This window comes from Micromonospora sp. C95, from assembly GCF_018070465.1.
In the GTDB taxonomy this organism is placed as follows: domain Bacteria; phylum Actinomycetota; class Actinomycetes; order Mycobacteriales; family Micromonosporaceae; genus Micromonospora.
The window spans coordinates 57,322-103,150 of the sequence record NZ_JAGPXT010000021.1 but is presented as its reverse complement, the minus strand read 5'-3'; the positions used below and the strand labels follow the sequence as shown (position 1 = coordinate 103,150).

General features: G+C 72.4%; 42 protein-coding genes (1 of these 42 cut by a window edge). 12 read left to right on the top strand and 30 right to left on the bottom strand.

Annotated elements, in window-relative coordinates; all coding sequences use genetic code 11:
- Window positions 1-30 precede the first annotated feature (30 nt).
- Window positions 31-993, bottom strand: a complete 963-nt coding sequence (locus KBX00_RS21870; protein WP_210829821.1) for a complex I subunit 1 family protein — start codon at window positions 991-993, stop codon at window positions 31-33.
- Window positions 993-1,790, bottom strand: coding sequence for an NADH-quinone oxidoreductase subunit C (locus KBX00_RS21865; protein ID WP_210829819.1), 798 nt, complete (start codon window positions 1,788-1,790; stop codon window positions 993-995). Before KBX00_RS21865 ends, KBX00_RS21870 begins: the two co-directional genes overlap by 1 nt.
- Before the next feature lie 180 nt (window positions 1,791-1,970).
- On the opposite strand from KBX00_RS21865, the gene KBX00_RS21860 reads away from it, so the two are divergent.
- Window positions 1,971-3,017, top strand: coding sequence for a glucose 1-dehydrogenase (locus KBX00_RS21860; protein WP_210829817.1), 1,047 nt, complete (start codon window positions 1,971-1,973; stop codon window positions 3,015-3,017).
- Window positions 3,018-3,036: 19 nt separating this feature from the next.
- Here the strand turns inward: KBX00_RS21860 and KBX00_RS21855 are convergent, their stop codons facing one another.
- From KBX00_RS21855 to KBX00_RS21835, 5 genes are all read right to left on the bottom strand, one after another.
- Window positions 3,037-4,353 carry a DUF2252 domain-containing protein gene (locus KBX00_RS21855; protein WP_210829815.1) on the bottom strand — a complete coding sequence of 439 codons (1,317 nt, stop codon included), beginning with the start codon at window positions 4,351-4,353 and terminating at the stop codon, window positions 3,037-3,039.
- A gap of 105 nt (window positions 4,354-4,458) precedes the next feature.
- On the bottom strand, window positions 4,459-5,037 hold the full coding sequence (locus KBX00_RS21850) for an NADH-quinone oxidoreductase subunit B (protein ID WP_210829813.1): 579 nt from the start codon (window positions 5,035-5,037) through the stop codon (window positions 4,459-4,461).
- A gap of 101 nt (window positions 5,038-5,138) precedes the next feature.
- The gene (locus KBX00_RS21845) at window positions 5,139-6,602 is read right to left on the bottom strand and encodes an aminotransferase class V-fold PLP-dependent enzyme (RefSeq protein WP_210829811.1); all 1,464 of its coding nucleotides are present in this window, start codon (window positions 6,600-6,602) and stop codon (window positions 5,139-5,141) included.
- Window positions 6,599-8,074 carry an MFS transporter gene (locus tag KBX00_RS21840; RefSeq protein ID WP_210829809.1) on the bottom strand — a complete coding sequence of 492 codons (1,476 nt, stop codon included), beginning with the start codon at window positions 8,072-8,074 and terminating at the stop codon, window positions 6,599-6,601. The genes KBX00_RS21845 and KBX00_RS21840 overlap by 4 nt, the downstream gene beginning before the upstream one ends.
- Before the next feature lie 32 nt (window positions 8,075-8,106).
- Window positions 8,107-8,421 (bottom strand): MGMT family protein, encoded by a 315-nt coding sequence (locus KBX00_RS21835; RefSeq protein WP_164448425.1) that lies wholly within the window; start codon window positions 8,419-8,421, stop codon window positions 8,107-8,109.
- A 61-nt stretch (window positions 8,422-8,482) separates the two neighbouring features.
- Here KBX00_RS21835 and proB point away from each other — a divergent pair, with 61 nt between their 5' ends.
- On the top strand, window positions 8,483-9,592 hold the full coding sequence (proB, locus tag KBX00_RS21830; RefSeq protein ID WP_210829807.1) for a glutamate 5-kinase: 1,110 nt from the start codon (window positions 8,483-8,485) through the stop codon (window positions 9,590-9,592).
- A 36-nt stretch (window positions 9,593-9,628) separates the two neighbouring features.
- Window positions 9,629-10,873, top strand: a complete 1,245-nt coding sequence (locus KBX00_RS21825) for a glutamate-5-semialdehyde dehydrogenase (RefSeq protein WP_210829805.1) — start codon at window positions 9,629-9,631, stop codon at window positions 10,871-10,873.
- A gap of 111 nt (window positions 10,874-10,984) precedes the next feature.
- On the opposite strand, the gene KBX00_RS21820 is transcribed toward KBX00_RS21825, so the two are convergent.
- The 6 genes from KBX00_RS21820 to KBX00_RS21795 all read right to left on the bottom strand — a co-directional run bounded on the left by KBX00_RS21820 (window position 10,985) and on the right by KBX00_RS21795 (window position 18,968).
- The gene (locus KBX00_RS21820) at window positions 10,985-11,905 is read right to left on the bottom strand and encodes a squalene--hopene cyclase (RefSeq protein ID WP_301548353.1); all 921 of its coding nucleotides are present in this window, start codon (window positions 11,903-11,905) and stop codon (window positions 10,985-10,987) included.
- A gap of 32 nt (window positions 11,906-11,937) precedes the next feature.
- Window positions 11,938-13,119: an adenylyltransferase/sulfurtransferase MoeZ gene (moeZ, locus tag KBX00_RS21815; protein WP_210829800.1), complete on the bottom strand. Its 1,182-nt coding sequence runs from the start codon at window positions 13,117-13,119 to the stop codon at window positions 11,938-11,940.
- 90 nt (window positions 13,120-13,209) lie between these two features.
- Window positions 13,210-13,953: a DUF3152 domain-containing protein gene (locus KBX00_RS21810; RefSeq protein ID WP_307869034.1), complete on the bottom strand. Its 744-nt coding sequence runs from the start codon at window positions 13,951-13,953 to the stop codon at window positions 13,210-13,212.
- 137 nt (window positions 13,954-14,090) lie between these two features.
- Window positions 14,091-14,954, bottom strand: a complete 864-nt coding sequence (locus KBX00_RS21805) for a DUF3152 domain-containing protein (protein ID WP_307869033.1) — start codon at window positions 14,952-14,954, stop codon at window positions 14,091-14,093.
- Window positions 14,955-15,045: 91 nt separating this feature from the next.
- On the bottom strand, window positions 15,046-16,020 hold the full coding sequence (locus tag KBX00_RS21800) for an alpha/beta fold hydrolase (protein ID WP_210829796.1): 975 nt from the start codon (window positions 16,018-16,020) through the stop codon (window positions 15,046-15,048).
- Window positions 16,021-16,043: 23 nt separating this feature from the next.
- Window positions 16,044-18,968 (bottom strand): hypothetical protein, encoded by a 2,925-nt coding sequence (locus KBX00_RS21795; RefSeq protein ID WP_210829794.1) that lies wholly within the window; start codon window positions 18,966-18,968, stop codon window positions 16,044-16,046.
- A 146-nt stretch (window positions 18,969-19,114) separates the two neighbouring features.
- On the opposite strand from KBX00_RS21795, the gene KBX00_RS21790 reads away from it, so the two are divergent.
- Together KBX00_RS21790 and KBX00_RS21785 are read left to right on the top strand one after the other, a co-directional pair.
- Window positions 19,115-19,753, top strand: a complete 639-nt coding sequence (locus tag KBX00_RS21790; protein WP_131302398.1) for a TetR/AcrR family transcriptional regulator — start codon at window positions 19,115-19,117, stop codon at window positions 19,751-19,753.
- 63 nt (window positions 19,754-19,816) lie between these two features.
- Complete coding sequence (locus tag KBX00_RS21785) at window positions 19,817-20,044, top strand: DUF3107 domain-containing protein (RefSeq protein WP_099849490.1); 228 nt, start codon at window positions 19,817-19,819, stop codon at window positions 20,042-20,044.
- Between the two features lie 67 nt (window positions 20,045-20,111).
- Here KBX00_RS21785 and KBX00_RS21780 read toward each other — a convergent pair whose 3' ends face one another.
- The gene (locus KBX00_RS21780) at window positions 20,112-20,810 is read right to left on the bottom strand and encodes a ferritin-like fold-containing protein (RefSeq protein WP_307869031.1); all 699 of its coding nucleotides are present in this window, start codon (window positions 20,808-20,810) and stop codon (window positions 20,112-20,114) included.
- 334 nt (window positions 20,811-21,144) lie between these two features.
- Here KBX00_RS21780 and KBX00_RS21775 point away from each other — a divergent pair, with 334 nt between their 5' ends.
- From KBX00_RS21775 to KBX00_RS21765, 3 genes are all read left to right on the top strand, one after another.
- Window positions 21,145-22,848 carry a DEAD/DEAH box helicase gene (locus KBX00_RS21775; protein WP_210829792.1) on the top strand — a complete coding sequence of 568 codons (1,704 nt, stop codon included), beginning with the start codon at window positions 21,145-21,147 and terminating at the stop codon, window positions 22,846-22,848.
- 229 nt (window positions 22,849-23,077) lie between these two features.
- Window positions 23,078-24,247: an SAM-dependent methyltransferase gene (locus KBX00_RS21770; RefSeq protein ID WP_210829790.1), complete on the top strand. Its 1,170-nt coding sequence runs from the start codon at window positions 23,078-23,080 to the stop codon at window positions 24,245-24,247.
- A gap of 118 nt (window positions 24,248-24,365) precedes the next feature.
- Window positions 24,366-24,818, top strand: a complete 453-nt coding sequence (locus KBX00_RS21765; protein ID WP_210829788.1) for a multiprotein-bridging factor 1 family protein — start codon at window positions 24,366-24,368, stop codon at window positions 24,816-24,818.
- 3 nt (window positions 24,819-24,821) lie between these two features.
- Here the strand turns inward: KBX00_RS21765 and KBX00_RS21760 are convergent, their stop codons facing one another.
- Both KBX00_RS21760 and KBX00_RS21755 read right to left on the bottom strand, forming a co-directional pair.
- On the bottom strand, window positions 24,822-25,847 hold the full coding sequence (locus tag KBX00_RS21760; RefSeq protein ID WP_301548351.1) for a hypothetical protein: 1,026 nt from the start codon (window positions 25,845-25,847) through the stop codon (window positions 24,822-24,824).
- 69 nt (window positions 25,848-25,916) lie between these two features.
- Window positions 25,917-28,091 (bottom strand): RecQ family ATP-dependent DNA helicase, encoded by a 2,175-nt coding sequence (locus KBX00_RS21755; RefSeq protein WP_210829786.1) that lies wholly within the window; start codon window positions 28,089-28,091, stop codon window positions 25,917-25,919.
- Between the two features lie 93 nt (window positions 28,092-28,184).
- On the opposite strand from KBX00_RS21755, the gene KBX00_RS21750 reads away from it, so the two are divergent.
- A complete protein-coding gene (locus KBX00_RS21750) occupies window positions 28,185-28,973 on the top strand; it encodes a hypothetical protein (protein WP_210829784.1) in 789 nt (262 codons plus the stop codon).
- Window positions 28,974-28,977: 4 nt separating this feature from the next.
- Here the strand turns inward: KBX00_RS21750 and KBX00_RS21745 are convergent, their stop codons facing one another.
- The 8 genes from KBX00_RS21745 to KBX00_RS21710 all read right to left on the bottom strand — a co-directional run bounded on the left by KBX00_RS21745 (window position 28,978) and on the right by KBX00_RS21710 (window position 35,381).
- Entirely contained in the window at window positions 28,978-29,724 is a 747-nt protein-coding gene (locus tag KBX00_RS21745) for an SDR family NAD(P)-dependent oxidoreductase (RefSeq protein WP_210829782.1), read from the bottom strand.
- A gap of 179 nt (window positions 29,725-29,903) precedes the next feature.
- Window positions 29,904-31,034 (bottom strand): branched-chain amino acid ABC transporter permease, encoded by a 1,131-nt coding sequence (locus tag KBX00_RS21740; RefSeq protein WP_210829780.1) that lies wholly within the window; start codon window positions 31,032-31,034, stop codon window positions 29,904-29,906.
- Window positions 31,031-31,921 (bottom strand): branched-chain amino acid ABC transporter permease, encoded by an 891-nt coding sequence (locus KBX00_RS21735; protein ID WP_099849468.1) that lies wholly within the window; start codon window positions 31,919-31,921, stop codon window positions 31,031-31,033. Before KBX00_RS21735 ends, KBX00_RS21740 begins: the two co-directional genes overlap by 4 nt.
- Window positions 31,921-32,745 (bottom strand): ABC transporter ATP-binding protein, encoded by an 825-nt coding sequence (locus KBX00_RS21730; protein ID WP_307869028.1) that lies wholly within the window; start codon window positions 32,743-32,745, stop codon window positions 31,921-31,923. The genes KBX00_RS21735 and KBX00_RS21730 overlap by 1 nt, the downstream gene beginning before the upstream one ends.
- Window positions 32,742-33,485 (bottom strand): ABC transporter ATP-binding protein, encoded by a 744-nt coding sequence (locus tag KBX00_RS21725; RefSeq protein ID WP_099849466.1) that lies wholly within the window; start codon window positions 33,483-33,485, stop codon window positions 32,742-32,744. The genes KBX00_RS21730 and KBX00_RS21725 overlap by 4 nt, the downstream gene beginning before the upstream one ends.
- 6 nt (window positions 33,486-33,491) lie before the next feature.
- On the bottom strand, window positions 33,492-34,697 hold the full coding sequence (locus KBX00_RS21720; protein WP_210829778.1) for a substrate-binding domain-containing protein: 1,206 nt from the start codon (window positions 34,695-34,697) through the stop codon (window positions 33,492-33,494).
- 241 nt (window positions 34,698-34,938) lie between these two features.
- Window positions 34,939-35,184: a hypothetical protein gene (locus KBX00_RS21715; RefSeq protein WP_210829775.1), complete on the bottom strand. Its 246-nt coding sequence runs from the start codon at window positions 35,182-35,184 to the stop codon at window positions 34,939-34,941.
- The gene (locus tag KBX00_RS21710; RefSeq protein WP_374225343.1) at window positions 35,181-35,381 is read right to left on the bottom strand and encodes a DivIVA domain-containing protein; all 201 of its coding nucleotides are present in this window, start codon (window positions 35,379-35,381) and stop codon (window positions 35,181-35,183) included. The genes KBX00_RS21715 and KBX00_RS21710 overlap by 4 nt, the downstream gene beginning before the upstream one ends.
- Before the next feature lie 578 nt (window positions 35,382-35,959).
- On the opposite strand from KBX00_RS21710, the gene KBX00_RS21705 reads away from it, so the two are divergent.
- Window positions 35,960-36,190: a winged helix-turn-helix domain-containing protein gene (locus KBX00_RS21705; RefSeq protein ID WP_210829771.1), complete on the top strand. Its 231-nt coding sequence runs from the start codon at window positions 35,960-35,962 to the stop codon at window positions 36,188-36,190.
- Between the two features lie 538 nt (window positions 36,191-36,728).
- Here KBX00_RS21705 and KBX00_RS21700 read toward each other — a convergent pair.
- Entirely contained in the window at window positions 36,729-37,850 is a 1,122-nt protein-coding gene (locus tag KBX00_RS21700; RefSeq protein ID WP_210829769.1) for a glycerophosphodiester phosphodiesterase, read from the bottom strand.
- A 194-nt stretch (window positions 37,851-38,044) separates the two neighbouring features.
- Between KBX00_RS21700 and KBX00_RS21695 the strand changes: the two genes are divergently transcribed.
- Entirely contained in the window at window positions 38,045-39,379 is a 1,335-nt protein-coding gene (locus tag KBX00_RS21695) for a TrkH family potassium uptake protein (protein WP_210829767.1), read from the top strand.
- Window positions 39,369-40,040 carry a TrkA family potassium uptake protein gene (locus KBX00_RS21690; RefSeq protein ID WP_210829765.1) on the top strand — a complete coding sequence of 224 codons (672 nt, stop codon included), beginning with the start codon at window positions 39,369-39,371 and terminating at the stop codon, window positions 40,038-40,040. The genes KBX00_RS21695 and KBX00_RS21690 overlap by 11 nt, the downstream gene beginning before the upstream one ends.
- A gap of 9 nt (window positions 40,041-40,049) precedes the next feature.
- Here KBX00_RS21690 and KBX00_RS21685 read toward each other — a convergent pair whose 3' ends face one another.
- The 5 genes from KBX00_RS21685 to KBX00_RS21665 all read right to left on the bottom strand — a co-directional run.
- Window positions 40,050-41,711, bottom strand: a complete 1,662-nt coding sequence (locus tag KBX00_RS21685; protein WP_210829763.1) for a serine/threonine-protein kinase — start codon at window positions 41,709-41,711, stop codon at window positions 40,050-40,052.
- Between the two features lie 71 nt (window positions 41,712-41,782).
- Entirely contained in the window at window positions 41,783-43,336 is a 1,554-nt protein-coding gene (locus KBX00_RS21680; protein ID WP_210829761.1) for a fused MFS/spermidine synthase, read from the bottom strand.
- A 36-nt stretch (window positions 43,337-43,372) separates the two neighbouring features.
- Window positions 43,373-44,377 carry a hypothetical protein gene (locus KBX00_RS21675; protein ID WP_210829835.1) on the bottom strand — a complete coding sequence of 335 codons (1,005 nt, stop codon included), beginning with the start codon at window positions 44,375-44,377 and terminating at the stop codon, window positions 43,373-43,375.
- A gap of 293 nt (window positions 44,378-44,670) precedes the next feature.
- A complete protein-coding gene (locus KBX00_RS21670) occupies window positions 44,671-45,480 on the bottom strand; it encodes an inositol monophosphatase family protein (RefSeq protein WP_210829759.1) in 810 nt (269 codons plus the stop codon).
- A protein-coding gene (locus KBX00_RS21665) for a response regulator (RefSeq protein WP_210829757.1) crosses the window boundary here: on the bottom strand, window positions 45,473-45,829 show its 3' portion. 96 nt of this gene lie beyond the right edge of the window; the window shows 357 of its 453 coding nt (coding positions 97-453); its start codon lies beyond the right edge, outside the window; its stop codon occupies window positions 45,473-45,475. The genes KBX00_RS21670 and KBX00_RS21665 overlap by 8 nt, the downstream gene beginning before the upstream one ends.

Here is a 45,829-nt window from a genome sequence, read left to right as displayed (position 1 = left end):
GGGGCGGAGGGCGCGGGTGGGGTGGGGCTGTTAGAGGGTTAGGCGGATGGTGGCGGTTAGGACCAGTTGGGCCAGGGCGGCGGGGACCAGGACCAGCCAGCAGAGGCGTTGGAGTTGGTCTTCGCGAAGGCGGGGGTAGGAGACCCGGAGCCAGATGATCACGAAGCTGACGGCGGCGACCTTGAGCAGGGTCCAGAGCCAGCCGAGCTGGGCGTCGGCGAACGGGCCCTGCCAGCCGCCGAGGAACAGCACGGTGGTGAGTGCGGCGATCACCACGATGCCGACGTACTCGGCCAGCAGCAGGAACGCGAAGCGCAGGCCGGTGTACTCGGTCAGGTAGCCGAAGACCAGCTCCGAGTCGGCGACCGGCATGTCGAAGGGCGGCCGGCGGATCTCGGCCAGGCCGGCCACAAAGAAGATCACCATCGCCGGTGCCTGCCATAGCAGCCACCACGGCTGCCACGCCTCGACGATGCCGGAGAGGCTCAGCGTCCCGGCGGCCATCGCCACCGACGCGGCGGCCAGCACCAGCGGCAGCTCGTACCCGAGCAGTTGGGCCGCACCGCGCAACCCACCGAGCAGGCTGTACTTGTTGGCCGACGCCCACGCGGACATGAGCACGGCCAGCACGCCCACCCCGACCACCGCCAGTACGAAGAACAGCCCGACGTCGAGCGGCTGCCCGACCAGGTCGTTCGGGCCGAGCGGGATCACCAGCAGGGCCAGCAGGTACGGCACCAGCGCCACCGCCGGAGCCAGCCGGAACACCGGTCGGTCGGCCGCGCGCGGGGTGACGTCCTCCTTCTGGACGAACTTCACCCCATCGGCGATCAACTGCGCCCAGCCGTGGAACCCGCCCGCGTACATCGGGCCGAGCCGGCCCTGCATGTGCGCCATCACCTTGTGTTCCGCCTGGCCCACCAGCAGCGGCAGGACGAGGAAGGCGGCCAGCACGCCACCGATCCGCACCACCAGTTCCAGCCAGAGCGGCATCAGGCCCTACCTCCGTCATCCGGTGCCGGACCGCCCTCGGACGCCGGCCGGTCCTCAGCCGTCGGGCCGCCGGGGGCCGCCGACTCCCCGGTGGAGCCGGCCTCCCCAGGGGTACGCGGCCCGCGGGCACCCGGTGCCGGGCGGGCCGGGCGCTCCCGGGCCGGGCGGGCCGGGGTGCCGCCGCGCGGGCCCTCTCCCACGCCACCGGCACCGGCGGGGGTCGGCACGACTCCCCACTCGCCCGGCGCGGGTACGCCCGGGGGTCGGATCGGGCGGCGTCCACCGCCGGCCTCCGACTCACCCGGTTCCTTCGCGCCCGGCCAGGGCTTCGCCACCCGGGATGCCAGCACGAACTCCTTGCGCAGCGGATGCCCCTCGAACTCCGGTGGCAGCAGCAGCGGGAGCAGGTCGGCGTGCCCGGCGAAGTCGATGCCGAACATCTCGTGGGTCTCCCGTTCGTGCCAGGCGGCACCCGGGTAGACCGCCACCACGGAGTCCACAGTTGGTGTGTCGCGGGACACCCGGGCCCGCAGCAGCACTCCGTGCCGGTGCGCGGTCGACCAGAGGTGGGCCACCACGTCGAACCCGTCGGTCAACTCGTCGACGGCCGACAGCCAGTCGAAGTAGTCGCAGGCCAGCTCGGTGTCGTCCCGGGCGGCCAGCAGCGCGGCCCGCCAGGCGTGCGGGGGTACGTCGACGGTGGCCCGGGCATGGACCTGACCGCCGGAGACCGTCGCGGTGGCCTCGACGGGCGCGATCAGCGCGACGAGCCGTTGGCCGACCTCTTCCGGTGTCATGCCGCTGATCCTAGGCCCTGTGGCCGGAGTCCTCGGCCGAGCGGAGGCGGCACCGGACGGCGACCGGCCCGGTACCCCCACCGACCGGCCCGGTACCCGCCGGGCGGCCCGGTGCACGCGGGCGGGTGACTCCGGTGCGCTTCGCCGGTGCCGCCCGTCGGTGACCACCAGGATGGTCCTGTGCGCGCTGTGACCGTCATCCCCGGAGTACCCGGCTCGCTGCGGCTGCTCGACGACTACCCGGAACCGGCCCCCGAGGAGGGACCGATCCTGGTGGAGGCCCTCTCGGTGGGCGTCTGCGGAACCGACATCGAGATCATCGAGGGGCAGTACGGCGAGGCGCCGCCCGGCACCGATCACCTGGTGCTCGGTCACGAGTCGCTCGGTCGGGTGCTGGAGGATCCGACCGGCACCCGGCAGCCGGGCGACCTGGTGGCCGGGATCGTCCGGCATCCCGACCCGATGCCCTGCCCGAACTGCGCGGTCGGCGAGTGGGACATGTGCCGCAACGGCCTGTTCACCGAGCACGGCATCAAGGCGCTGCCGGGCTTCGCCCGCGAGCGGTGGCGGTTGCAGCCCCGCTTCGCGGTGGGACTCGATCCCTCGCTTATCGAGGTGGGCATGCTGCTCGAACCGACGAGCGTGATGGTCAAGGCGTGGGACCACGTCGACCGGATCGGCCTGCGGGCGGAGTGGCAGCCACGTACCGCGCTGATCACCGGTGCCGGACCGATCGGCCTGCTCGCCGCGCTGCTGGCCAGCCAGCGGGGCCTCTCCGTGCACGTGCTCGACCTGGCCACCGAGGGGCCCAAGCCGGCGCTCGCCACCGCGCTCGGTGCCACGTACCACTCCGGACCGCTCGACCAGCTCGACCTGGAACCGGACGTCATCGTCGAGTGCACCGGCGCGCCGGTGGTGGTGCTGGAGGCGATGTGCAAGGTCGGTCCCAACGGGATCGTCTGCCTGGCCGGGGTCTCCAGCGGCGGCCGGACGATCGACTTCGACGCGGGCGCGCTGAACCGGACCCTCGTGCTGGAGAACAACGTCGTCTTCGGCTCGGTGAACGCCAACCGGCGGCACTGGGAGGGTGCCGCCGAGGCCCTGTCGAAAGCCGACCCGGCCTGGCTCGCCTCGCTGATCACGCGGCGGGTGCCGCTGGCCCAGTACGCCACCGCCTACTCGCCGGGGCCGCAGGACATCAAGGTGGTCCTCGACTTCGCCGGCTGACCGTCCCGGAGGGCCGGGGTCAGATGCCGGGCAGCCGACCGTTGCGGAACAGGTCGACGAAGAGCTGGTGATCGTGGCGGGCGCGTACCCCGTACGCATGGGCGAAGTCGACCAGGTGCCCGACGAAGCCGGCGGTGTCGGCGTCCACGACGGCGACGACGGCCTCCTCGGTCGAGTAGTCGACCAGGTCGTGGCTGGACTCGTCATCGGCCACCGAGTGCATCCGGGCGACCGCCCGCCCCAGGTCGGCCAGTACCCCGGCCAGTTCCTCCGGCTCGTTGACGTCCGACCAGTCGAGGTCGGCCGCGTACGGGGAGACCTCGGCGACGAGTTGACCCACGCCGTCGAGTTCGGTGAAGCCCAGCCACGGATCCGCGTGCGCCTGGAGGGCGCGCTGCGACTCGGCGGTACGGTGCCCCTGGTGCCGGAAGTAGCCACGGACCCGCTCGTCGTCGACGTAACGGGCCACCGCCGGCACCTGAGCCTGCTTCATGTAGATCACGACGTCGTTCTCCAACGCCTGGGTGTGCCCCTCCAGCAGGAGGTTGTACGACGGCAGGCCGGCCGAGCCGATGCCCACCCCCTTGCGCAGCACCACGTCCTTGATCTGGGCGGCGAGCGGCCGGGCCTGTGCCGTGGTGGCCGGCAACGTGTCCAGGTACGCCTCGAACGCCGCGCACACCCGCGCCCGCACGTCCCCGTCGACCTCGTACACCCCGTCACCGACGGAGAAGCGCCGCTCGTAGTTGTCGATCGTGGTCTGTCCGCGCAGCAGGTCCACCCGGGTGTTCAGCCGCGCCTGCTGGAGCACCCGGCGCAGCACACCGTCGGCGTTGTCCAGGGTGATCGACCCGATGGCGTCGTCCCCACCGGCGGCGATGGCCCGCAGTTCCACCAGGTACGCGTTCGCGAAGCAGGTGACCAGGTCGCTGATGATCCGGTCGGAGAGCGCCTTGGTGTAGCCGATCAACGCGACGCTGGCGACGAACCGCCGCAGGTCCCAGGTGAACGGCCCGACGTACGCCTCGTCGAAATCGTTGACGTTGAAGACGAGCTGGCCGGAGCCGTTCATGTAGGTGCCGAAGTTCTCCGCGTGCAGGTCGCCGTGGATCCACACCCGGCTGGTCCGCGCGTCCAGGAAACGGTCGTCGGCGAAGTCGCCACGCTGGTCGGCGTAGAAGAGGCTGGCACTGCCCCGGTAGAAGGCGAACGGCGACGCGGCCATCTTGCGGAACTTGCGCCGGAAGGCGGCCGGGTCGAGCGCCATCAGGGTGCCGAACTCCTCGGTCAGCACCTCGACGATGAAGGCGGAACGCTGCTCGGCGACATCGGTCATGATCCGTACGCTAGCGAAGCCACACCACCCGGACGGCCAGCCGAGCGACCGGTCTCGCCGGACCGACCGGACCGCGGTCCACACCCGGCCGGGCACCTCCGCCGGTCAGGAATTCGGTGGACGCACCGGCGGTGCGGTCAGGGAGGCGACCGAGCGGGCCGGGGCGCCGTCACTGGGTGGGGCGTCGACCGGCGGGGCGAGCGGATCGGGGCGGGGCACCCCGCCGATGCCGGACTGCTCGGCGGCGATCTTCTCCTGTAGCCGGAGGATGCCGTGCAGCAGCGCCTCCGGCCGGGGCGGGCAGCCGGGCACGTAGACGTCGACCGGGATGAGCTGGTCGACTCCCTTGGTCACCGAGTACGAGTCCCAGTACGGGCCGCCGCAGTTGGAGCAGGCACCGAACGAGATCACGTACTTCGGCTCGGGCATCTGGTCGTAGAGCCGCTTGATCGCCGGAGCCATCTTGTCGGTGACGGTGCCGGAGACCACCATCAGGTCGGCCTGCCGGGGGCCGTGCGCGAACGGGATCACGCCCAGCCGCATGAAGTCGTGCCGCGACATGCTCGTCGCGATGAACTCGATGGCGCAGCAGGCCAGGCCGAAGTTGAAGACCCAGAGCGAGTAGCGCCGGCCCCAGTTGAGCACGAACCGGATCGGCTCACCGAGCACCGCAGGCAGCTGCACGACCGCTCCCCCTCCCGTCCCCGACAGTCAACCACAGCGACCCGAGGTGGGTGGTCGCCGCTACCAGGCGGTCGCTGGCAGGCGCCGCCCGGCGGTGGGCGCTACCACGCCGGACGTTGCAGCAGGCTGACGAACTCGACGAGCAGCCGTTCACGCAGCGCCGGTGGGGCGGCGTCGAGCAGCGTGTTGACCGGGGCCATCCGCTCCGGCAGCCCACCACCCGGGCCCAGCCCGAGGCCGGCGGCGAGCCCGGCGACCAGCTCGCCGGTGAGGGCCTCCGGCGCCAGCGTGCCGGCCAGGGCCCGCAGCTCCGGCGGCAACCCGACCGGGCCCGCCGCGCGGGCGGCGGCGACCGCGGCGGCCAGGTCGGGGCCGAACTCCGCCGCCCGGGGCGCCACCGCGGCGGTCACCGTCAGGTGCACGCTTGGCGGCAGGCCGGCGTACGACAGCTGGGGCTGGGTGTGCCAGCCCCGCGCGGCCAACTCGTCGACCAGCACGAACAGGTCCGGCCCGGTGTCGTCGGCGGTGAAACAGACCACCGTCGACTCCGGCTCGGCGACCAGCCGCAGCCCGTCGGTGCCGCGTACCGCGTCGGCCAGGGCGCCCACCGCCGCCCAGGTGCGGCGGGTCAGCTCCAGGTAGCCGTCGTCACCGAGGTGCCGCAGGGTGGCGTACGCGGCGGCGATCGGCCCACCGGAGCGGGTGGAGGAGATCACCGGGTTGATCATGGTGTACCCGGGCCAGTCGGCGTACGCGAAGTACTGCGGGGCACGCAGCTGCGGATCGCGGTGCAGCAGCACCGAGACGCCCTTCGGCGCGTACGCGTACTTGTGCAGGTCCACCGAGATCGAGGTGACGCCGGGCACGCCCAGGTCGAACGGGGGCACCGGCAGGCCGAGGCGCCGCAGGTACGGCAGCGTCCAGCCGCCGAAGCAGGCGTCCACGTGACAGCGGACCCCGGCGGTGGCGGCCACCTCGGCGATCTGTTCGACCGGGTCCACGACGCCGTGCGCGTACGAGGGGGCGGAGCAGGCCACCAGCACCGTCTCCGGCCGGAGCGCGGCGGCCACGTCGGCGACCACCGGCCGCAGGGTGGTCGGGTCGACCGGCACGGTGTCGAGTTCCACCCGCAGGTAGTGGGCCGCCTTGGCGAAGGCGGCGTGGGCGCTGGCCGGTACCACGATCCGGGGTGCCGCGATGTCCGGCCGGGCGTCCCGGGCGGTCTTCACGGCCAGGATGAGCGATTCGGTGCCGCCGCTGGTCACACTGCCCACGACGTCCGCAGCGGTGGTGCCCGGTCCGCCGCCGAGCAGCCGCGCCGCCGCCGCGACAAGCGTGTTCTCCATGGCCAGCAGGGACGGGAAGGCGGTCGGGTCGAGCCCGTTGACGTGGGCGCTCTCGGCGTACGCGGCGGCGGCGAGCGCGTCCAGCCCGGGCACCGCCGGGTCGTAGACGTACGCGAACAGCCGCCCGCCGTGCGTCGGCCGGTCCATCGCCCGCAGCTCGCGGATCTCCGCCAATACCTGCTCCGCCGGGATCCCGCCCGGCCGGTTCTCGTCGATCATGAAGTTGTGGTGCCCTTTCCGTGGTTCTCAGCGGCTCTTGTTTCTGCCACAACTGCATGATCGGCGCTGGCTGGGGGCAGGGTGGCGGGCGACAGGCGGGCGGGGGTGAGGTCGTAGGGGCGGAGCAGGAGGGTGGCCAGGCCGATGAGGAGGGCGGGGAGGACCGTGAAGCCGAGCAGGACGCCGAGGCGGGCGGTGTCGGACTGGGTGGCGGAGGTGCCGGTGGTGGAGGAGACGTAACCGGTGACGGCGAGCACCAGCCCGTAGATGCCGGGGCCGAGGGCCAGACCGAACGTCTCACCGGCCGTCCACACTCCGGTGAAGACCCCGGCCTGCCGACGCCCGGTTCGCGCGGTGTCGTACGCGATGCAGTCCGGGAGCATGGCCAGCGCGAACACCTGCTGTCCGGCGTACCCGACCCCGAGCAACGCGACGAGCAGGTAGACCACGGCGGCCGGCAGCACCGGCGCGGCGACCAGCGCCAGTCCACCGGCCGCCAGGATCAGCGACGCCGCCACCAGGGCGGCGAGCTTGCCCACCCGGGCACCCACCCGGGACCAGAGCGGCATGACCACCAGCGCCGGGCCGACGAAGCAGACGAACAGCACGGTCGGGCCGGTCGTCGGATCTTCCAGCACGTGGTCGGCGAAGTACTGGACCCCGGCGAGGATGGTGGCCACCCCGGCGGACTGCACCACGAAGCAGAGCAGCAGCGCCCGGAAGGGCCGGTTACGGGCGGCGACGGTGAGTTGGGCGCGCAGACTCGGCTCGCTCTCGCCGACCGCGCCCTGCGGGGCGGAACGGGTGCCGAGGAAGGCGCCGACGGCACCGAGCGCGATGAGGGCGGCCACGAAGACACCCATCCACCGGTGCCCGGGAACACCACCGCCGGCCGCGTCGCGCACCAACGGCGCCACCGCACCGGCGACCAGGATGGCCAGTGCCAGCACCGCGATCCGCCAGGTCATCATCCGGGTACGTTCGGCGTAGTCGCTGGTCAGCTCGGCCGGCATCGCCACGTACGGCACCTGGAAGAAGGCGAACGCGGTCGCCGTGGCCAGGAACGCGACGGCGACGTACGCCCCCGATGCGGGACCGGCTCCGAACGGCGCGGCGAAGATGGCCCCGAAGAGGATGGCAAGGGCCAGCCCACCGAAGAGCAGGTACGGACGACGGGCGCCCCAACGCGACCGGGTGCGGTCGGAAATTCGCCCGGCGACCGGGTTGACCAGCACGTCCCACGCCTTTGGCAGCAGCACCAGCAGGGCGGCCACACCAGCGGTCACCCCGAGCGTGTCGGTGAGGTAGGGCAGCAGCAGCAGACCCGGCACGGTGCCGAAGGCCCCGGTCGCCAGAGAGCCGAGCGCGTAGCCGGCGTGCACCTGCCGGGGCAGCGCAGCCGGTGGGGCTGGGCTCTGCGCGAGCCGGCCGGAGGTGGGCGTTGGGCCGGAGCCACCCGGCGGCGCGATCATGAGGCCGAATATTACTCACGTTATGGCGGCGGTCACATCCCCTGCCCGGGCCACCACCCGGCCGACCGCATGTCCACCCCCGTACCGCGCAGCGGCGTCCCCTCGGCGAGCCACCGCGCCCGCGCCTCGCGGGCCAGCCGGGGCGGCAGTCCGCCAGAGGCGTTCACCACCCGGTGCCACGGGGCACCACCACCGTGGCGGGCCATGATCGCCCCGACCAGCCGGGCCGACGCCCGCCCGGAGCGCTCGGCCAACGCGTCGGCCACCGCCCCGTACGACATCACCCGGCCGGGCGGGATCCGGTCGACAAGTTCCAGCACCGCCTCGACGTACTCGTCAGGTGTCACAAGCGGCCAGACTATGGGAACGGCGGCGGGGCACGCCGCGACGACAGCGCAGAATGGGCGGGTGCGCGACGCAGTCACGGCGGCCCGGCGGGTCGTTGTCAAGATCGGGTCCTCCTCGTTGACCACCGCCACCGGCGGCTTGGACGACGGGCGGGTGGACGCGCTTGTCGACGCCCTCGGGCTACGGGCCGCCGACGGCCGCGAGGTGGTGCTGGTCTCCTCCGGCGCGATCGCCGCCGGCCTCGCTCCACTCGGGCTGCCCCGGCGACCGCGCGACCTGGCCACCCAGCAGGCCGCCGCCAGCGTGGGCCAGGGCCTGCTGATCGGGCGGTACGCGGCCGCCTTCGCCCGGCACGGCCGCACCGTCGGCCAGGTGCTGCTCACCGTCGACGACGTGACCCGACGGGCCCACTACCGCAACGCGTACCGCACCCTGCGCAAGCTGCTCGACCTGCGGGCGGTGCCGATCGTCAACGAGAACGACACGGTCGCCACCGAGGAGATCCGGTTCGGCGACAACGACCGGCTGGCCGCGCTGGTGGCCGCGCTCGTCGACGCCGACCTGCTGGTGCTCCTCTCCGACGTCGACGCGCTGTGGACCGGTGAGCCCACCCGACCCGGCTCCCGCCGCATCGCGGAGGTACGCGACGAGGCGGACCTGACCGGGGTCGAGATCGGCGGCAGCGGGCGGGCGGGGGTCGGCACCGGTGGCATGGTGACAAAGGTCGAGGCGGCCCGGATCGCCACCGGTTTCGGCATCCCGGTGGTGCTCACCTCCGCCACCCAGGCGGTCCCCGCGCTGGCCGGTGAGCCGGTCGGCACGTTCTTCCACCCCAGCCTCCGGCGACCCGCCGCCCGGCTGTTCTGGCTCGCCCACGCCACGGCGCCCCGGGGGCGGCTGCACCTCGACCCGGGCGCGGTGGCCGCCGTGGTGGGCCGGCGCAAGTCGCTGCTGCCGGCCGGGATCACCGCCGTGGACGGCGCCTTCACCGCCGGCGACCCGGTCGACCTCGTCGACACCTCGGGCGCACCGGTGGCCCGAGGGCTGGTCAACTACGACGCGATCGAGCTGCCTGGCCTGCTCGGGCGGTCCACCGCCGACCTCGCCGCGGCGCTCGGCCCCGCGTACGAACGAGAGGTCGTGCACCGGGACGACCTGGTGCTGCTGTGAATCGCCCGACCAGGGCCGACATCTGAGGAGTAGGACATGAGCGTGAGCGAGCAGGCCCGCCGGGCGCGCACGGCGGCGGAGACGCTTGCCGTGGCGACGCGAACCGCCAAGGACGCCGCGCTGCACGCGATGGCCGACGCGCTGGTGGCGGGTACGCCGGAGATCCTGGCCGCGAACGCCGCGGACCTGGCGGCCGGGCGCGACGCCGGGCTGAGTGCGGCCGTGCTGGACCGGCTCGCCCTCGACGAGGGGCGGGTGGCCGGCATCGCCGACGCGCTGCGCCAGATGGCCGCGCTGCCCGACCCGGTGGGCGAGGTGGTCCGCGGTTCGACCCTGCCCAACGGGCTGGAGCTGCGGCAGATCCGGGTGCCGTTCGGGGTGGTCGGCATCATCTACGAGGGGCGGCCCAACGTGACGGTGGACGCCGCCGGCATCTGCCTGAAAGCCGGCAACGCCGCGCTGCTGCGCGGTTCCTCCTCGGCCGCGCACTCCAACAAGGCGCTGGTGGCGGTGCTGCGCGACGCGATCGGCGGTGCCGGCCTGCCGGCGGACACGGTGCAGCTGGTCGACGCCAGCTCGCGCGACTCGGTCAAGGAGCTGATGCGGGCCCGGGGCCTGGTCGACGTGCTGATCCCGCGCGGCGGCGCATCGCTGATCCGGACGGTGGTCGAGGAGTCGACCGTGCCGGTGATCGAGACCGGGGTGGGTAACTGCCACGTCTACGTCGACGCCGCCGCCGACCTGTCGATGGCGGTGTCGATCGTGCTCAACGCCAAGACGCAGCGGCTGTCCACCTGTAACACCGCCGAGTCGCTGCTGGTGCACGCCGACATCGCCGACGCTTTCCTGCCGGCGGCGCTTGCCGCGTTCGCCGAGGCCGGGGTGACCGTGCACGGCGACGCCCGGGTCGCGGGGTACTCCGACGCCGTGGTCCCGGCCACCGACGAGGACTTCGGCACCGAATACCTCAGCGCGGACATCTCCGCCGCCGTCGTCGACTCACTGGACGCGGCGGTCGCGCACATCCGGCGCTACGGCAGCGGCCACACCGAGGCGATCGTCACCGACTCGCAGTCGACCGCCCGGGAGTTCGTGGCCCGGGTCGACGCGGCGGCCGTGATGGTGAACGCCTCGACCCGGTTCACCGACGGCGGCGAGTTCGGCTTCGGCGCCGAGATCGGCATCTCCACCCAGAAGCTGCACGCCCGCGGCCCCATGGGCCTCCCCGAGCTGACAAGCACCAAGTACGTGGTAACCGGCACCGGCCACCTCCGCCCCTGACCCACCCACCGCTGCTTTCCGCGATCTTGCACTTTTGGTCGGCGACACGCGCAGATTGCCCCACTTTGTCGAGGCAAAAACTGCAAGATCGCGGGTGGGTGTGTGTGGGGGTCAGCGGAAGGCGCGGATGACGGCGAGGGTGGCGTGTACGTCGAACTGGTGGCCGTCGTCGCTGGTCCAGCCGCCGTCGCTGCGCTGGGTCTCGGTGAGGCGGCGTCGGGCGGCGACAAGCGTCCACTCCTGATGGTCGACGCCCACCCGGCGCAGCGTCACGGCGAGCCAGGCGGCGTCCGCCGGCGACGCCTGCGGCAACCGCTCCGCCAGCACCGCCTTGATCTGCGCCGACTCGTAGAACATCTGCTGCCGGTGCAGGACGGCCGCGCTGAGCCAACCGGCGGCCAGGAAGGACGGCCAACTGCCGTCCGGGCGCAGTTGGGCGGCGAGCGCCTGGCTGGCCGCGTACACCACACCGGCGTACGCCCCGCCGACCCGGTGGTCCAACGGACCGGCGGCCCGCGCGTCCAGGCCCGCCACCGTCAGCCAGAACGCGGCGTTGGCAGTCAGGTACAGCCGCGCCTCCGGATCACCCGGACGGGCCCACTCGGGCGCGGAGTCCGCGAGAGCCTGGTCCTCCTCCCAGCAGCCGTCGGGTTGCTGGCCGGCGGCGAGCCAGTCCAGCGCCCGACGCGCGCTCGGCCGGCCGAGCGCCCCGAGGTCGTCCAACTCCGCGAGACGGAAGCAGGTCGCGTCGACCGAGGCGACCTCGTCGCCCCACGACGCCGGCCAGCCGCCGCCAAGTGTCTGCCCGACCTCGGCGCTGTCGAGCACCTCCGGCGGTGGCTGCGTGCCGCTACGCAACCAGGACAGGCGGGCACGCTCCACCGCGTCCCCGTGAGCCACCACGAACCCGATCGCGGCGTCGATGTCGACCACGGCGGCCACGCTACCCACGCGAACGTGATCCCGCCTCAGGAGGACGGGTAGGTGAGATCCGACCGACGGCAGGGTGGCGGCGAGGAGCCCCTGCCCCATCGGACATGGCGGAGGGGCCCCTCGGCTGCGGATCAGTAGGCGGGCAGCGACGGATCGATCTGCTTGATCCAGGAGAGCACCCCGCCCTGCACGTGCACCGCGTCGCGGAAACCGGCCGCCTTCAGCGCGGCCAACGCCTCGGCGGAGCGGACACCGGACTTGCAGTGCAGCACGATCTGCCGGTCCTGCGGAAGCTTGGCCAGCGCCTCACCGGAGAGGATCTCGCCCTTGGGGATCAGGGTGGCGCCGGGGATGCGGACGATCTCGTACTCGGCCGGCTCCCGGACGTCGACGAGGAAGATGTCCTTGCCGGCGTCCTGCCACTCCTTCAGCTCGGACGCGGTGATGGTCGCGTCGACCACCGCCTCCTGAGCCTCCACCGACACCGCGCCGCAGAAGTCCTCGTAGTCCTCCATCAGATCGGTGAGCGTCGGGTTCTCACCGCAGAGCACGCAGTTCGGATCCTTCCGGACCTTGATCTTGCGGTAGCTCATCTCCAGGGCGTCGTAGACCATCAACCGGCCGACCAGCGGCTCGCCGATACCGGCGAGCAGCTTGATCGCCTCGTTGACCTGGATCGAGCCGATCGAGGCGCAGAGCACACCGAGCACGCCGCCCTCGGCGCAGGAGGGCACCATGCCCGGCGGCGGCGGCTCCGGGTAGAGGCAGCGGTAGCAGGGACCGTGCTCGGCCCAGAACACCGAGGCCTGGCCGTCGAACCGGTAGATCGACCCCCAGACGTACGGCTTGCCGAGCAGCACCGCCGCGTCGTTGACCATGTACCGGGTGGCGAAGTTGTCCGTGCCGTCGACGATCAGGTCGTACTGGGCGAAGATCTCGCGGACGTTGTCCCGGTCCAGCGCGGTGTTGTGGATCTCGACGTTCACCAGCGGGTTGATCTCGCGGATGCTCGCCGCGGCCGACTCGGCCTTGGCGCGGCCGACGTCGGAGACGCCGTGGATGATCTGGCGCTGGAGGTTGGACTCGTCCACGGTGTCGAAGTCGATGATGCCCAGCGTGCCGACACCGGCGGCGGCCAGGTACATCAGGGCGGGCGAACCGAGGCCACCCGCGCCGACACAGAGCACCCGGGCGTTCTTCAGCCGCTTCTGCCCGGTGACCCCGACGTCGGGGATGATCAGGTGGCGCGAGTAGCGGCGGATCTCGTCAACGGTCAGCTCGGCGGCGGGTTCGACGAGCGGGGGCAACGACACGGTGGACTCCCCGGGATCGATGTGGCGGACAACCGGGCCATTGTCGCTCGCCGACGCGCCCATCGACCATGAGCAGGGACACGTCGCCCGCTATGCGGGAGCGGGAATACCGGCGTGCCGGCGACCGTGCAGGATCGGCCAGGCGTTCGGCAGGCAGCCATCCAGGCCGTACGTCTGTTGCTGCATGACCGGCGCCGGGCCTCCCGGTGCCGGGCACGCCTCGTGCCCCTCCCCGAACTCGTGCCCGACCTCATGGTTGATCACGTAGGCCCGGTAGACCTCGAGCGGAGCGCCGTAGTCCGGCACCGCCTCCAGCCAGCGGGCCAGATTGATGATGACCTGCCCGGGCAGCCGGCAGGAGGTGTAGCCCTCGGTACTCAGTCCCCCCTCGGCGCACATCGCCTCCGAGGTACGCGGGGTGGCCAGGTAGATGGTGAAGTCGGCCGACTCCGCCTCGGCGATCCGCTGTACCCGCAGCTCCCCGGTGCCGATCCAGCTACGCCGGTCGGCCAGCACCCCGTCGACCGCGGCGGCGAAGGCGCCCGGATCCTGGCCGGTGCCCTGCTCGACGGCGACCCGGTAACGGACCACCGGACCGCCCTCGCCGTGCACCGGCGAGTGGTCGCGGGCCACCGTGAAGCTGCCGTCACCCACCCACGGATACCGGCTCGGCCCGGTCCGCTCGTCGCCGCCAGCCCCGGAGGCGGCGACCCGGTCACCGAAGCCCTGCTCCGGCGCGGCCACCCGCTGACCGGTTCGGACCAACAGCACCGCCGCGGTGGCGGCCAGCACCAGCACCATGCCGAGGGTCACGGCCACCCGGCGCGGTAGCACCGGCTTACGGTGCCGATCCCCCGGCTCCGGGGGTCGAGCCAAGCGGCCGTGATTGCGCCAAAGGGGTGAAGAGGGCATGGAGCCATCTTCGCATCCAATTCCGGCACATCACCGCATTTTGCCGGTCCGGATGCTGCTCAGAGTGGCGGCCCCTGGTACCGCCGGCCGTCCAGGTACGGCCACGGGTTCGCGACGCACCCCTTGAGGAAGAGCGTCTGCTGCATCATCACCGGCGCCGGCTCGCCACGCCCCGGACAGCGCTCGTGCCGGTTGCCCAACTCGTGCCCGACCTCGTGATTGACCACGTACGTCCGGTAGAGCGACAGCGGCACGTCGGCCTCGACGAAGTGCGGCACCGACAGCCGCCACCGGTCCAGGTTGATGATCACTTTTCCCGGCGCGCGGCAGGAGGTGTACGGCCGGCCACCGACCCGGATGTCGACACCCCCGGCGGCGCACATCCGGCCTGCGGTCCCGGCCGTGGCCAGGTAGACCGTGAAGTCGTACCGAGCGGTGCGCTCGACCTGCCGCAGCCGCAGCCGACCACTGTCCACCCAGCTGCCCGGGCCGGCCAGCGACGTCCGCACCGCCGAGGCGAACTCACCCGCGTCCACGCCGGAGCCGGACTCCACCGCCACCCGGTAGCGCCGCAGCTCACCCGCCGCACCCAGCACCGGACCGGTCCGGTCGTCGTAGCCGAACCGCCCCGGACCGGTCGACGGAATCGAACCGGGCTCCTGTAGGACGGGTGCCGTCGGCGACGGGGACCTCTCCGCAGGCGACGGGGACACCGGCGACGGCGTCGCCACCGGTGCCAGGGCCACGGCCGGCCCGGAGACCACCGGGTCGACCTCGTCGGCCGCCCCCGAGCCCACACCGGTACCGCCGGCAACCATCGCCACCGCGGCACCGACGGCGGCCACCAGCACCGCCACCCGGATCAGCGCACCCGCTCCGAGCCTCCGCCGTCCGCCAAGGGCGGCGGAAGCGGTCGGGGCCACCGCTCGACCACGGTGGAAAGACCCTCGCCGGACACCGTGACGACCAGCGGAACGAGCCGACCGACGACGGCTACCAGGGCTGTGCACCCGGTCATCCTGCCAGGTCCGCCCGGCGGGCGGGTTCCCCCGTCTCGGCGAGCAGGCCCAGCACCGCCCGGGCCACCAGGCGCGGCACCTCCAGCTGGGCCACGTGCCCGACACCGTTGATCATCAGGAGTCGGCTGTCCGGGATCACCCGCGCGGCCTGCGGCGCCACCCGAACGTCGACCAGCCGGTCCTGCCGTCCCCCGATGACCAGCGAGGGCGCCCGAACCGTACCGGCCATCCGCCACAGCGAGCCCGACCCCGGCAGGTACGACCGCACGAAGCTGGACACCAGACCCCGAAAGGTACGCACGTACGCCGCCGCGTAGTGCTCCGCCTCGTAGCGGACCCGGATCTCCTCCAGCGCCTCGCGTCGACGCTGGTCGCAGATCCGGCTGAGATCGGCCACGCACGCCTCCATCACCTGCTGCGCCATCACCTCCGGCGCGAGTTGGGCCAGCCGCCAGGCGGCCACCCGTTCGCCCCGGGGGATCGCCAGCAGCGGCAGCATCCGTCCCTGCAACGACCGGCGGAAGTCGAGAAACGGCAGGGCCGGTGACACCAGGGTCAGCGTCCGGACCAGATCCGGCCGGAGGGCCGCCACCCGTACCGAGATCGCGCCGCCGAGCGAGTTGCCGAACAGGTGCACCGGTCCGCGGCCGGCATACTCGATCCAGCGGATCACCCGGTCCGCGAAGACCGGCACGGTGTAGCGCCGGCCCGGCTCGCTGCGACCGAAGCCGGGCAGGTCGATCGCCTGACCGTCCAGCCGATCGGCGAGCAGGCCGGCCAGGTCGGTCCAGTTCTGCGACGAGCCGCCCAGACCGTGCACGTACAACGCCGGTTCGGCGTCCGGGCCGGTCGCCGGGGTCTCCCGGACGTAGGTGACGGCCCCGTCCAGGCGCACCTCCCGCCCCGGCCAGGGCGGCGGAACCGAGTGAGCGGGCAACAGCCGTTCGGGCCAGAGGGTGGCAGGCTTCACCGTTCCAGTCTGCCTGGAACGGCTCACGCCAGCAGCGCCTCCAGTCGACGATTGACCGCGGCCAGGGTCGCTCGTACCACCGCCTGCCGGGGATCGCCGGCGACCAGGGCGGACCCGGCCAACTGCTCGACCCACCCGTCGCAGACCAGCAGCACCACCACGGTGGCCACCTCGCAGTTGCCGAACGGCACCACCGCGGCGTGCTCCACGAAGCACCGTCCACGTTCCGCCGTGGGACCGGCGGCGTAGAGCAGCTCGTCGATCGCCGCCGCCGCCGCGACCCCGCACAACCGCAGCACGAAGCCGTCCACGGCCGGCCCGGTGGCATGCCCCGAGGCGTTCTGGTCGCCCGCGACCAGCCGGACCTCGACGTTGGCGTCGAGGCCGAACGTGCTCACCTGGACGTGGTCGAGCACCACCCGGGGGCCCGGCACCCCACCGGTGTCCAGCGGTCTCGACGGCGCGGACTCGGTCGTGGTGAGTTGCCCGCCGGAGTAGGACGCACCGAGGGTCACCGGACTGCCCGGCGCACCCGGCTCGTCGACGACCGCCCGACCCCGGTTCGGGGCCGGTGACTGCCGGCGCCGCCGGGTGGTCTCCGGCACGGTCTCCGGCCGGCTCGGCGGGGTCTCCGTCCGGGTACCGCCGGGTCTGGCGGACGGGCGCCGTGGCTCCGCGGACGGGCGCGTCTCACCGGCCTCGTTCCGGCTCTCGTTGGCGCGCCGACGCACCGGCACGGCGGGGACTGCGGGTAGGCCGCGCGGTGCCGCAGCCAGCCCCATCCGCTCCTGCAACAACCGGGCGACATGTCGGCTCACCTCGGCCGGGTCGGCCCCGTCGGCGAGGTCGAGGCGCAGGCTGTGAGCTCCGGCGGGGGTACGCCGCAGGGCGGCATCGCGTACGCCCTCGACACCGCGAACGGCAGCGAGGATCGCGTTGACGTCGAAGCCTTCCGGCCGGTCCCGCAGCGGGGCCGGCTCGTCGTCACGGCGCAGATGAGTGGCGATCCGGGCGAGTTCCGGGGTTTCGGCGGGTGGCTCCACAGCTGGCGGCTCCGGCACGACGGGCACGTCCGGTTCGGCGGGGACGCGCTGCGGCAACACCGCCGTGGTGCGGTCTCCCGAACGGTCGCCGGCCGGCTCGGTCGGCGGGACCGGATCGGGCGCGGACCGGCGGGCCGCATAGGGGGCTGCACTCGTCGGGACGGGCGCAGAGGGGGTGCGTTCGCGGCGATCGGACACGGCCGGGACCTGGCCGGGCGCGGCGGTCCCGGTGGTCGGATCCGGCGGCGCGGGAACCGGGGCGGACGCGGATGTCGGCTCGTCCGGAACCGGCCGCAGCCGGAACGGTCGATACCCGGGAGGATCGCTGACCGACCGGGCCTCGGCGACCGACGGCGCCGAGCCGGGCCCGGATGTCTCCCGCCGGCTCGAATCGGCAGGCTGCGTTGCGCTGGAGGTGGGGGCCGGCGGCCGGGTCCCGGCCGGTGGGGCGCTTGTCGGATCGACGGCGCCGGACGGCGTACCGGCCGGCGGGGAACTGGCCGGATGCAGCGCCCAGGGCAACCGCTCGTCGGCCGGCTGCCCGCCGGCCCGGCTGCCCCACGGTGGCGCCTCCTCGTTCCGGTCAGCCCAGGGCAGGCCATCGTTCGCCGGTGCACCGCTTACCGGCGGCAACGCCCACGACGGACGCTCCGTGGCCGGCGGCAGGTCGGCCGAGCGCGCCCATGACGGGCGTTGCGGGACCGGCGGTGCGCTTGTCGGATCGTCGCTGGCCGAGGGCAGCGCCCAGGACGCGCGCTCCGTGGCCGGCGGCAGATCGGCCGACCGCGCCCACGCGGGACGCGGCGGGGCCGGGGGCGCGCTGGTCGGATCGACGGCGGCCGGCTGGTCAGCCGGGTCGGGCGCAAGAGGTGGCTGCCCTTCCGGCGCGGCTTCGGCATCCCGGCGGGGTTCGTACGGCCGGGGCTGCTCTGCCCGAACCGGCTCGTACGGACGGGTCGGCTCGGCGCGGAGCGGCTCGTACGGACGGCTGGGCTCGCTGGCCCAGTTCCGAGCCGACGCCTCACGGGACCGACGGTCGGTGGGCGCATCCTCGTCGCGCGCCCACGGCGGCGCCCAGTTGCGGGCCGGGTCGGGCTGGGCCCAGCTGGGCCGGTCCGGGCCACCGGCGGGTCGTTCGGCAAGCGACCAGCCGGCTGGCTGATCGGTGCCGCCCGACGCGGCCGGCCAGCCGGCGGGCTGACTGGTGCCGTCGACCGCAGGGCTGTCAGCCGGCCCGACGGCCGGATCGGCGGCGGGTGGGCCCGGCCAGGGCGCACCGGCCGGCTCCGGCGGACGACCGTCGTCCCAGCCGGGCTGCCAGCCGCCGGCCGGGCCCTCGGCGGACCGTTCGGCGGTGGGCGCGTGCAGGCCGGGTGGCATCTCGAAGCCGGAGGGGGCGGTGCCGACCGGCGGCACCTGCACGGCCGGAGGTGACGAGGTCGGCCGACCGGAGCCGGCGGTGCCCGGCTGCTCCCCGGAGGGCACCGGACGGGGCGCCGGTACGACGAGGCGGTCCTGGCCCGGGTCCTGAGCCGGCCCGCGTAGGCCGGGCGGCGCGCTGACCGGGACGTGCCGGCTGGCGGTGGACTGGTCGGCGACGGGCGTGCCGTTCGGCTGGTGGCCGTTGACGTGGTTGCCGTTGATCCGGACGGGCCGTTCGGGCTCCGCCTGCTCACCGACGGGAGCCGGCAGGTCGGCGTGGCGTGACGAGGCGGTGGCCCAACCGGACGGAGACTCCGGCCGCGGACCGGTCACCTCGGGTCCAGGCACGACCTCGGGGCCCCACGACCAGTCGACCGGGGGCGCCGACCACCCGTTGCCGGAACGGGCCAGGTCATCGCGCTGACCCGTCCCGTCGCCGTGCTCTCCCGGGGTGGCGGCACCGGGTTGCCCTGTTTCACTCACCGCGCGCTCCTTGGTCGCCCCCGCTGAGGCTACCGTGTGGCGACAGTGGCGATAAGTTACAGCGGCGGGCCAATTCCGCGAGGAGCCGAGCGGCTCCGACCGGTTCGGGTGATATGCCGGCCCGTACGACAACCTCGGAGGTTCCCATGACCGCTGTGGGGAACGGCGCCCAGACCGCCGGCCGACCCACGCGCCTGCCCCGTTCGGCGCGCCGCAAGCAGCTACTCGCCGCTGCTCAGGAGGTGTTCGTCGCGCAGGGCTACCACGCTGCGGCCATGGACGACATCGCCGAGCGGGCCGGGGTCTCCAAGCCGGTGCTGTACCAGCACTTCCCGGGCAAGATGGAGCTCTACCTCGCACTGCTCGACACGCACTGTGACGCGATCGTCGCCAAGGTGCACGACGCCATGGCGAGCACCACCGACAACAAGGAGCGGGTCAGCGCGTCGGTGCGGGCGTACTTCGACTTCGTCGATCACGAGAGCGAGGCCTTCCGCCTGGTCTTCGAGTCGGATCTGCGCAACGAGCCGGCCGTGCGGCAACGCGTGGAGCGGGTCGAGCAGGGCTGCATCGCGGCAATCACCGACACGATCATCTCGGACACCGGGGTCAGCCGGGCGCACGCCGAACTGCTCGCCTCGGGCCTGGTGGGTGCGGCCGAGACCGCCGCACAGTTCTGGCTGGCCGGCGGCCGCCAGGTGCCGAAGGCCGAGGCCGAGGCGTTGGTGGCGGCACTGTCCTGGCGGGGCATCGCCAGCTTTCCGCTGCAAGGTGAGTCAGCCTGACCTTCGACCTTGTGATCGGATAGCCTTCGCAGGGCGGCCATTTCGCCCGATGGAGGAGGCACAGTGGAGGTCAAGATCGGCGTGCAGTACGCGCCGCGCGAGCTGGTCCTGGAGAGCGCGCAGTCGCCGGCCGAGATCGAGCGGATCGTGACCGACGCCGTCGCCAGGGGCGAGGGCACTCTCTCCCTGACCGACGAGAAGGGGCGGCGCATCATCGTGCCGGTCGGCAAGGTCGCCTACGTCGAGATCGCCGAGGCGTCCCCTCGGGCGGTCGGTTTCACCGTTCGCTGACGTTCCGGCAGACCGGCGACAGGAGAAACGGATCGGGGTTCCTCGCCGCACCGTCCTGTTGCCGGTCTCAGTTGTTGAGCCCGGCGGCGACCATCCGCGCCGTGTGCGCGGCGGTCAGCCGCCGGAACAATCCCGCCACCTCGACCTGTCCGCTCGCAGCGATCAGCGCGGTCAGGGCCCCGTGGTCTGCGGCGGCGACCCGTCCCGCCTGGGACAGCGCCTCGCCGACCAGGCGTCGGGCCCACATCGACAGCCGGCCCGCCACGGTCGGATCGGCCACGATGGCGAGCCGGATCTCGGCGGCCGCGAATTCCGCGTACCGTGACTCGTGCAGCACGTCGAGGACCAGTTGGCGCTCGGGTTCCGCAAGCGCGACGGCGATCTCCCGGAGGAAGTCGTCGGTGATGGCGTCACCGACGTACGCCTTGGTGACCGCCTCGGCCCAGTCACGGGGCTCGGTCGAGTCGTGGTACGCCTGCAACGGCGTGACGTACGCCGCCATCGCGTCGTCGGGCCGCACGCCGAGCGCGGTGAGTCGGTCGGCCACCCGCCGGTAGTTGGCGATCTCGGCAGCGGCCATCTCGCTCAGGGCGGCCCGGCGGCGCAGGTCGGGGGCGAGCCGGGCGTCGGCGGCCATCCGGTCGAAAGCGAGCAGTTCACCGAGGGCCACCAGACCGAGCAGGTCGGTGACGGCGTCACCGGGCGGGACAGGGGCGTCACCGGGCGCGGCAGGGACGGCGTGGCCCGGCGGAATGGGGGCGGACACGTGCGCAGGCTACCGTCCGGCCGGGGCGTCGCAGACCCGCGCGGATCCGCCAACCACCCCAGCATTTGTGATACAGGTCACCTACAAACCTTTGCGCCGGCGCCCTCCCCTACGGAATCGGGACGCTGTTTGGCCCGTTCAGGTAGCATGGAGGAGTTGCCGTAGGTGCCGATCCCGGCCGGAGTCAACTCCGATCCGGTCGAAGTCCGACCCACGGCGCGCGTGCGGCCCGGTCCGCTCGGCTTTCTGCCGCCGACCGTGTGGCCCGCGTCATACCGAACGCGCCCTGAGGACATGACGGGGCGCACCCACGAGAGGGCACCCCCAAATCCACATGAGTGAGCCGATTCAAGACATCATCGACGGCCAGGAACTGGCCCCGACCGCCCCGGTCCGACCGGAGGCACCGACCTTCGCCGAGCTCGGCGCGCGCGCCGAGACCGTCGACGCGCTGGCCGCGGCCGGCATCACCCGCGCCTTCGCCATCCAGGAGTACGCGCTGCCGATCGCGCTGCGCGGCGCCGACCTGATCGGGCAGGCACCGACCGGCACCGGCAAGACCCTGGGCTTCGGCGTGCCGTTGCTGGAGCGGGTCTTCGCCCCCGACGAGGGCGGCGACGGGCTGCCGCAGGCCCTGGTCGTCGTACCGACCCGCGAACTGGGCATCCAGGTCGCCAAGGACATCGCCGCCGCCAGCCGTACCCGGGGCGTGCGCGTGCTGCCGATCTACGGCGGTGTCGCGTACGAGCCGCAGATCGAGGCGTTGCGCAAGGGTGTGGAGATCCTCGTCGGCACGCCGGGCCGCCTGCTCGACCTGGCCAAGCAGAAGCATCTGCGCCTGCACGGGGTGCGCGCGCTGGTGCTGGACGAGGCCGACCGGATGCTCGACCTCGGCTTCCTGGACGACGTCGAGCGGATCCTGGCGATGCTGCCGGAGGACCGGCAGACCATGCTCTTCTCCGCGACCATGCCGGACCCGATCGTGACGCTGTCCCGACGCTTCCTGCGCCACCCGATCACGATCCACGCCGGGCACACCGCCGAGACCGGCCCCTCGCCGCAGACGGAGCAACTCGTCTACCGCACCCACTCGATGAACAAGATCGAGATCGTGGCCCGGATCCTCCAGGCGGAGAGCCGTGGGCTGACCATCATCTTCACCCGGACCAAGCGGGCCGCCGACCGGGTCGCCGAGGACCTGGACTTCCGGGGCTTCGCGGTCGCGGCGGTGCACGGCGACCTCGGGCAGGGTGCTCGCGAGCGGGCCCTGCGGGCATTCCGGGCCGGAAAGATCGACACTCTGGTCGCCACCGATGTGGCGGCCCGGGGCATCGACGTCACCGGCGTCACCCACGTGATCAACTACGACTGCCCGGAGGACCAGGACACCTACACCCACCGGATCGGCCGAACCGGCCGGGCCGGCGCGAGCGGGGTCGCGGTGACCTTCGTCGACTGGGACGACATGCCCCGTTGGCGCATCATCGACAAGACGCTCGGGCTGGACATGCCCGAACCGCCGGAGACGTACCACACCTCGCCGCACCTCTACACCGACCTGCACATCTCCACGGAGATGACCGGCACCCTGCCCACTGCGGAACGCACCCGCGCCGGGTTGGCCGCCGAGGTCGAGGAGGATCTGGGCGGTGGCCGCTCCCGGCGGGGCGAGCCGCGCGGCACCCGCCGCCGCGGTCGCGGCGAGGGCGGCCGTGGCGAGGGCGGCCGTGGTGAGGGCGGCCGTGGACGCGGCGGCAGCGGTCGCCGGCAGGACGGTGCCGACACCACGCCGACCGACGCCACCGCGAGTGACGCCGAGGAAGGCACCCGCACCCCCCGGCGTCGCCGGCGCCGCCGGGCCGGCGATGCGGTGGCGGGCACCGAGACCGCCTCGACGGCCGTCGACGGCACCCCCGCCGAGGCAGCCACCGACCGCAGCGAGGACGGAGCCGACGCCGCCCCGCGCCCGCGCCGCCGCCGACGCCGCCGTGGTGCCGCAGCCGACAGCGGTACGCCGGCCGAGGCGACCACCGACTGACGACGTACCGCCCGAGGCGACGGAGCACGGCCAGTGCTGCTGGCCGACCCGTCGCCGCCCGGGCGGTACTTCCTGTCCGCTTCCTTTGCTCTGCTTCACTCCACGCACCGGCTACCCGCCGGAACCCGTGCGTCCGTTGAAGCAGAGCTGGCGGATGGGCAGTGCCGGGGGGTCGTGGGCCGCCTGCCAGCTGACGATGCCGCCGAATCGTCCCCCGAAAGATGGAGCGATGCCCGAACCACTTGACTCCGCCCTGACCGAGATCCGCTCGATGCTGCTCGGGCCGGCCCTCACCAGGGCCGTGGCGGCCGGACGGCGGCGCGGCCAGCGTCCCTCGATGGTCCGGGCCGAACTGCGCCCGGTCGCGCTCAAGGCCGGTCAGCGGCTACAGATCTCCACCTCGGACGGAGCCCGGCCGCACACCCGGAACCTGAGCCTCGGGCCGGAGGCGGAGGCGGCGGTCGAGGCGCTGCTGGCCGAGCCGTTCGGCAACTGGCACGTGGAGACCACCGACGCCACCCTGCAACTGCGGGTCACCAAGTCGGGCGAGGCCCAGGTGCACCGCAGCACGGCGAGCCGGTCGGCCTTCCCGGCCGCCGGGCACGACCGGGACAAGGAGTACCTGCTCGACCCGGGCGATCCGCTCTTCGCCGCGATCGGCGGCTCGGCGGCCAAACGGCGGCAGGTGGACGCGTTCCTCCGGGCACTGACCGCCACTCTCCCCGAGAGGCTGGCCGGACAGTTGGACCGCCCGCTGCGGGTGGTGGACCTGGGCTGCGGCAATGCGTACCTGACCTTTGCCGCGTACCGCTACCTGTCCCGGGCGGGCCTCGACGTCGAACTGGTGGGAGTGGACGTGCGCGACGATCAGCGCCACCGCAACACCGAGCTGGCAGAGCGGCTGGGCTGGGCCGGCCGGGTGCGGTTCGTCGCCGGCACGATCGCCGACGCGACCGTCGAACCGCCCCCCGACCTGGTGCTCGCGCTACACGCCTGCGACACCGCCACCGACGAGGCGCTGGCCCGGGCGGTGGGCTGGCGCGCCCGCTGGGTGCTCGCCGCGCCGTGCTGCCACCACGACGTCGCGGCGCAGTTGCGCAACCGGCCGGCCCCGACCCCGTACGATCTGCTGACCCGGCAGGGCATCCTGCGGGAGCGCTTCGCGGACGTCCTCACCGACGCGCTGCGTGCCGGGCTGCTGCGCCTGCACGGCTACCGGGCCGAGGTGGTCGAGTTCGTCGACTCCGCGCACACCCCGCGGAACCTGCTCATCCGGGCCCGCCGGACCGGTGCCGAACCGACCGCCGACCAGCACGCGGAGTACCGGGACCTGGTCGCCCGGTGGCAGCTCAACCCTCGGCTGGAGACGCTGCTCACGCAGCTGCCGTCAACGGTGTGACGGATTCGCCGGCCGCCACCGAAATCGTCTGGTCGATCAGTCAATCGTCCGGCAACGTTCCCGTACTACTCTCGAAGAGCGCACCGACGGGTGCCGGTCGGGAGGGAAGACCCACCGGATGGGTTCGGCAGAGGTTTCGCCGCAGATGGCCTTCGCGCGTTTCGTGCGCCGTGCCATCGACGACGCCCGCGAGGAGCGCGGCTGGACCGTCACCGACCTGGCCGCCCACACCGGCGTCGGGCGCTCGACCGTCTTCCGCTGGCTCGCCGGCGACTGGCAGGACTATCCCGAACTGGCCAAGGTTCGCAGCTTCTGCGCGGCGCTCGATCTGCCGGTCGCGGCGGCCTTCCGCGCCCTCGGTCTGCCCGACGCGGGCTCCGGGCCGTGGCGACGTGGCGACGACGGCCCGGTGGAGGCCGACGTGCGGGTGATCCTGCAACGGTTGGCGGATCCGGCGGTGCCGGCGGAGGAGAAGCACCACATCCGCGACCTGCTGCGCTACCTCGCCCGACGGCCGATCCGTCGGCCCTCGGATCCCACCACCACCCCGATGCGTCGGACGGCTGGCTGACCGTCAGGGCACCGAAACGGTGAACTCCGCCGTACGCACCTCTCCTCCGGTCGCGAAGTCCAGGTAGAGCCGGTACCGCCCGGGCGCGGGTGTGGTGAGCCAGAACCGGATCGCGCCGTCGACAAGTCCCGCCTCGGGGTGCACGTGCAGGTAGCCGAGGTCCCCCTCGCGCAAGGCGACGAGGTGGCCGTACGCACCGAGGTAGCGCTCCAGCGTCGGGCCCACGCCGTCCACCCCGGTGATCCGGAAGTCGACCGGCACGGTGAGCCCGGGTTGGGGGGCACCCTGGTATTCGACGGTGAACTCGTCGACCCTGGTCGTGGTCGCCGGGCCGGGCAGGTCCCGGGGCGCGTAGTCGCCCGGCGCGACCAGATCCACCCCGAGCGTCGTCGCCGTCTGCCGGCCGTCGTCGGCGACGGCGGTGAAGTCGGCGTACGCACGCCAGACGCCGGGCGACGGCAGCGTCAGCGGCACCGACCAGGTGCCGTCCACCGCCATGCTCGGGTGCAGGTGCTGGTAACCGGACAGGTCCCGACGCACCACGATCACGTGCATCGGCTTGTCATGCACGACAGCGAACCGGGTGACCGTCCGGCGCTGCCCGTCCCGGATCTGAAACCGCAGCTCACCGGCCTGCCCGGCGGTGAACTCGGCGGCCAGTGGGTGCAGCGTGTACCCGTCGCGGCTGACCGCCAGACCGCCGGCCTCGGCCGCCGCGTCCTGCTCGGCACCGTGCGCGTGCGCGCCGGCACCCGGAGCGTGGGTGTGTTCGGCCAAGGCGCTACCGGTGCCGGCCGCCGCCGTGGGACCACTGCCACCGTTGCTCCGCCCGAGCCCGAATCCGAGCAGCACCGCCAGCACTACCCCGCCGACCACCAGGGCCAACCGCAGCGTGGCCCGATCCGGTACGGCCGAGGCCGCAGCAGGCGCCGGGCCGGCCGGAGTCGGGCCGGTGTCCTGGCCGGCGACGTGTCGCTCGGCGGTGCGCACCGACCCGAGCGCGGGCGCGTCGGGTGCCTGGTCAGCCATGCGCCCACCGTACCGCCGAGCCGATCGGGCGCCCGGCGAGCCGAAGCGATCGTGGTTCCGGTCGCACCCTCAGGCGGCGACGGCGAGCGCCAGCGGCAGCACGCCGGTGGCGCCGGCACGGCGGAGTTCCCGGGCCGCCATCGTGATCGTCCAACCGGAGTCGACCAGGTCGTCCACCAGCAGCACCGGGCCGTCCAGGTCGGCGACGGCGGCGGCAAGATCGGCGGGGACGGTGAGGGTGCCGTGCAGGGCGCGTACCCGCTGCGCGCTGTTGCCACGGGGACCGTCGGCGGCCACCGACCCGGCGGGGATCACCTGGCCCAGCAGCGGCAGCCGGCCGACGGCGGCGATCCGCTCGGCCAGCGAACCGACAAGCGCCGGGCGGGTCCGGGAGCCGACCGAGACCACCCCGGCCGGGCGGTCCGGCCAGGGGTCGTCGCCGTGCGCCCACGCCTTGAGTACCTCGACAACGGCGGCGGCCACGTCGTCGGGCACCGGGCCGTCAAGCGCGTCCGGCCCGACCAGCCCGCGCAGCCGACCACCCCAGCCCAGGTCCGACAGCCGCCCGACAGCCCGGCCCGGCAGCGCCTGCTCCGCCGGGGCGATGCGCCCCTTCAGCGGTACGCCGACCGACTCCAACCCGGTCGGCCAGAGCTTCTTCGGCGCGAGCTGCACCCCGGGACGGCCGAGGAAGGTCTGCGCGGCGGTCAGCGCGGCCGTCGACACCTCGGGCGGGAACAGCGCCGGGGCGCACCGGTCGCACCGGCCGCAATCCACCGCCTCCGCATCGTCAAGGCATTCCCGCAGGTAGCGCATCCGACAGCCGGTCGTCGCCGCGTACTCGACCATGGCTTGTTGTTCGGCGGTGCGGGCGGCGGCGACGCGACGCAACCGGACCTCGTCGTAGGTCCAGGGCTCTCCGGTGGCGAGCCAGCCGCCGCGGACCCGGCGGACCGCGCCGTCCACGTCGAGCACCTTGAGCATCAACTCCAACCGGGCCCGGCGCAGATCCACCAGAGGCTCCAGGGCCTGCGTGGACAGCGGCCGGTCGGTGTGCAGCGCGGCCAGCACCGCGCGGACCTGCTCCTCGGGCGGGAAGGCCAGTGAGGCGAAGTACCGCCAGATCGCCGCGTCCTCGGCACCGGGCAGCAACAGCACCTCGGCGTGTTCGACGGCCCGCCCGGCCCGGCCGACCTGCTGGTAGTACGCGATGGGTGACGGCGGTGCGCCGAGGTGCACGACGAAGCCGAGATCCGGTTTGTCGAAGCCCATGCCGAGCGCGCTGGTGGCCACCAGGGCTTTGATCTTGTTGTCCAGCAGGTCCTGCTCGGCGGCGCGGCGGTCGGCGTCCTCGGCCTGCCCGGTGTACGCGGCCACCGCCCAGCCGCGTGAGCGGAGGAACTCGGCGGTCTCGGTCGCCGAGGCCACCGTCAACGTGTAGACGATGCCGGAGCCGGGAAGCTGATCGAGGTGGTCGGCGAGCCAACCGAGCCGGTGCGCCGGGCTCGGCAGGTCGAGCACGCCCAACCGCAGCGACTCCCGGTCCAGGCTGCCGCGCAGCACCAGGACGTCCGGTCGCGGCCCGGCCGCCGTGGTCGGTTCGGTGCCCAGTTGCTCGGCCACGTCCCGGGTCACCCGGGCGTTGGCGGTGGCGGTCGTCGCGAGCACCGGGGTGCGCTCGGGCAGGTTGCCGAGGAAGGTGCGCAGCCGGCGGTAGTCCGGCCGGAAGTCGTGCCCCCAGTCCGACACGCAGTGCGCCTCGTCGACGACCAGCAGACCGGTGGTGGCGGCCAGTTTCGGCAGCACGGTGTCCCGGAAGTCCGGGTTGTTGAGCCGTTCCGGGCTGATCAGCAGCACGTCGACCGTGCCGGCGTGGATCTCGGCGGTGATGGCGTCCCACTCGTCCAGGTTCGCCGAGTTGATGGTGCGGGCCCGGATGCCGGCGCGGGCCGCGGCGTCGACCTGGTTACGCATCAGGGCCAGCAACGGCGAGACGATTACCGTCGGGCCGGTGGGTTCGGTGCCAGCGCCCTGACCGTCGCGGTCGCGCAGCAACGCCGTCGCCACGAAGTACACGGCCGACTTGCCCCACCCGGTGCGCTGCACGCAGAGCACCCGGCGCCGGTCCACCACCAGCGCCTCGATCGCCCGCCACTGGTCCTCGCGGAGCCGGGCCTGCGCGCCGGCCAGCCGCCGCAGCACCGCCTCGGCCCGCTGCCGTACCGCCGTCCGTTCCTGGCCCATCCGACGTTTCTACCAGCGGTGCGGCGGCGGAGCCGCACCGCGGCCGGGAGTGTGTTCTACCATTCCCGTTCGATCCCCCGAGAAAGAGACGAGATGACTCAGCGAACCGGCACCACCGCCACGACCCGCCGTCTCGCGGCCGTGGCCGCCGCCCTGATGGCCGCGACCCTGGTTGCCGGCTGCGACGACGAGGCCAACCCGGAGGCGGCTCCCCCACCCCCGGACCCGAAGCAGGAGTTGCTGGCGGCCGTACCCGGTGAGCAGGACCCGGCCTTCCGCTTCACCACAAGCGACTCCTCGGGCGACGTTTCCGGCGTGGTCGATCCGGCGAACCGGGGCATGGACATCGACACCGTCACCAAGGACAAGGACTTCACGCTGGAGATGTCCTTCCGAATGGTCGAGTCGCGCACCTGGATGAAGGTCAACTTCAAGGGCGCCAAGGACATCCAGAAGCTGATGAAGCTGCCCACCAAGTGGATGGAGCTGGACCCGGCGAAGATCGAGGGGCCGGACTCGCTGCCCACCTACGAGGGCACCGACCCGGGCAACGCCGACGCGATCATCCGCGCGGCCACCGACGTCCAGGCCGGTGAGCCCGGGACGTACACCGGCGTGGTGGATCTGTCCGCCGTGCCGGAGCTGGCGGACGCCCTGGCCGCGCTCGGCGACGCCGACGGGCAGCTTCCGCTCAGCGCGGTGGTCGGCGCGGACGGCAACCTGTCCTCGCTGACGCTGGAGATTCCGGCCGCCGGCAAGAAGAAGGCGTCCGAGTACGTGGTCGAGTACTTCGACTTCGGTACGGCGCCGGCGGTCGTCGCGTTCACCGAGGAGCAGGCCCAGTCAGCCCCTTCCGCCGCGTACGACATGCTCAACGACTGACCGGTCAGCGGCCGAGCACCGACCCGCCGTTGACCCCGAGCACCTGGCCGGTGACGTAGCCGGCGGCGGGACTGGCCAGGTAGCGCACCGACTCGGCGACGTCGTCCGGCACCCCGGCCCGGCCGACCAGGGTCGCGGCCACCCGCTGCGCGTGGCCCTCCGGGGTCATCCGGCCGGCGAAGAACTCGGTCTCCGCCACGTAGCCCGGGCTGACCACGTTCACCGTGATCTGGTCCGGCCCGAGCTGCGCCGCGAGGCTGTACGCCCAGCCGTGCAGCGCCGCCTTCGCCGCCGAGTACGCGTCGCCGCCACCGCGCTGCGCGGCGATGGAGCTGACCAGGATCACCCGCCCGCCGGGCCGGCGCAGCGCCGGTCGCAGCGCCTCGGTGAGCAGTACCGCGGTGAGCACGTTGGTGTCCAGGGTGGCCCGCCAGTTCGCGGCGATCCCGGCCAACGTGTCACTGTCCGCGCTGTGGTAGCCGCCGGCGTTGTTGACAAGCACGTCGACCGGCCGCCCACCGACCGCCTCGACCACCTTGACCACCTGGTCGGGATCGGTGAGGTCCGCCGTCACGGCACGGATCGCCTCGGGACGGCCGGATTCGGCGCCGATCCGCTCGACCGTCGCCCTGAGCACCGCCGCGCGCCGGCCCAGAACCAGCACCGAACACCCGTCCAGGACGAGCGCCCGTGCCACCGCCGCCCCGATCCCCGTACCGCCGCCGCTGACCACGGCCAACCGCTCGCTCATGACATCCTTCCCGTCGCTGCTTGTCCCGCACGTGCCCGGCCGGACCCGCCACCGCTGTGCCGTAGCGGTGACCAGCCGGATGCGCGGCTGGCCGGACCAAGAGCGCCGGTCCGGCCACCGATCATGAGGCTAGCGCGGGGGGACGGCACGCCGTCCGTGCCGTCCCGCCGACCTGGTGATCAACCTTGCTGCCGGGAGCCGGGGCGCAGGGAGTCGCGGAGCAGGGCCAGCCGGGGCGCGAGGCTGGCCAGGCCGCCGGGGAAGAAGTAGACGGCCAGGATGAAGACCGTGCCGAGCACGAACAGCGGCTGGGACAGCGGCCGGCTGAGGAACGCCGGCAGCGCGTTCACCGCGTCGGAGGTGCCGAAGGACACCAGTCGGTGGTCGAGGTACATGTAGAGGATGCCGCCCAGCACCGGGCCCCACCGGGTGCCCGGCCCGCCGAGGACCACCATCACCAGCAGGGACAGGGTCAGCTCGCTGCTGGTGATGTGCGGCGAGGCACCGCCGACGATCAGGCAGTAGACCACCCCGCCGGCCGACGCCAGACCTCCGGCCAGGGTGAAGGCGACAAGCTTGAACCGGTACGGATCCAACCCGAGCACACCGATGCGGCGCTCGTCGTCGCGCAGCCCGGCCAGCACCCGGCCGGTCGGCGAGCCGCTGACCCGGTGCACCACGAACACCACCACCACGAGATAGGCCAGCGCCAACCAGTACAGGTTCACCGTGTTGGTGACCCCCACCAGCCCGTCCGGCAGCCCGGCCACGTCCAGCGGCAGCCCCTCCTCACCACCGGTGAGCCCACCGAAGTCCCGGGCCACCAGGATCGCCCCGACCTGCGCGAACGCCAGCGTCACCATGGCGAAGGCGATGCCGACCGTACGCAGCGCCACCGCACCGAGCAGCCCGGCGAGAATCGTGCCGCCGACGATGGCCAGCGGCGCGGCCTGCCACAGCGGCAGCCCGGCCCGGGTGATCAGGATGTCGGTGCCGTAGACACCGGCGGCGAAGTAGAGGGCGTGGCCGAAGGAGAGCATCCCGGTGCGCCCGAACAGCAGGTCGTAACCGGCCGCCAGACCGCCGAAGACCAGACACACGGCGAGCAGTTGCAGGGTGCCCGGCGAGTTCAGCGCGCCCTCGAAGATGCCCGGCAGGTGCAGCGTCGAGTACGGCAGGATCAGCGCCACCACCAGTGCGACAAGCGGCAGGAACGGGCGGAGCCGGCCCCAACGGCCCGGTTGCTCGGTCAACTCGTCGGGCACCGCCGCCGGAGGTGCCGAAACCTCGGGACTCTTGACCTCGGTCATGCCGTAACCGCCTTCCCGGCGATGCCCTGCGGGCGCAGCAGCAGCACCACGGCCAGCAGCGCCACCACGCAGATGTCACCCAGCCCGGAGGTGCCGTAGTAGTTGACGAACTGTTGCAGCAGCCCGACCGCGACCGCCGCGTACGCGGACCCGACGACCGAGCCCATGCCGCCGATGACCACCACGATGAACGCGAAGATCAGCAGCGAGCCGCCCTGCTGCGGCGAGACGGTGCCGAAGTAGACGCTGCCCAGCGCCCCGGCCAACGCCGCCGCGGCCCCGCCGATGGCGAAGACCAGGGTGAACGCCTTGCGTACGTCGATGCCCAGCGCGGTCACCATCTCCCGGTTCTCCACCCCGGCCCGGATGATCAGGCCGTAGCGGGTCCAGCGGAGGAAGGCGAGGATCGCGCCGAGTACCAGCGTCGCCGCGACGATGAGCAGCAGCCCCCCGTTGGGCACCTGCGCACCGAATATCGAGGTCACCTCGCGGGTCCAGGCCGGGCGCGGGAACGGTCGGGCGTCGGCACCCCAGGTGGCCTGCAACAACGCCACGCCGGCCAGCGAGAGACCGACGGTGACCAGCACCTGCTCGATGGTGCGCGAGTAGAGCGGCCGGATCAGCACCAGCTCGACGAGCACCGCCATCAGCGTGCCGGCGGCCACCCCGAAGGCGACCGCGACCACGAAGCCGAGGCCGTCCGGCCCGGCGCCGGGCAGGTTCCCCGCCGCCCACCAGGTGGCGTACGCGCCGACGCCGAGGAAGAGCCCGTGGGCGAAGTTGAGCACGTCGGCCAGGCCGAAGACCAGCGACAGTCCGGAGGCGACCAGGAAGTACAGAGCGGCCAGGCCGAGACCGGTGAGCGTCAACAGAATGATCGCGTCCATCAGCTACCGTCCTCCGGGGCCGACGCGGCGGCGGCCCGACGACCGGCGACGCGGTCGGTGGCCGATCCAACGGGCTGGTCGGTCGCCGGCCCGGCGGGCTGGTGGCCCTCGGCCGAGCCGACGCCGAGCAGGGACCGGGTCAGCGCGGTCTCCAACAGCAACTCCTGGGCGTCACCGGCCCAGGCGACCCGGCCGGCGGCGAGCACCACCGCGTCGCGGGCCAGCCGCCGGACCACCGCGAGGTTCTGCTCGACCAGCAGCACCGGCACGGACTCCGCGACCCGTTCCAGTACCTCGGCCACCTCGGTCACCACCTTCGGCGCCAGCCCCTTGGTCGGCTCGTCGACAAGCAGCAGTCGGTTGTCGTTGAGCAGCACCCGGCCGATGGCGAGCATCTGCTGCTGCCCGCCGGAGAGCGAGCCGGCCCGCTGCCGGGAACGCCGGTCCAGCTCGGGAAAGAGCGCGAACACCCGGTCGTACGCCGGGCGGGTACCGCGCCGCTCGGCGAGCCGCAGGTTCTCCGCGACGGTGAGTCCGGCGAAGACGCAGCGGTCCTCCGGCACATAGCCGAGCCCGCCGCGGACCAGGCGGTGGGTCCGCTGGGACAGCAGGCTCTGGGCACCCATCCGGACGGTGCCGCGCACCTCCCCGTTACGTGGGGTCAGCCCCACGACGGCGCGCAGCGTGGTGGTCTTGCCGACCCCGTTGCGGCCGAGCAGCACGGTGACCCCGGTCGGCGCGACCGTGAACGACACGCCCTGGAGGATGTGCAGCCCGGCGATCCGGACCGACAGGTTCTCCACGGTCAATACGGGTTCGCTCACAGCGACTCCCCGAGGTAGGCCTCTTGTACGGTCGGGTTGGCCATCACCGTCTCCGGTGTGTCGCAGGCCAGCAGCGCGCCGTGGTGCATCACGGCGATCCGGTCGGCCAGTTCGAGGATCACGTCCATGTGGTGCTCCACCATCAGCACCGCCCGGCCGCTGTCGCCGGTCAACGAACGGATCACCTGGACCAGTTCCGGCACGTCCTCGGCGCTGACCCCGGCCATCGGTTCGTCGAGCAGCATGACCCGTGGCTCACCGGCCAGCAGCAGGGCGATCTCCAGCTTCCGCTTCTCGCCGTGGGCGAGGGTGCCCGCCAGCGCCGTACCCCGGTGGGCCAGGCCGACCCGGTCGAGTGCCGCGTCGGCGGCGGCGGCGACCTCCCGGTCGGCCGCCGCCCGCCGCCACAACTTGAGCGAACCCCCGCGGTGTGCCTGCACGGCGAGCCGGACGTTCTCCCGCACGCTCAGCGAGCCGAACACCGAGGACGCCTGGAAGGTACGGCCCAGGCCCAGGCGGGCCCGCCGATACGGCGGCAGGTCGGAGATGTCCTGTCCGTCCAGGGTCACCCGACCTTCGGTGGCCCGGCGCAGGCCGGTGATCAGGTTGAACAGCGAGGTCTTGCCGGCGCCGTTGGGGCCGATCACGCCGAGGAACTCCCCGGGTGCCAGGTCCAGGTAGACGGAGTCGACGATGGAGACCTCACCGATCCGCCAGGTCAGACCGCGGGTGGCGAGCATCTTTGGTCAGCCCTTCATCGCCTGGACCGGCGGTGCGGTCTCGTCGGCGGTGAGCGCCTTCTGAGCGGTCGCGGTGAAGGTGTCGCCGCTGCCGGTCAGGCTCGCCTGGTACATCGGCTGGAGCAGCGCGTGGTCCTCGGCGCGGATGGTCATGCTGCCCTTGACGCTCTCGAAGCTCCAGCCCTCCAGCGCGGTGACCATCTTCTCGACGTCGTCGCCACCCTCGGCCACGGCGCGGACCACCATCTGGGCGGCGGCGAAGCCGTCCGGGTGGAACAGGTCGAGCGTGCCGCCGGGGACCTTCGCCTTGGCGGCCTTGGCCGCCTCGGTGTCGCTGGCGCCGTCGAAGTAGTGCGACAGGAAGGAGATCTTGCTGCCGGCCGCGCCGAAGGTCGGCCAGGAGGCGCGGATGTCCAGACCGGTGACGACCGTGGTGGAACTCAGCACGCCCTGCTGGTCCAGGGTCTGCCACATGGCCGGGGCGGTGGTGCCGGCCCAGGCGACGAAGAGCAGGTCCGGCTTGGCGGACTTGATCTGGCTGGCGAACGGGGTGAACTCGGTCGCGCTGGCCGGTGCCCGGACGGCGCTGACGCTCGCGCCGGCTCCGCCGATGACGGCCTTGACCGCGGCCTCGTTGGCGTCACCGAAGGCGCCGTCCTGGGCGAACACCACGACCTTCTTGCCGGCCGGGTCGCCGATGAACGACTTCGCGGTCACCACGTCCTGGTACGACTGCCGGCCGGAGCGGAACGTGTACTTGTTCGCGCCGGTCACCGCGTCGGTGGCGGCCGGGCCGGAGATGAACAGCACCTTGTTCTGCGCGGCGATCGGGGCCACCTGGAGCGCCACTCCCGAGGCCGTCGATCCGGCGATGATCTTGTTGCCCTTGCCGATCAGGTCCTTGGCCGCGGAGACCGCCTTCGCCGGGTCACCCGCGTCGTCGACCTCGGTGATCTCGATCGCCCGGTCACCGACCTTGTTGGTGCCGTTGGTGGCGAAGTCCAGGCCGGCCCTGAACCCCTCGATGTACTGCTTTCCGTAACTGGCCAGCGCTCCCGACTGGGAGTAGACCAGACCAACCTTCACCGGCGCGGCGCTGTCGCCGCCACCGTTGGCGGTGTCCTGGGGGCTGCCACAGGCCGTGGCGGCGATCGCCGCGGCCATCATCGTGGCGGCGGAGATGAACACCCGCCGTGTCGTCCGGACCGTCATTGCGACTCCACGTGAGGACTCAGAGGAAGGAACCTTATGTGTCGGCTCACGCTAGAAGTGACGTCACCCACGGGCCATGTGGTTGAAACACACAAGTAACAGGGGTCGGGTGGGCTCGGGTTACAGCATCGACGGCCACGTGGTGCCGGCCGGCCGATGCGACAGGAGCTCCCTCCCTGACGATGTGTCGCCCACCCCCACGCTCGGGTCGGCCAGCCGGGACCGATCTCCCGGGCCCCGCTCAGCGCGGGCGGCAGGGTCCGTCGTGATCGGCGTCGCGGGCACACCGCCTGCCGCCGTCTAGCGGCTGGTCACAGCAGACCCAATGGCGTACGCCCTGTTTGTCCTCCGCCGAGACGGTCGTCCCGGCCGTCTCGATGTTCCCGAAGGAACTCAGCGCCGGGGTGACCGTCCGGGCGAACCGTTTCGCGGCGGCGACGTCCCGGACCCGCACCGGCAGATGCACCACGAAGCGGTCGGCGCTCACCGCCGCATCCCCGGCGTGAACCGCGCCTGCCAGCTGCGTAGCGCCCGCTTGATCCGCGCGTTCTCCTCGGCGACCAGCACCAGTTCCCGCCGGGCGGCGGCCAGCTCACCGGCGACCCGACTCAGGAAGGCGTGCACCTCCTCCGGATCGCATCCCCGTCGTACCGACCGGAACTGCCGGTCCCGAATCTGCCCCACGGTCAACGACCGGCACGACGCCGACCGATACCAGCCGCCGTTCGGCAAGCGACCGCTACTCGGTGACGGCCCGCCCCTCTGCGGCCGACCGCCGCTCGATGGCGGCACGCCGTTTGGCGGAGGCCCGCCACGCGGCACCAACCTGCCTATCGGTGAAGGTCCACCCCCCGACGGTGTTGCGCCGTTCGGTGATCGAAAAATTGCCGTGGACGCTCCGTCGTTCGGGGTTCGTCGGTCTCTCCTTGGGCGAAACAGGTCGATCACGTTGCGCACCTGAACCTCCTCAACGCCGGGTCACGCCGGCCGCATGGCTGGAGGCGGCCCGGCCGCCGGAAAGGGGGAACGCCGGCCGGGCCGCCGACCCCGTGACCGCAGCCCTTGTCGGCGGTACGGCCCCGGAGCCCACTTCAGGTCCGCCTCCGAGGGTTTGCCGAACCAACCGGAGCCGGACAGATGGAAACCTACACCAGTATCTGGAGCTAGTCGAGCCCTGAGTAACGGCGTTGCGCACAACCTGTTGCAGTTACTTGTGTAGGTGGGGCAGGATCGAAGACGCCGAACCAACCGGAGTCTTCGCCATGCCTACAGCACCCGCGCCCTACAAGGTCATCGCCAACGACTTCACCGCAAAGATCAAGAGCGGCGAGTTGAAGCCCGGTGACAAGCTGCCGTCAACCAGCCAGATCGCCGACATGTACGACGTCAGCGTCAACACCGCGTACCGAGCGATGTCCCTTCTGCACGATCGCGATCTGATCGTCGGGCAGCCTGGGCGCGGGACCTACGTCGCCGATCCGGCGGCCGAGTAGCACCAGTCGACGGTCGGGGAGCACCCGCAACGGGTCCACCCGCCGCCCGGTCGACGTCACCCGAGTCGTCGGCCGCACAACGCCCGACCCGGACCCGTCGTACACCGGTTGCGGCATGTCGGGGTATCCCGCCCGCTTGACGGCGCGAGTTGCGGCATCCTGCGCACGGCGGCCCCGGCGGGTAGGTCTGCGGCAGCGCTCGCCTGCTCGGATGACAACAGCCGATTCCCGCCTGCGCATGGTGAAGATGCTCGCGGGCCCGTTCGAGATCTCCGTTCGCGGTAGCACTCAGCGAGGTTGAGGTGCAACGACGGATACAGACTCGCCACCGACATCGGCACCCCGGGAACGGTGGTGGTCGCCGGAGCAGGCAGCAACATCCCCGAAGTTGCAGGGTCGCCAGCGCCCGAGGCAGCAGTATCCCCGAAGTTGCAGGTTAGACCGGGGGCGGGGTGGGGCGGGGGTGGAGGTGGGGTGGCCCGCCGGCCGGGGTGGACGGCGGGTCGATCGGTGCGGGTGTGGGGTGTGACGGTCGGGGTCAGGGGCGGGGTAGGGCGGCGCGGGCGGCGACTGCGGTGTCGGGGTGGTCGGTGAAGACGCCGTCGAGGCCGAGGCGGTAGAACAGCTCGTACTCGGACTGGATGTCGCCGCGGGCGTTCGGGTCGGTGCCGATCCGGAAGTCGGCCGGGAGGAACTGGTTCTCGGCTCGGAAGGTCCAGGCGTGCACGATCAGCTTCTCCCGGTGCGCGTCCCTGACCAGGGTGGTCGGGGTGAGCAGGCCACCGGCGGAGTTCCGCGGCACGATCAGGTCCTTGTGCACTCCGACGCCGTCGGCGTAGCGGGAGATCCAGCGCAGGCCGGCGGGGGTCGCCAGGTCGCGGTACGTGCGGCCGTCGCCGGCCAGGGTGAAGTCGTAGGGCTGGCCGGCGGCGTTGAGCAACTGGGCCAACTTGACGTCGATCATTCGGTCCAGCCGCCGCAGGTTCGCCGTCTCGAACGACTGGATGATCACCGGAGCGTGACGCTTGGTCATCCTGTTCCGGCGCAACACCTCGACGAGCGGCTCCTCCAGCGGCAGGCCGATCGAGGCGAAGTACGTCGGGTGCTTGGTCTCCGGGTAGACACCGATCACCCGGCCGCGCGCCCGGCCCTCGACCCGGGCCAGGTCGATCACCTCTTGGAAGGTGGGCACCTGGAACTGGCCGTCGAACGCGGTGTTCGTCACCCGCACCTGGGGCAGCCGCTCCTTGGCCCGCAGCGTCCGCAGTTCGGCGAGGGTGAAGTCCTCGGTGAACCAGCCGGTCACCGACACCCCGTCGATGGTCTTCGTGGTCCGACGGTCGGCGAACTCCGTCCTGGCCGCCACGTCGGTCGTACCGCTGATCTCGTTCTCGTGCCGCGCGACGAGCACGCCGTCGGCCGTCGCGACGAGATCCGGTTCGATGTAGTCGGCACCCATCCGGATCGCCAGCCGGTACGCCTCCAGGGTGTGCTCCGGCCGGTAGCCGCTGGCGCCCCGGTGGCCGATGACGATGGGCTGGTCACCGACGCGGGCCGGGTCCGGGCCGGCGGCCGGCTTCGCCGTGGCGACCATGGGCGTGGCCACGGCGGCGGCGAGCAGGGTCACCGACACACCGAGGGCGGAAAGGGTACGTCGCAACGCGGTCTCCTTGACTCGTCGGGGGACCGCCTCAGCAGACCTGCCCGGGCTGACCGGCAGTTGGTCCGCGCCTGACCATCCGGTGAATCCTCCGCCGTTGCGTCCGTTGAAGCAGAGCAAGGCAGAGCCGGCGACACGGGATTCGGGATGTCGGTTCCGGCCCGGAACCTCGGACGGAATCGGAAGATTGTCTGGTGCGTCGGTTTCTTCGTCACCCGGTGCGGCTCGTGCCGCTGGTCTTCCTGGTGGCGATCCTGATCGGCACCGGCCTGCTGATGCTGCGCCCGATGACCATCGAGTACCAGCACGCCCCCTTCATGACCGCGCTGTTCACCGCCACCTCGGCCATCTCGGTCACCGGCCTGACCGTCACCGACACCCCCAACTACTGGTCCGGCTCCGGGCTGGTGCTCATCACCGTGCTCACCCAGCTGGGCGGGCTCGGCATCCTGACCGGTGCCGCACTCGTGATCCTCACCGTGTCCCGGCGGCTGGGGCTGCACAACCGGCTGCTGTTGCAGGCCGAGACCGCGGAGTACGGGCTCGGCGACGTGCGCCGGCTGCTGCTGCGCATCGCCACCACGGTCTTCGCCTGCGAGCTGGCGATGACCGTCATCGTCACCGGGCGGCTCTGGCTGGCCTACGACCAACCCTTGTCGGAGGCCCTCTGGTCCGGTGCGTTCCACTCCATCCAGGCGTTCAACAACTGCGGATTCTCGCTCTACCGTGACGGGTTGCTGGCCTTCTCCCGCGACCCGTGGGTCAGCCTGCCGTTGGCCCTCGGCGCGATCATCGGCGGGCTCGGGTTCCCGGCCATGTTCGAGGCGATCCGGGAATGGCGGCAGCCGGCCCGCTGGGCGGTCGCCACCAAGCTGACCATCTGGGGCAGCGCGGCGCTCGTCGCCTTCGGTGCGGTCGCGTTCCTGGCCGCCGAGTGGGCCAACCCGTGGACGGTCGGCCAGTACGACGTGCCCGGCAAGGTGGTCGCCGCGTTCGCGCAGATCGCGCTGGCCCGCACCGGCGGCTTCGAAGTGGTGCCGACCGAGGTGCTGCGGGAGGAGAGCTACCCCCTGCTGACCGGCTTGATGTTCATCGGTGGCGGCAGCGCCAGCACGGCCGGTGGTATCAAGGTCTCCACCTTCTTCCTGCTCGCCTTCGTCATCTGGGCGGAGGTCCGCGGCGAGCCGGACGTCACGGTCGGGCACCGCCGGATCGCCACCGCCAGCCAGCGGCAGGCCCTCACCGTCGCGCTGCTCAGCGTCGCGATCGTGGCCGCCGGGACCGCCGCGCTGATCGCGATGACCGACAAGCTTCCGTTCTACGCCGCGCTGTTCGAGGTCACGTCGGCGTTCAGCACCACCGGACTCTCGGTGGGCGTCCTGCCGTCCCTGTCGGACGGTGGTCAGTTGGTGCTGACCGTGCTCATGTACGTCGGCCGGGTCGGGCCGCTCACCTTCGGCTCGGCGATCGCGCTGAACACCCGACGCCGGCTCTACCGATACCCAGAGGAGCAACCAATTGTCGGATAGAAGATCGGACGCGGGCGGCATCGCCGTGATCGGCCTCGGCCGGTTCGGCAGCCATCTGGCCGAGTCGCTCGCCGCCCTCGGCCGCGAGGTGCTGGCCATCGACCGGGACGCCCAGCAGGTGCAGAAGTGGTCGTCGATGCTCGATCAGGTGACGCAGGCCGACACCACCGACGAGGAGGCCCTGCGCCAAATCGGCCTGACCGACGTGCAACGGGTGGTGGTGGCCATCGGCGCCTCCGTCGAGGCCAGCGTGCTCACCGTGCTCGCCCTGGTGGAGTTGGGCATCCCGCAGATCTGGGCCCGGGCGACGTCGGGGCAGCACGCGAAGATCCTCTCCTCGGTCGGGGCGCACCGCGTGCTCTTCCCCGAGGCGGAGACCGGCGAGCGACTCGCCCATCTGATCATCAGCCGGACGCTCGACTTCGTGGAGTTCGACGAGGCCTTCGCAGTGGCGCGGGTCCGCGTTCCCCGGTCGCTCGCGGGTCGCCCGACCAGCGAGATCCAACTGCTGAAACGCTACGGCGTACGGGTGATCGGCATCAAGCGGTCCGGCGAGCAGCGGTACCGGTACGTCTCGGACGAGATGCAACTCGTCGATGACACGATTCTCATCGTTGAGGGGACCATCGAACAGGTTCAGCGTTTCGCCACGCTGTCCTGACCGGTCGGCTCACCGGCCGGGGCCCTTGCCGGGCTTGGCCGGCTGCGGCTTTCCCCCGCCCTTGCCCTTCGCCTTGCCGTCGTCCGGCTTGGCCTTCTCGGCCTTGGGCTTCTTGGTCTTGGGTTTGCTGTCGCCAGAACCGGCCTTGCCGGCCGATGCCTTCACCGTCTTCGCCGGAGCCGACCGGGTGGGTGCCGGCTTGGTGCTGGGCGCGGTGCCCGCCACGCCGGAGACCTGGACCCCGCAGACCGCCGTGCCGAGCCGGAACTCCACCGGTAGCGGGTTCGTCCCGGTGTATCGCCCGGTCAGGTTCAGCTTCTCCGTGGCACCCGGTGCCAGGGCGGGCCGCTGCGGGACCGGCTGCACCGCCACCGACCGGCCCTGCTGCCGTACCGGCACCGGGGTCGCGGCGGTCACCTGCTGCTCGCCGGGGAACGCGAAGCTCATGGTCCAGTCGCGCAGCTCGCGATCCCCGGTGTTGGTCAGGCTCAGCTCCGCGGTGAAGTCCTTGCCGGAGTCCTTGCGGAGGGCGTACGTGACCTGGCAGGGGATCTTCTGTTCGCCGCCGATGCGGGCCTGGGTCGGTTGGTCGATGCCGCCGCTGGCGGAGCTGTGCGACGTGACGCCCCAGACCGCCGCCGTGACGGCCATCAGTCCGGCGGCGGCCGTCACCGCCTCGATCCGGCGCCGACGGTTCAGCCGGCGACGGGTACGCGGGCCGGCCAGCGGCAGCGCGTCGGTCGCCGCGGACCAAGGCAGGATCGTGGTACCGGCGTCGGCCAGCGACGCAGGGCCAGCGTCGCCGGTGCCGGCACCCACCGGCACCGTCGGCACCTTGCCGGCCGCCCCGGCGAGGACCCGGGACAGCTCGGCGGTGGCCGGCCGGTCCGCCGGTCGCTTCGCCAGGCAACGGTGAACGAGGTCGGCGACGCCGTCGGGCAGGCCCGGCACGTCGGGCATCGGCTCCGGCTCGCGGTACATGTGGGCGCGCAGCATCTGGGTGGTGGTGTCGGCCTGCCACGGCAGCCGGCCGGTGAGCATCCGGTACAGCAGCAGCCCGACCGCGTACACGTCGGTGGCCGGGCTGACCTGGCCGTTGTCGAGCCGTTCCGGAGCGAGGTACGCCGGGGTGCCGAGCAGGTTGCCGTCGGGCCCCTTCTCGCTCTCGCCGACCAGCGCGGAGATGCCGAAGTCGACCACCTTCACGCCGGTCGCGGTGAGCATCACGTTGCCGGGGGTGACGTCGCGGTGCACCACACCCCGGGCGTGCGCGGTGGCAAGTGCGGAGGAGACCTCGGCGGCCACCGTCACCGCCTCCCGCCACGGCAGGCGTCGGTCGCGGGCCAACCGCGCGGTCAGCGGACCGCCGTCGATCAACTCCATCACCACGTACGGCACGGTCAACCCGACCTGAACGGACTCGCCGTAGTCGTACACGTTCGTGATGTTGGGGTGGCAGAGCCGGGCGGCGGCCTGGGCCTCGATCCGGATCCGGTGCCGGAACGCCCGGTCGCTGGCCAGCCGGGACGCGAGCACCTTGACCGCCACCTGCCGGCCGAGCACCTCGTCGTAGCCGCGCCAGACCACCGACATGCCGCCCGCGCCGAGCTGCTCGATGAGCCGGTACCGCTCACCGAGCAGTTGCGCTCCCCTGCTCACCGCACCACCCATGGTTGGCGTTGTTGCCCGACGTGCGGCCGCCTACACCTTTCTGGTCTGATTCGGTCACGGATGTCACCCGATCAGGCGGTGGCGAGCAGTTGGTCCACCGGGGCGTAGTCGTCGGTGAGCACCAGCGCGTCGCCGACGAAGTCCGTCAGCTCACCGCCGCTGAGCAGGCTCGCCGGTTCGTTGGCGTCGTCGAGACGGGCCCGTACCGCGGCCAGCGGCAGCGGTGTGTCGGAGGCGACGATCAGGAAGTTGGCACCCCGCTCACCGGCCAGCGCTTCCGGCGGAGCGATCAGGGCGACGTGCGCGAACTCGGCGGCGACGGTGGCCACCTCGCTACGGATGAACCGCAGCGGCGGGTAGTCGATGACGTTCTGCACGTACACGCCACCTGGGCGGGTCACCCGGCGGATCTCGGCGGCCATCTCCCGGGTCGCCAGGTGCCAGGGCACCACCAGGTGTCCGAAGGCGTCACCCACCACGAAGTCGCGGCTGTCGGTCGCCTCGTCGGCGACCAGCATCCGGGCGTCGCCCACCACCGCCCGCAGATCCGGCCCCTGGCGTACGCCGAGCCGCCGCTCCCCCAGCTCGACGAGCCCGCCGTCGATCTCGAACACCAGATTGTCGGTGCCGGGCCGGGTGGCGGTCAGGTAACGCGGCACGGTGAACCCACCGCCACCCAGGTGCAGTGCGTCGAGTTGCTGGCCCGACGGGGCGAGCACGTCGGCCACCGCCCCGATCCAGCGGGTGTACGCGTACTCCAGGTGGGTCGGGTCAGCGAGATCCACGTACGAGTGCTGGGCCGAGTTGAGCAGCAGCGTCCGTCCGCTGGACCGACCCGGATCGGCCTGTACGCGGGCACAGTGGTAAGCCGTCTCGACATCGCAGGGGTTGGGGGCGACCATCGTCAGCCCGGCTCCGGCCAGGCCGAGCACCGCCAGGGCGGCCTTTACCCGGGCCGGTCCGGGCAGTGCCGCCCGGTCCTCTCGGTGCAGGTACACCCCGAGCGCGATGCCGGTGATGCCGAGGGAGGCGGCCAACCCGAACAGGATCACCGTGCTGGGCAGGGCGGCCACCAGCACGAAGCCGGTGACCAGGGTGGCCGTGACGGCACCGAGCGTGCCGATGCCGGAGAGCCGGCCGACGACCTGGCCGGTGCGGCGCAGGTCGGCGAGTTGAAGCTTGATCACCAGGGGGCTGACCGCCGAGAGCAGCATTGCGGGTGCGAAGACGGCGACCGCGACCAGCAGCAGCACGGCGCTGGCCGCACCGCCGCGCAGCACCTCACCGGCGTACCGCACCGCCGGCAGGGTGATCGCGGTGGCGATGCCGGAGAGCACCAGCGCCGGGGCCAGCAGCGTACGCGGGTTGCGCCGGTCCGCCAGCCAGCCGCCCGCCCACGCCCCGTACGCGATCGCCGCCAGCGCGATGCCGATGACCGAACTGGTCACCTGGAGGGTGACCCCGACGTACGGCCCGACCAGGCGCAACGCGGCGGTCTCCAGGACCAGCACGGCACCACTGGAGTAGAAGACCAGGAACGCGGCGAGCCCGTTGGGCAGGGCCCGGGGCACCACCGGTGAGGATGGCGCGGACGGGGCCGCCACGTCAGGCGATGGAGAGTTCATCGTGGCGATGGTACGCAGCGGCCCCGGCCCGGCGGGTCAGTACATCGAGAGATGAACGTGGTTCGTGTGGTCGGCGGCCGGGCTGCCGCTACCGCTGTACGCCCGCCAGCCGGTGCCCGGGTGCCAGATCTGGCGGTACCAGATGACGTAGAGCACGCCGAGCCGGTCGGCGTTGCGGACGTGCCAGGCGGCCAGGCTGTCGCCGTACGACTTGTCGCCACCGGTGGCCGTGCGGTCCTCGAAGCCGTTCGTGGCGGCGGAGAAGTCGCAGGCCCGCCCCTTGGGGTGCTCGCCCGAGCCGCCGCTGCGGTAGCAGGAGACGTGCCGCTTGTATCCGGCCGCCTGGGTCTGCTTCAGCGCGTGCAGGGTGCGTGGCGTGATGCAGCCCGAGGTGGTCGGGTCGTTCACCGAGCACGACTCGCCGGGCCAGGAACCGTCGGAGTTGCGGGGCGCCGGCTTCGCCGAGGTGGAACTGCCGCCGCTGAACCCACCCCCGCTGCCCGAGCTGACCGCGGCCAGGGCCGCCTCGGCCTCCTTCTTCTTCTTCGCCATCACGGCCAGCTGCTTGGTCTGCTCGCGCACCTCGGCGTTTATCGCCAACTTGGCCTGCCGGGCCTGCTCACGCGCCTCGGTCAGCTCCCGGATCCGCCGGCCGTCCCGCTGGGCCATCATGTCGAGGTTGGCGGCCCGCTGCACGAACGCCTCCGGGGTCGCGCTGTCCAGCAGTACGGCTGCCGGGCTGAGCCGCCCGACCCGGTACGACTGCGCGGCCACCTCACCGACCATGGCGGTCAGCTCGTCCAGCCGGCCCTCCATCTCGGACAGCTCCTTGGCCATCTGCTTCTGCCGCTTCTTGGAGCCGTCCAGCTTGCGCTTGGCGTCGATGTGCGCCTTGGCGGTGGCCTCCAGGGCGTCCCGCAGCTTCTTGCTGCCACCCTCGTTGGGCTCGGCGTACGCCGGCACGGCACCCACGCCGAGCAGCAGCGCCACGCCGGCGAGCAGGGCGATCAGCGGCCGGCGAACGTTCCGCCGGACGGACATGGACCTGCGCACGAAAGCATCCTTTCGTCGGCCGCCGGCCCCCGAAGAGCACCACTGCGCGGCGGCGGCCTCCGCCGGCGCCGGTCGGCGGCCTGCTGGCGGAAGGCCGCCGGTCAGGATACCGGAACCAGCCCCATCAACCACCCCACCAACCCCCACCCCCCACCAACCCTCACCCCAGCGCACCCACTCCCTCACCCTCCGCACCCATTCGCCGCGTTGATCATGAGGTTAGCGGCAAGTTCGATCTCTGAAGCTGCCGCCAACCTCATGATCAACGAGGGAAAGGGGGGTCAGGTGGGGAGGAGGGTGGTGTGGACTTCGGTCCAGACCTCGGCGTTGACGGCTACCAGTAGGCCGTGTTCCGTGTCGGCGGGGTGGTAGTCGGTGCCGTCGAGTCGGCGGGCCACGCCGCCTGCGGCCTGCACCAGCAAGGTGCCCGGGCCGTGGTCCCAGGGCAGGGTCCGCCAGAACAACACGAACTGCTGCTGCCCGGTGAGCACGTCGAGATACTCGCGACCGGCGCAGTGCTGCCCCGGCAGCAGCTCCCCGAGCCGCGCACTACCCGCCTCCACCGTGCGTCGGGATGGCCCCGGCAGGAACTTCGTCATCGCGGTGCCGCGCAGCTCACCCATGGGTGGCGCCCCGTCGGGCAGCTGCAACGGCTGGCCATCCAGGTACGTGCCCTCGCCGGTGCGGGCGGTCGCCAGCGCGTCGGCGAGCGGGTCGAACACCCACGCGGCCACCTGCTGACCGTCGGTGAGCAGCGAGACCATCAAGGCGAACGGACGGCGACCCGCCGCGAAGTTCGCGGTGCCGTCGACCGGGTCGACAAGCCATACGTCTCCCGAGGCCCGAAGGTGACGCAGCAGATCGGGATCGTCGGCCACCGCCTCCTCGCCCACCACCACCGAACCGGGGCGCAGCCGGAGCAACCCGGCACTGATCATTTCCTCGGCCCGGCGGTCGGCGACCGTGACCAGCTCACCCGGGGCCTTCTCGCTCACGTCGGCGACGTCGAGATGGCGGAACAGGGGCAGCACGACGCGGTCGGCGGTCTCCCGCAACAGCCCGGCGACGTCGTCGAGCAGGGTGTCAGCCACGCGGCGGCAGCTTCACCACGCTGACGAAGAACTCGTCGATCTGCCGAACCACCGAGATGAACTGCTCGAAGTCGACCGGCTTTGTCACGTATGCGTTCGCGTGCAGCTGGTAGCTGCGCAGAATGTCCTCGTCGGCCTGGGAGGTGGTCAACACCACCACCGGGATCCGGCGGAGCTGCTCGTCCTTCTTGATCTCCTCCAGCACCTCCCGGCCGTCCCGACGGGGCAGGTTCAGGTCGAGCAGGATCAGGTCCGGCAGCTCCGCGTCCGCGTACTGGCCCTCGCGTCGCAGGTAGGCCAGCGCCTCGGCACCGTCGGAGACGACGTTGAGCCGGTTGCGCAGCTTGTG

Excerpts from the sequence above, each read along its gene's own strand:
- KBX00_RS21870 (WP_210829821.1), bottom strand. The coding sequence starts at position 993 with ATGCCGCTCTGGCTGGAACTGGTGGTGCGGATCGGTGGCGTGCTGGCC.
- KBX00_RS21865 (WP_210829819.1), bottom strand. The coding sequence starts at position 1,790 with ATGACACCGGAAGAGGTCGGCCAACGGCTCGTCGCGCTGATCGCGCCC.
- KBX00_RS21855 (WP_210829815.1), bottom strand. The coding sequence starts at position 4,353 with ATGACCGATGTCGCCGAGCAGCGTTCCGCCTTCATCGTCGAGGTGCTG.
- KBX00_RS21845 (WP_210829811.1), bottom strand. The coding sequence starts at position 6,602 with ATGATCGACGAGAACCGGCCGGGCGGGATCCCGGCGGAGCAGGTATTG.
- KBX00_RS21840 (WP_210829809.1), bottom strand. The coding sequence starts at position 8,074 with ATGATCGCGCCGCCGGGTGGCTCCGGCCCAACGCCCACCTCCGGCCGG.
- KBX00_RS21825 (WP_210829805.1), top strand. The coding sequence starts at position 9,629 with ATGAGCGTGAGCGAGCAGGCCCGCCGGGCGCGCACGGCGGCGGAGACG.
- KBX00_RS21820 (WP_301548353.1), bottom strand. The coding sequence starts at position 11,905 with ATGGGGCAGGGGCTCCTCGCCGCCACCCTGCCGTCGGTCGGATCTCAC.
- KBX00_RS21790 (WP_131302398.1), top strand. The coding sequence starts at position 19,115 with ATGACCGCTGTGGGGAACGGCGCCCAGACCGCCGGCCGACCCACGCGC.
- KBX00_RS21775 (WP_210829792.1), top strand. The coding sequence starts at position 21,145 with ATGAGTGAGCCGATTCAAGACATCATCGACGGCCAGGAACTGGCCCCG.
- KBX00_RS21770 (WP_210829790.1), top strand. The coding sequence starts at position 23,078 with ATGCCCGAACCACTTGACTCCGCCCTGACCGAGATCCGCTCGATGCTG.
- KBX00_RS21765 (WP_210829788.1), top strand. The coding sequence starts at position 24,366 with ATGGGTTCGGCAGAGGTTTCGCCGCAGATGGCCTTCGCGCGTTTCGTG.
- KBX00_RS21760 (WP_301548351.1), bottom strand. The coding sequence starts at position 25,847 with ATGGCTGACCAGGCACCCGACGCGCCCGCGCTCGGGTCGGTGCGCACC.
- KBX00_RS21755 (WP_210829786.1), bottom strand. The coding sequence starts at position 28,091 with ATGGGCCAGGAACGGACGGCGGTACGGCAGCGGGCCGAGGCGGTGCTG.
- KBX00_RS21750 (WP_210829784.1), top strand. The coding sequence starts at position 28,185 with ATGACTCAGCGAACCGGCACCACCGCCACGACCCGCCGTCTCGCGGCC.
- KBX00_RS21745 (WP_210829782.1), bottom strand. The coding sequence starts at position 29,724 with ATGAGCGAGCGGTTGGCCGTGGTCAGCGGCGGCGGTACGGGGATCGGG.
- KBX00_RS21740 (WP_210829780.1), bottom strand. The coding sequence starts at position 31,034 with ATGACCGAGGTCAAGAGTCCCGAGGTTTCGGCACCTCCGGCGGCGGTG.
- KBX00_RS21735 (WP_099849468.1), bottom strand. The coding sequence starts at position 31,921 with ATGGACGCGATCATTCTGTTGACGCTCACCGGTCTCGGCCTGGCCGCT.
- KBX00_RS21725 (WP_099849466.1), bottom strand. The coding sequence starts at position 33,485 with ATGCTCGCCACCCGCGGTCTGACCTGGCGGATCGGTGAGGTCTCCATC.
- KBX00_RS21720 (WP_210829778.1), bottom strand. The coding sequence starts at position 34,697 with ATGACGGTCCGGACGACACGGCGGGTGTTCATCTCCGCCGCCACGATG.
- KBX00_RS21705 (WP_210829771.1), top strand. The coding sequence starts at position 35,960 with ATGCCTACAGCACCCGCGCCCTACAAGGTCATCGCCAACGACTTCACC.
- KBX00_RS21685 (WP_210829763.1), bottom strand. The coding sequence starts at position 41,711 with ATGGGTGGTGCGGTGAGCAGGGGAGCGCAACTGCTCGGTGAGCGGTAC.
- KBX00_RS21680 (WP_210829761.1), bottom strand. The coding sequence starts at position 43,336 with ATGAACTCTCCATCGCCTGACGTGGCGGCCCCGTCCGCGCCATCCTCA.
- KBX00_RS21675 (WP_210829835.1), bottom strand. The coding sequence starts at position 44,377 with ATGTCCGTCCGGCGGAACGTTCGCCGGCCGCTGATCGCCCTGCTCGCC.